This window comes from Pseudomonas sp. KU26590, assembly GCF_026153515.1.
GTDB lineage: Bacteria > Pseudomonadota > Gammaproteobacteria > Pseudomonadales > Pseudomonadaceae > Aquipseudomonas.
Genome location: NZ_CP110644.1, coordinates 3165008 through 3222678, shown reverse-complemented (window position 1 = coordinate 3222678; position 57671 = coordinate 3165008). Strand labels below are relative to the sequence as shown.

At 62.6% G+C, this 57671-nt stretch carries 47 protein-coding genes, 3 pseudogenes and 2 riboswitches (2 of these 52 running past the window's edge); of the genes and pseudogenes, 27 read left to right on the top strand and 23 right to left on the bottom strand.

The features are described from left to right. Positions 1-703, bottom strand: partial view of a HAMP domain-containing methyl-accepting chemotaxis protein gene (locus tag OKW98_RS14005; protein ID WP_416148473.1) — the 5' end (the start) only. 1193 nt of this gene lie to the left of the window's left edge; the window shows 703 of its 1896 coding nt (coding positions 1-703); its start codon is at positions 701-703; its stop codon lies off the left edge, out of view. 158 nt (positions 704-861) lie between these two features. Then, entirely contained in the window at positions 862-1287 is a 426-nt protein-coding gene (locus OKW98_RS14000; protein ID WP_265385275.1) for a VOC family protein, read from the bottom strand. 417 nt (positions 1288-1704) lie between these two features. On the opposite strand from OKW98_RS14000, the pseudogene OKW98_RS27510 reads away from it, so the two are divergent. From OKW98_RS27510 to OKW98_RS13980, 5 genes and pseudogenes are all read left to right on the top strand, one after another. Continuing rightward, positions 1705-2691: pseudogene (locus tag OKW98_RS27510) on the top strand (cache domain-containing protein); the annotation flags it as partial. 63 nt (positions 2692-2754) lie between these two features. Next, the gene (locus OKW98_RS27505) at positions 2755-3594 is read left to right on the top strand and encodes a methyl-accepting chemotaxis protein (RefSeq protein ID WP_416148471.1); all 840 of its coding nucleotides are present in this window, start codon (positions 2755-2757) and stop codon (positions 3592-3594) included. A gap of 137 nt (positions 3595-3731) precedes the next feature. Further along, the gene (locus OKW98_RS13990; RefSeq protein WP_265385273.1) at positions 3732-4943 is read left to right on the top strand and encodes a sensor domain-containing diguanylate cyclase; all 1212 of its coding nucleotides are present in this window, start codon (positions 3732-3734) and stop codon (positions 4941-4943) included. Positions 4944-5243: 300 nt separating this feature from the next. After that, positions 5244-6427 (top strand): IS3 family transposase gene (locus OKW98_RS13985; protein ID WP_265385272.1). Its coding sequence is split into 2 segments (ribosomal slippage): positions 5244-5508 and positions 5508-6427, totalling 1185 coding nucleotides; the frame shifts between segments, so codons are not numbered across the junction. A gap of 420 nt (positions 6428-6847) precedes the next feature. After that, a complete protein-coding gene (locus OKW98_RS13980; protein WP_265385271.1) occupies positions 6848-12463 on the top strand; it encodes a M10 family metallopeptidase C-terminal domain-containing protein in 5616 nt (1871 codons plus the stop codon). A gap of 961 nt (positions 12464-13424) precedes the next feature. On the opposite strand, the gene OKW98_RS13975 is transcribed toward OKW98_RS13980, so the two are convergent. The 9 genes from OKW98_RS13975 to OKW98_RS13935 all read right to left on the bottom strand — a co-directional run bounded on the left by OKW98_RS13975 (position 13425) and on the right by OKW98_RS13935 (position 22973). Continuing rightward, entirely contained in the window at positions 13425-14012 is a 588-nt protein-coding gene (locus tag OKW98_RS13975; RefSeq protein WP_265385270.1) for a peroxidase-related enzyme, read from the bottom strand. Continuing rightward, positions 14009-14533 carry a CMD domain protein gene (locus OKW98_RS13970; protein ID WP_416148469.1) on the bottom strand — a complete coding sequence of 175 codons (525 nt, stop codon included), beginning with the start codon at positions 14531-14533 and terminating at the stop codon, positions 14009-14011. Before OKW98_RS13970 ends, OKW98_RS13975 begins: the two co-directional genes overlap by 4 nt. 92 nt (positions 14534-14625) lie before the next feature. After that, positions 14626-16191 carry an ABC transporter substrate-binding protein gene (locus OKW98_RS13965; RefSeq protein WP_265385268.1) on the bottom strand — a complete coding sequence of 522 codons (1566 nt, stop codon included), beginning with the start codon at positions 16189-16191 and terminating at the stop codon, positions 14626-14628. A 55-nt stretch (positions 16192-16246) separates the two neighbouring features. Continuing rightward, positions 16247-17257 (bottom strand): ABC transporter ATP-binding protein, encoded by a 1011-nt coding sequence (locus OKW98_RS13960; RefSeq protein ID WP_265385267.1) that lies wholly within the window; start codon positions 17255-17257, stop codon positions 16247-16249. Continuing rightward, positions 17247-18260, bottom strand: a complete 1014-nt coding sequence (locus OKW98_RS13955; RefSeq protein WP_265385266.1) for an ABC transporter ATP-binding protein — start codon at positions 18258-18260, stop codon at positions 17247-17249. Before OKW98_RS13955 ends, OKW98_RS13960 begins: the two co-directional genes overlap by 11 nt. Next, a complete protein-coding gene (locus tag OKW98_RS13950) occupies positions 18257-19189 on the bottom strand; it encodes an ABC transporter permease (protein WP_265385265.1) in 933 nt (310 codons plus the stop codon). The genes OKW98_RS13955 and OKW98_RS13950 overlap by 4 nt, the downstream gene beginning before the upstream one ends. Beyond that, positions 19186-20160 carry an ABC transporter permease gene (locus OKW98_RS13945; RefSeq protein WP_265385264.1) on the bottom strand — a complete coding sequence of 325 codons (975 nt, stop codon included), beginning with the start codon at positions 20158-20160 and terminating at the stop codon, positions 19186-19188. Before OKW98_RS13945 ends, OKW98_RS13950 begins: the two co-directional genes overlap by 4 nt. Next, on the bottom strand, positions 20157-21617 hold the full coding sequence (locus OKW98_RS13940; protein ID WP_265385263.1) for an NAD(P)-binding domain-containing protein: 1461 nt from the start codon (positions 21615-21617) through the stop codon (positions 20157-20159). The genes OKW98_RS13945 and OKW98_RS13940 overlap by 4 nt, the downstream gene beginning before the upstream one ends. A gap of 405 nt (positions 21618-22022) precedes the next feature. Next, entirely contained in the window at positions 22023-22973 is a 951-nt protein-coding gene (locus OKW98_RS13935) for a LysR family transcriptional regulator (protein ID WP_265385262.1), read from the bottom strand. Between the two features lie 294 nt (positions 22974-23267). On the opposite strand from OKW98_RS13935, the gene OKW98_RS13930 reads away from it, so the two are divergent. The 8 genes from OKW98_RS13930 (at position 23268) to OKW98_RS13895 (ending at position 32019) form a co-directional block, all read left to right on the top strand. Next, complete coding sequence (locus OKW98_RS13930; protein ID WP_265385261.1) at positions 23268-24626, top strand: iron-containing redox enzyme family protein; 1359 nt, start codon at positions 23268-23270, stop codon at positions 24624-24626. A 41-nt stretch (positions 24627-24667) separates the two neighbouring features. Continuing rightward, positions 24668-25609 carry a class I SAM-dependent methyltransferase gene (locus OKW98_RS13925; RefSeq protein ID WP_265389730.1) on the top strand — a complete coding sequence of 314 codons (942 nt, stop codon included), beginning with the start codon at positions 24668-24670 and terminating at the stop codon, positions 25607-25609. Beyond that, a complete protein-coding gene (locus OKW98_RS13920) occupies positions 25609-25917 on the top strand; it encodes a hypothetical protein (protein ID WP_265389729.1) in 309 nt (102 codons plus the stop codon). Before OKW98_RS13925 ends, OKW98_RS13920 begins: the two co-directional genes overlap by 1 nt. 143 nt (positions 25918-26060) lie before the next feature. Continuing rightward, positions 26061-26576, top strand: a complete 516-nt coding sequence (locus OKW98_RS13915; protein WP_265385260.1) for a DUF4142 domain-containing protein — start codon at positions 26061-26063, stop codon at positions 26574-26576. A 134-nt stretch (positions 26577-26710) separates the two neighbouring features. Continuing rightward, a complete protein-coding gene (locus tag OKW98_RS13910; protein ID WP_265385259.1) occupies positions 26711-26953 on the top strand; it encodes a hypothetical protein in 243 nt (80 codons plus the stop codon). 676 nt (positions 26954-27629) lie between these two features. After that, a complete protein-coding gene (gene ligD, locus OKW98_RS13905; RefSeq protein ID WP_265385258.1) occupies positions 27630-30389 on the top strand; it encodes a DNA ligase D in 2760 nt (919 codons plus the stop codon). A 180-nt stretch (positions 30390-30569) separates the two neighbouring features. Continuing rightward, on the top strand, positions 30570-31811 hold the full coding sequence (locus tag OKW98_RS13900) for a zinc-dependent alcohol dehydrogenase (RefSeq protein WP_265385257.1): 1242 nt from the start codon (positions 30570-30572) through the stop codon (positions 31809-31811). A gap of 25 nt (positions 31812-31836) precedes the next feature. Continuing rightward, entirely contained in the window at positions 31837-32019 is a 183-nt protein-coding gene (locus OKW98_RS13895; RefSeq protein ID WP_265385256.1) for a PLDc N-terminal domain-containing protein, read from the top strand. A 97-nt stretch (positions 32020-32116) separates the two neighbouring features. On the opposite strand, the gene OKW98_RS13890 is transcribed toward OKW98_RS13895, so the two are convergent. Next, entirely contained in the window at positions 32117-32974 is an 858-nt protein-coding gene (locus tag OKW98_RS13890; RefSeq protein WP_265385255.1) for an SDR family oxidoreductase, read from the bottom strand. A 445-nt stretch (positions 32975-33419) separates the two neighbouring features. Here OKW98_RS13890 and OKW98_RS13885 point away from each other — a divergent pair, with 445 nt between their 5' ends. Together OKW98_RS13885 and OKW98_RS13880 are read left to right on the top strand one after the other, a co-directional pair. Beyond that, the gene (locus OKW98_RS13885) at positions 33420-33800 is read left to right on the top strand and encodes a RidA family protein (RefSeq protein ID WP_265385254.1); all 381 of its coding nucleotides are present in this window, start codon (positions 33420-33422) and stop codon (positions 33798-33800) included. Positions 33801-33922: 122 nt separating this feature from the next. After that, entirely contained in the window at positions 33923-35917 is a 1995-nt protein-coding gene (locus OKW98_RS13880; RefSeq protein WP_265385253.1) for a peptidase U32 family protein, read from the top strand. A gap of 82 nt (positions 35918-35999) precedes the next feature. Here OKW98_RS13880 and OKW98_RS13875 read toward each other — a convergent pair whose 3' ends face one another. Next, positions 36000-36329 carry a hypothetical protein gene (locus tag OKW98_RS13875; protein WP_416147164.1) on the bottom strand — a complete coding sequence of 110 codons (330 nt, stop codon included), beginning with the start codon at positions 36327-36329 and terminating at the stop codon, positions 36000-36002. A 286-nt stretch (positions 36330-36615) separates the two neighbouring features. Here OKW98_RS13875 and pcsA point away from each other — a divergent pair, with 286 nt between their 5' ends. Continuing rightward, a complete protein-coding gene (pcsA, locus tag OKW98_RS13870; protein ID WP_265385252.1) occupies positions 36616-37335 on the top strand; it encodes a phosphatidylcholine synthase in 720 nt (239 codons plus the stop codon). A 110-nt stretch (positions 37336-37445) separates the two neighbouring features. Here the strand turns inward: pcsA and OKW98_RS13865 are convergent, their stop codons facing one another. Further along, entirely contained in the window at positions 37446-37907 is a 462-nt protein-coding gene (locus tag OKW98_RS13865) for an Lrp/AsnC family transcriptional regulator (RefSeq protein WP_265385251.1), read from the bottom strand. 206 nt (positions 37908-38113) lie between these two features. Between OKW98_RS13865 and OKW98_RS13860 the strand changes: the two genes are divergently transcribed. Next, positions 38114-39274 (top strand): cysteine desulfurase family protein, encoded by a 1161-nt coding sequence (locus OKW98_RS13860; protein ID WP_265385250.1) that lies wholly within the window; start codon positions 38114-38116, stop codon positions 39272-39274. Positions 39275-39371: 97 nt separating this feature from the next. Here OKW98_RS13860 and OKW98_RS13855 read toward each other — a convergent pair whose 3' ends face one another. Further along, positions 39372-40313 (bottom strand): LysR substrate-binding domain-containing protein, encoded by a 942-nt coding sequence (locus tag OKW98_RS13855; RefSeq protein ID WP_265385249.1) that lies wholly within the window; start codon positions 40311-40313, stop codon positions 39372-39374. A 175-nt stretch (positions 40314-40488) separates the two neighbouring features. Between OKW98_RS13855 and OKW98_RS13850 the strand changes: the two genes are divergently transcribed. The 3 genes from OKW98_RS13850 to OKW98_RS13840 are packed head-to-tail and all read left to right on the top strand — an operon-like array spanning position 40489 to position 43534. Then, complete coding sequence (locus OKW98_RS13850; RefSeq protein WP_265385248.1) at positions 40489-42741, top strand: heavy metal translocating P-type ATPase; 2253 nt, start codon at positions 40489-40491, stop codon at positions 42739-42741. After that, positions 42738-43145 (top strand): Cu(I)-responsive transcriptional regulator, encoded by a 408-nt coding sequence (cueR, locus tag OKW98_RS13845; RefSeq protein ID WP_265385247.1) that lies wholly within the window; start codon positions 42738-42740, stop codon positions 43143-43145. Before OKW98_RS13850 ends, cueR begins: the two co-directional genes overlap by 4 nt. A 44-nt stretch (positions 43146-43189) precedes the next feature. Then, positions 43190-43534, top strand: a complete 345-nt coding sequence (locus tag OKW98_RS13840; protein ID WP_265385246.1) for an MmcQ/YjbR family DNA-binding protein — start codon at positions 43190-43192, stop codon at positions 43532-43534. A gap of 30 nt (positions 43535-43564) precedes the next feature. On the opposite strand, the gene OKW98_RS13835 is transcribed toward OKW98_RS13840, so the two are convergent. Together OKW98_RS13835 and OKW98_RS13830 are read right to left on the bottom strand one after the other, a co-directional pair. Further along, complete coding sequence (locus OKW98_RS13835) at positions 43565-44005, bottom strand: DUF1294 domain-containing protein (protein WP_265385245.1); 441 nt, start codon at positions 44003-44005, stop codon at positions 43565-43567. Between the two features lie 7 nt (positions 44006-44012). Next, entirely contained in the window at positions 44013-44843 is an 831-nt protein-coding gene (locus OKW98_RS13830) for an undecaprenyl-diphosphate phosphatase (RefSeq protein ID WP_265385244.1), read from the bottom strand. 356 nt (positions 44844-45199) lie between these two features. On the opposite strand from OKW98_RS13830, the gene pnuC reads away from it, so the two are divergent. Next, a complete protein-coding gene (gene pnuC, locus OKW98_RS13825; protein ID WP_265385243.1) occupies positions 45200-45763 on the top strand; it encodes a nicotinamide riboside transporter PnuC in 564 nt (187 codons plus the stop codon). A 5-nt stretch (positions 45764-45768) separates the two neighbouring features. Then, positions 45769-46314 carry an AAA family ATPase gene (locus OKW98_RS13820; RefSeq protein ID WP_265385242.1) on the top strand — a complete coding sequence of 182 codons (546 nt, stop codon included), beginning with the start codon at positions 45769-45771 and terminating at the stop codon, positions 46312-46314. Positions 46315-46344: 30 nt separating this feature from the next. Here the strand turns inward: OKW98_RS13820 and OKW98_RS13815 are convergent. Both OKW98_RS13815 and OKW98_RS27500 read right to left on the bottom strand, forming a co-directional pair. Further along, a pseudogene (locus OKW98_RS13815) lies at positions 46345-47259 on the bottom strand (sigma 54-interacting transcriptional regulator); the annotation flags it as partial. Positions 47260-47328: 69 nt separating this feature from the next. Next, positions 47329-47700: pseudogene (locus OKW98_RS27500) on the bottom strand (VpsR-related response regulator); the annotation flags it as partial. Positions 47701-48090: 390 nt separating this feature from the next. Between OKW98_RS27500 and OKW98_RS13810 the strand changes: the two are divergent. Beyond that, positions 48091-48357, top strand: a complete 267-nt coding sequence (locus OKW98_RS13810; protein ID WP_265385240.1) for a hypothetical protein — start codon at positions 48091-48093, stop codon at positions 48355-48357. Positions 48358-48408: 51 nt separating this feature from the next. On the opposite strand, the gene OKW98_RS13805 is transcribed toward OKW98_RS13810, so the two are convergent. The 4 genes from OKW98_RS13805 to cobW all read right to left on the bottom strand — a co-directional run bounded on the left by OKW98_RS13805 (position 48409) and on the right by cobW (position 55059). Beyond that, positions 48409-49011 (bottom strand): vWA domain-containing protein, encoded by a 603-nt coding sequence (locus OKW98_RS13805; protein WP_265389727.1) that lies wholly within the window; start codon positions 49009-49011, stop codon positions 48409-48411. Between the two features lie 53 nt (positions 49012-49064). Further along, on the bottom strand, positions 49065-50105 hold the full coding sequence (locus OKW98_RS13800; RefSeq protein WP_265385239.1) for an ATP-binding protein: 1041 nt from the start codon (positions 50103-50105) through the stop codon (positions 49065-49067). A 95-nt stretch (positions 50106-50200) separates the two neighbouring features. After that, on the bottom strand, positions 50201-53965 hold the full coding sequence (cobN, locus tag OKW98_RS13795) for a cobaltochelatase subunit CobN (protein ID WP_265385238.1): 3765 nt from the start codon (positions 53963-53965) through the stop codon (positions 50201-50203). Between the two features lie 2 nt (positions 53966-53967). Further along, positions 53968-55059, bottom strand: a complete 1092-nt coding sequence (cobW, locus tag OKW98_RS13790) for a cobalamin biosynthesis protein CobW (protein WP_265385237.1) — start codon at positions 55057-55059, stop codon at positions 53968-53970. A gap of 127 nt (positions 55060-55186) precedes the next feature. Further along, positions 55187-55412, bottom strand: a riboswitch (cobalamin riboswitch). Between the two features lie 125 nt (positions 55413-55537). Continuing rightward, positions 55538-55771, top strand: a riboswitch (cobalamin riboswitch). A 96-nt stretch (positions 55772-55867) separates the two neighbouring features. Here cobW and OKW98_RS13785 point away from each other — a divergent pair. The 4 genes from OKW98_RS13785 to OKW98_RS13770 all read left to right on the top strand — a co-directional run. Then, complete coding sequence (locus OKW98_RS13785) at positions 55868-56077, top strand: CbtB domain-containing protein (protein ID WP_265385236.1); 210 nt, start codon at positions 55868-55870, stop codon at positions 56075-56077. Positions 56078-56088: 11 nt separating this feature from the next. Then, positions 56089-56808 (top strand): CbtA family protein, encoded by a 720-nt coding sequence (locus tag OKW98_RS13780; protein ID WP_265385235.1) that lies wholly within the window; start codon positions 56089-56091, stop codon positions 56806-56808. Next, the gene (locus tag OKW98_RS13775; protein WP_265385234.1) at positions 56805-57239 is read left to right on the top strand and encodes a cobalamin biosynthesis protein; all 435 of its coding nucleotides are present in this window, start codon (positions 56805-56807) and stop codon (positions 57237-57239) included. The genes OKW98_RS13780 and OKW98_RS13775 overlap by 4 nt, the downstream gene beginning before the upstream one ends. A gap of 223 nt (positions 57240-57462) precedes the next feature. Beyond that, positions 57463-57671 (top strand): IS3 family transposase gene (locus tag OKW98_RS13770; protein WP_265385233.1); it runs 975 nt beyond the window's last position. Within the gene, positions 57463-57671 belong to an annotated coding region that runs on past the window's edge; the region does not span the whole gene.

The following is a 57671-nucleotide window of genomic DNA, read 5'->3' as shown; positions in this document are numbered from 1 at the left end:
ACTGGCTCACGGTCAGCAGATAGGCATCGAGGGCCGAGCCGAGGCGCTGCACGGCATCGTTTTGTGCCGCAGGCAGCGCCTGGCCAAGCACCGTGGTGTAGGCGCGGGCGTCAGCGATCGCCTTTTTGGCCGGGGCTTCAAGCTCGGGCTTCAGGCTGTAGGTGTAGCCGCGCAGTTGAAAGCGCGCCTGTTCCACCAAGGCCTGCGCTTTCACCACCGCAGCGGTCTGCACAGCGTCGCCGTTCGCGGAAATAGCGGCTTCCATCTGCTGCAATTGCTCCACCGCGGCATCCGCATTGCTGCCGAAAACCCCACGAGAGGCCTCGCGCTTCTGCACCGATTGAACGTAATCGGTGAAGTGCGTGCGATAGTGCTTGACCGCCTCATTCGCCGACTGGATATGCGGAATATTCAGCGCCGAATCGAAATTGTCGCGGCAGTACGCCAGGTGACTGTCGAGGTCGTCCATCGCCTTGACCACCACAGCGGCGTGCTCTGCATCGTAGTTGAGCGTGTAGGACAAGCGCGCGATGCGCGTGTCCCGCGTCAGGTCATTGAGTTTTGCGATGTCGAGAATCCGGTCTCCCCTTTCACTCAGTCCGCCAATCCCGGACCAACCTGCCAACGCTATCAATAGGGTCAACACCAGCACTGCGCCAAAGCCCAGTGACAGCTTGGATCTGACGCTGATATTTTCCAGCATCCTGTTCATCGCAGTGAGCATATGTATTCCAGTCCGGTCCGATCATTAAAGAAGTGCTGAATAGGTTTATCGGCCGCTGGACAGGTAAGTTGAGATGGCCGCGGTGCGGCTTTAACGAAAACGGGCGCCTGTGGAAAGCGCCCGTTGGTAAGCCCGGATTATTTGGCGAACAGCTGACTCATGTCCTTGAACGCCTTGAATTCCAGCGCGTTGCCGCACGGGTCGAAGAGAAACATGGTGGCCTGCTCGCCGACCTGGCCCTGAAAGCGGATGTAGGGTTCGATCACAAACTTCGTTTCGCGGGCGCGCAGACGTTCCGCCAGCGCTTCCCATTCCGCCCAGTACAAGATGATGCCGAAATGCGGCACCGGCACGTCGTGGCCGTCCACCGCGTTGGAATGCACGGATTCCTGGGAAGTGGTTTTCGGGTGCTCGTGGATGACCAGTTGGTGGCCGTAGAAGTCGAAATCGACCCATTGTTCGCTGGAGCGGCCCTCGGAAAGACCGAACACGTCGCCGTAGAAGTGGCGCGCGGCGGCGAGGTCGTAGACGGGAATGGCGAGATGAAATGGCGAGAGGCTCATGGTCGATCCTTGTAGACGGGTAGGACGTCAGCGATGACGTGGTCAGAGTGTTGATCGTAAACAGACGGTGGAAAAGCGGATATTTGCGCTGCTGAGCCTCAACTATTTTGATCAATGGCACAGACCTTTCACGATCTACCATCAAACCTCCGCCTGCTCGGCGAAGCTCTATAACGATCTGCTCGTACGTGCAAGCTGCCAACCGCAAGCTTCACGCCCCCATTCAGTCCTCCCGTTGCGCCCATTTGCCGAGCTTCGTGCGTAGCGCGTCGTCCGCACGTCAACGACTGATTGTCAAAATCCAGTCAAACAGAGGCCTGTTTGCGCGGGATGCCATTCATCTATCTCGACGTCTGCCGATAGCCCGGCAGACAAACTGCAATCCTTTCCCTGCAATCGTTTGAAGGCTCGTACCGCATGACCAAATCCCTGAAATTCAGCCACAAAATTCTGCTGGCGGCCTCGCTGGTGGTGATCGCTGCATTTACCTTGTTCACCCTCTACAACGACTATCTGCAACGCACTGCTATCCGCGATCAGTTAAGGGAAAGTCTGAACCAGATGGGCGAGAGTACGGCCGGTAATATCCAGAACTGGATGTCGGGACGCATCCTGCTGGTGGAAAACGTTGCCGAGGGCGCCGCCGTGTCGCCGTCGCCTGAAGTGTTCAATCGCCTGCTCGGTCAGCCGACGCTGATCTCGACGTTCATGAGCATCTACCTGGGCAAGGCCGATGGCTCGTTCGTGACGCAACCGCCTGACGATATGCCCGGCGATTACGATCCGCGCACCCGCCCCTGGTACACCGATGCGCTGAAGGCCGGCAAGACCACCCTGACCGAGCCGTACCTGGACGCGGTCACCAAAGGCCTGATCGTGACCATCGCCACGCCGGTCAAAGGCCCCTCCGGGGTGGCCGGCGTCGCGGGCGGCGACCTGAGCCTGGAAGTCCTGGTGAAGATGATCAGCGCGCTGCGCCTGCAGAACGACGGCCATGCCTTCCTGGTCGACGCCAACGGCCGCATCCTCGTGCATCCGGACACCTCGCTGGTGATGAAGACGCTGGCCGAGGTCTACCCGAACGCGACGCCGCGCCTGTCCGAGGACGTCAGCGAAAGCGAGCACGCCGGCAAGACCGAAGTCGTCACCTTTGCTCACGTTGACGGTCTGCCGTCGGTCAATTGGTACGTCGGCATCGCGGTCGACAAAAACGAAGCCTACGCCGCCCTGGGCGATTTCCGTAACTCGGCGATCGTCGCCACCATCATCGCCGTGGTGCTGATCATTGTGCTGCTGGGCGTGCTGCTCAACGTGCTGATGCGGCCGCTGAACACCATGGGCCGCGCCATGCATGACATCGCGGCGGGCGAAGGTGACCTGACCAAACGCCTGGCAATCCTCAGCCAGGACGAGTTCGGTTACCTGGGCAACGGCTTCAACCTGTTCGTGGAGCGGATCCATGACTCGATGCGCGAAGTGGCCTCCTCCACCGTGCAGCTCAATGAAGTCGCGCTGCGGGTGGTCAGTGCCTCGAACTCGTCTATGCTGAACTCCGACCAGCAGGCGAACCGCACCAGCAGTGTGGCGGCGGCCATCAACGAGCTGGGCGCAGCGGCGCAGGAAATCGCGCAGAACGCCGCCATGGCCTCCGGGCATTCCAGCGACGCCCGCAGTCTGGCCTCCAACGGTCAGGCCGTGGTCGGTCAGAACATTCAGGCGATGAACCGTTTGTCGACGCGCATCAGCGGCGCCAGCGAGCAGATCGAACAGCTCAACACCAAGACCGCCAACATCGGGCAGATTCTCGAAGTCATCACCGGCATCTCCCAGCAGACCAACTTGCTGGCGCTGAACGCGGCCATCGAAGCGGCGCGGGCCGGGGAAGCCGGCCGCGGGTTTGCGGTGGTGGCTGACGAAGTGCGCAGCCTCGCTCACCGGACTCAGGAGTCGGCCAGCCAGGTGCAGAAAATGATCGAGGAGCTGCAACACGGCGCCCGTGAAGCGGTGGCGATCATGAACGACAGCCAGCGCGAGAGCCATGAAAGCGTGAGCATCGCCAACCAGGCCGGCACCAGCCTGGAAAGCGTGACCGTGCGGATTGGCGAGATCGACGCGATGAACCAGTCGGTCGCCACGGCTACCGAGGAACAGACCTCGGTGGTCGAGGCCATCAACGTCGACATTACCGAAATCAACACGCTGAACCAGGAAGGCGTGGAAAACCTGCAAGCCACGTTGCGCGCCTGTTCCGATCTGGAGCGCCAGTCGGTGCGCTTGACGCAATTGGTGGGCAGTTTCCGTATCTGAGGCAAGACGGAGCGCTGTTCATCGCAAACCTGACGCTTGATCGGTCAGTCCTTGCGAAACCAGCGCTCCGACGAAATGATGGCACTAAGGCATCACTGGTGATGTCACAATCCGGTAACCCACCCCTTTGGTGCAACATGCTTTCCTTTGTCCTCGATCGACCTGGTCCCAATGACGCGCAACTTCTTGCCGAGGTCGATCGCACCATCGCGTCGCGCTTTCGCGGTTTGCGTTTCAGCCCGGCGCTGGAGCGTCGTTACCAGGGCGAGACACTGGAGCAACGCCGCCAGTTTCTGACCGCAGTGGGCATTGGCGGCATCCTCATCTACAACCTGTTTATGGTCAGTGACTGGCTCAGCCTCAACGACATGTTTGTCTACGTGGCCCTGGGCCGTGTCTGCCTGATGACCCCGATATTCATTGTTCTGTTGATCCTCGCGCGCCGGGCCAGCAACCGGCGCACTGTCGAAGCAACAGCCGCCATCGGCACCGTGATGTGTTCGGTGATGCCGCTGGTGGTCATGATCTTCAGCGAAAGCCCGTTTCGCTTGCACTATCAGTTGGGGATGCTGCTGATCATGGTGTACTGCACGGTGATCCAGCAGGTGCCGGTGCGCTTTGCGGCGGTGGCCATGGCCTGCATGCTGGTCATCCAGTTGGTGACCACTTACCTCGCAGACTTCGCCGACTTTCAGATCTGGCAGGCCAATGCGCTGTTGTTCTTCTCTACCTCGGCGTTGCTGATGATGGCGTCTTGGTTTCTGGAACACGGCAACCGCTTGAGTTATCTGTTTGCACTGCGCGGCCGGTTGCTGCAATCGCAGTTGGTGGAACTGGCGCGCATCGATTCGCTGACGCAATTGTTCAACCGGCGCTTTCAGGGCGAGGTACTGGCCTCCCTGTGGAACCGCGCGGCGCAGACGCCCACGAACGTCGCGGTCATCCTGCTGGACATCGATCACTTCAAATCCTACAACGACAACTACGGGCACCTGCAGGGTGACACCTGCCTGCGACTGCTCAGCGGCGTGATCCAGCGCGTCGCGTATAAAGCCGGGGCCCTGACCTTCCGGTTTGGCGGCGAAGAAATCCTCGTGCTCATGACCCACGCCCACCCGGCCCAGGCCAGGGCGCTGGCGGAAAACCTGCGTGCAGCGGTCGCCGCGTTGAATGTGCCTCACCCTGTGCAGGGCGATGGCGCCAGAGTCACCATCAGCCTGGGCGTCGCCCTCGCCAGCGCACCCCAGGCCAGCGCCGAAGTGCTCATCGCCATGGCCGACAAGGCCCTCTACGTCGCCAAGGGCGAAGGCCGCGACTGCCTGCGCTGCGCCCCGGCCGAAGTGGCGTAGCAGGCTGATAACCGACCGAAGTCTCACTGAATGACCGCAGTCTGACTGAATGACCGCGGCCACTTGTAGGACCGGCTTTAGCCGGGAAGACGTCGGCATTCACACCACAAAATCTACGGCGCACCCACTGGCCCCTTCCCGGCTGAAGCCGGTCCTACTAAAGAGCATCGCGTGCATCCCGTGGGCTGGCTGAACGCGAACCTTGTGGGACCGGCTTTAGCCGGGAAGGCGTCGGCTGCAGTGGTCTAATTTCCCCGGACACCTCGATAAGTGGAAAATACATTTATCGAGGAGTTTTTCATGACCAGAAAACGCAACAGGTTTGATGACAGCTACAAATTGGAAGTCGTGAAGATGGTCAGGGATCAGGGCCTGACCGTTCCGCAGGTTTGCCAGGACCAGAATCTCGGTGAGACGGCCGTACGACGGTGGATCCGCCAATACGACGCTGAACAGTTGGGCCAGGCAGGGATTGGAAATCCGCTGACGGCTGAGCAGCAGCGCATTCGACAGTTGGAGCAGGAAAACCGGCAGCTCAAGACGGACAACGACATCTTAAAAAAGGCTACCGCCTTCTTTGCCCGCGAACTGAAGTGACGTATCGGCTGGTTCGGCAACTGCAACAGAAGGCTTATCCGGTGGCGCATGTCTGTCGTTTGCTGAACGTCAGTCGGTCGGGGTTTTACGAAGCCCAGAACCGTGCACAAAGGCCTGCTCGGCTCAGTTGCCCCATCGTCGCGCAGCTCAAGGCAGCTTTTGCCGCAAGCGACGGCTGCTCCGGCAGCCGCCCATTGACCAGGGCCCTGCGGGCCAAGGGCATGAAAATAGGCCTCTATAAAGTCCGCCGACTGATGCGAGCCAACGGTTTGCGCTCGGCGTGGAAACCCAAGTTTGTGCATACGACCGACAGCAAGCATGACCTGCCAATCGCCGAGAATGTGTTGAACCGTCAGTTTGAGCCGCAGGCTATGAATACCGCTTGGGTCGCCGACATTACCTACATCCGAACGCGCAGCGGCTGGCTCTACCTGGCCGTCGTACTGGACTTGTTCTCACGCAAGGTGGTGGGCTGGGCGATGGCCCCCAACATGCCTGCAGAGCTGGTGTGCAGCGCGATGCAGATGGCCGTCGCCCAGCGTCAACCTCCACCTGGCCTGGTCGCCCACTCCGATCGCGGCAGCCAATATGCGAGTGCACTCTACAGATCGCTGCTGGCCAGACACGCCATGCAGCAAAGCATGAGCCGTAAAGGTAACTGCTGGGATAATGCGGTGATGGAACGTTTCTTCCTGAGCCTGAAAATGGAGCGGGTATGGCGGCGCAATTACGCTAACCATGGCGAAGCGATACGCGACATCACTCAATACATCGTTGGGTATTACAACAACGAGCGGCTGCACTCGAAACTGGGGTACCTGCCACCGACCGTTTACGAACGGACGATGGCGTCGAAACCACCTATCGAGGTGTCCGGAATTAGTTGACCACTACAGGCATTCACACCGCGAAATCTACGGCGCACAGACTGGCCTCTTCCCGGCTGAAGCCGGTCCTACTATTCGACCGCATTCACCTGTGGGACCGGCTTTAGCCGGGAAGGCGTCGGCATTCACACCGCGAAATCTACGGCGCACCCACTGGCCTCTTCACGGCTGAAGCCGGTCCTACGAACGCTCCGCATGCCCCCGCGACCCACCCCCCACCGGCAAAAGTGTCAGAAAAGCACAGCACCTCAAACGTCAATTATGTGACGATAACAGCCACCCAAATATGCCGATCGTCACAAAGTGACGGTTTCCCGACATACGGCGACAACTTTTCCGTTCAGGTAGGTCATACCTGCTGCCGTGCCGATTGGAAATTGGCACGCAGCGTGACCTAAGCCTGTGACCGGAGATAAGTACATGATTTTTAACGTCCAAGATTTTGGCGCCAAAGGAGATGGCGTTTCTGACGACACTGCAGCCATCCAACAAGCGATTGATGCAGCGGCGGCGGCTGGCGGAGGACAAGTCTATGTACCCCCGGGCACCTACATCGTGTCAGGCGGCGAGGAACCGTCCGACGGTTGTCTCATGCTCAAGAGCAACGTCTACATGTACGGCGACGGCATGGGCGTCTCGAACATCAAGGTGGCCGACGGTTCCGACACGAAAATCACCGGCGTCATCCGCTCTGCCTATGGCGAAGAGACCCACGATTTCGGCCTGAGCAACCTGACCATCGACGGCAACCGGGATAACACCACCGGCAAGATCGACGGCTGGTTCAACGGCTATATCCCCGGCAAGGAAGGGTACGACTCCAACGTCACCCTCGACGGCGTGGAGATCAAGGACTGCTCCGGTTACGGCTTCGACCCCCACGAACAGACCGTGAACATGGTCATCAAGAACAGCGTGTCCCATGGCAACGGCCTGGACGGCTTCGTTGCTGACTTCCTGAGCGACAGCACCTTCGAAAACAACATCGCCTACGACAACGATCGCCACGGTTTCAACGTGGTGACCAGCAGCCACGATTTCACCCTCAGCAACAACGTCGCCTACGGCAACGGCGGTGGCGGCATCGTGGTGCAGCGCGGCAGCGAGAACATTCCTTCGCCGAACAACATCACCATCACCGGTGGTGAGGTGTATGGCAACGGCGCCGAAGGCGTGCTGATCAAGCTCTCCAGCGAGGTCACCATGACCGGTGTCGACATACACGACAACGCCAGCGCCGGTGTGCGCATCTACGGCAGCAACAACGTCGACGTCACCAATAACACCGTGAGCAACAACGCACTGGGCGGCAGCGTACCGGAAATCATCATCCAGTCCTACGACGACACCAAGGGCGTTTCGGGCAAGTATTACAACGGCAGCGACAACACCGTTCAGGGCAACACCATCAACGGCAGCGCGCTGTCTACCTATGGCGTCGCCGAGCGCAACGAAGACGGCACCGACCGCAACAGCATCATCGGCAACACCATCAGCCACACCACCAAGGGCGACACCCTGCTGTATGGCGATGGCAGCTACGTCAGCGCGACCGTCCCAGTGGTGGCGGTTCAGGGCACCGACGGCAACGACACCCTGCCGGGCAGCGACGCCAACGAGATCTTCTACGCCGGCGCGGGCAATGACACTGTCAACGGCGGTGGCGGCAGCGATATCCTCATCGGCGGCGCCGGGGTCGATAAGCTCACTGGCGGCGCAGGCGCGGATATCTTTCGCTTCACCAGCGAAACCGACAGCTACCGCACCGCGACCACCAGCTTTGACGACACCATCACCGACTTCGATCCGACCCAGGACAAGATCGACCTCGCCGGACTGGGCTTTACCGGGCTGGGCAACGGCCGTGGCGGCACCTTGCAGGTCAGCTACAGCGCCAGCAACGACCGCACCTACATCAAGGACTACGACGCTGACGCCAATGGCAATCGCTTCGAACTGATCCTGGCCGGCAACCTCGTCAGCGCACTGACCGCCGACAACTTCATCTTCAATCGTACCCTCACCGGCACGACCGGCAATGACTCGCTGCAGGGCACTGACTCGGCCGACACGCTGCTGGGCCTGGCCGGTAACGACAGCCTGGCGGGCGGCGCCGGTGACGATCGACTCGACGGCGGCGCCGGGCAAGACACCCTGAGTGGCGGCGCCGGGGCGGACACCTTCGTGTTCTCCAGCCGCACCGACAGCTACCGCAACTACAATGCCGGCGGCGCGAACCTGGGCGACGTGATCACCGATTTCGACGTCACCGCCGACAAGATCGACCTTTCCAAGCTGGGCCTCACCGGCCTTGCCGACGGCATGAACAACACCGTGTACGCGGTGCTCAACGACGCCGGCGACAAGACCTACATCAAGTCGCTGACCGCCGATGCCGAGGGCAACCGCTTCGAAGTCGCGCTCGTGGGCAACTACCTCGACAAACTGACCAGCGCCAACTTCGTGTTCGCCACTGCGCCGGTCGCCAACCAGGCCCCCGTCGTCGCCAACCCGCTGCTGGATCAGAACGCTACCGAGAACACGCCGTTCAGCTACGTCGTGCCCGGCACCAGCTTCACCGATCCGAACAACGACACCCTCAGCTACACCGCGACCCTGGCCGACGGCACCGCCCTGCCTACCTGGCTGATCTTCGACGCGGCGACCCGCACCTTCAGCGGCACCCCGGGCGACACCGCGTCGGGCACCTACGCGATCAAGATCACCGCGAGCGACGCCAGCAACGCCAACGTCAGCGACAGCTTCACCCTCGCCGTGCAGGACGTGCCGGTGACGCCGGGCGTGATCAACGGCACGCCGGGCAACGACACGTTGACGGGCACCACCGGCAACGATCAGCTCTTCGGCGGCGCAGGCAACGACACCCTGAACGGCGGCGACGGCAACGACATCCTCATCGGTGGCGCCGGTGCCGACAAGCTCACCGGTGGCGCGGGCTCGGACGTGTTCCGCTTCACCTCCACCCAGGACAGCTACCGCACGGCGACCACCAGCGCCAGCGACCAAATCCTTGATTTCGATGTGGCCGCCGACAAGATCGACCTCTCTGGGCTGGGTTATACCGGGCTGGGCAACGGCCTCAACGGCACCCTGCAGGTGACCTACAACGCCAGCAACAACCGCACCTACGTCAAGGACAACGTCGCGGACGCCAGCGGCAACCGTTTCGAGCTGTCCCTGGCGGGCAATCTGGCCGGCAGCCTGAACGCCAGCCATTTCGTCTTCGCCAACCAGAACGTGCCGAGCAACGTGGCGCCGGTGGTGGTGATTCCGCTGCTGGACCAGAACGCGACGGAAAACTCGCCGTTCACCTACGCCGTCACCAGCAACAGCTTTTCCGACGGCAACAACGACGCACTGACCTACACCGCGACCCTGGCCGATGGCAGCGCCCTGCCCGACTGGCTCAGCTTCGACAGCACCCGCCTGACCTTCAGCGGCACGCCGACCAGCACGGCCTCCGGCAACTACACGCTACTGATCAAGGCCACCGACCCGTCGGGCGCGTCGGTCAGTGACAGCTTTGCCCTGGCCGTGGCCGACGCGCCGGCCAGCACTATCACTGGCACCGCCAGCGGCGAAACCCTGGCGGGGACGACCGGGGCGGACCTGATCCTCGGTTTGGGCGGCAACGACACCATTCGCGCCGGCGCCGGCCCGGACATCGTCGACGGCGGTGCCGGTCGCGACTCGCTGTACGGCGGCGAAGGTGCCGACACCTTCCGCTACACCAGCGTCCAGGACAGCTACCGCGACTACACCACCGGCGGCGTCACCGCCACCGACACGATCTACGATTTCACCCACGGCGTGGACAAGATCGACGTGTCGACCCTGGGGTTCCTCGGCCTGGGCGACGGCAGCAACGGCACGCTGTACCTGAGCCTGAACGCTGCCGGCGACAAGACCTACATCAAATCCAGCGTTCCTGACGCCGACGGTCACCGCTTCGAGATCGCCTTGAGCGGTAACTACATGAACACCCTCACGGCCGACGATTTCGTCTTCGGCTCGCGGGCCGACCAGGACATCCTGTTCCTGCCGACCCTCGGCCAGTCCAACGCCCGTCTGTTGCGCATGACCGAAGACGACAGCCAGTCCGGCACAACCATGCTCGTGGACGGCTTGAGCAAGTACACCACCTATGACGTGCGCAGCCAGTTCAACGATGCCGACGGCAATGGCATCGACCTCGCGGTGGGCGGCAGCACGGTCAACGGCATGTCGACCCTCGGCGCCGAAGAACTGAAACTGTGCTGGTGGCTGACCGACACCGATCAACCGGGCCCGGCGCTGTTGCGCGCCGTGGCCTTGTTGAACGACCAGCTCACCGAGTTGAAGGCGGTCGACAACGTGACCATGGGCATCATCTGGGGCCAGGGCGAGGAAGCGGCGCAGGAAATCGCCCGCGCTTCAGACAAGGACGCCGCTGCGGCGTCGTACAAGGCCGCGACACTGTCGGTGTTCGATTACTTGCACGCGCAGTTCGGCAACTTCAACGTGTACATGATGGAAACCGGTCACTACGACCAGGACGCGGCCCGCGCACGCGGTTTCTCGGAAGAGAAGATCGCCGGCATCGTCGAGGGCGTCGGCTACGTGCGCGCCACCCAGGAAGCGATCGCCGCCCAGCGTGACGACGTGAAGATTGCGGTGGACTACACGGACCTGCCATTGCGCCACGAAGTCGACCCGCTGGTGTATCCCGATGACGTCTGGCACTTGCACGAAGAGTCTGCCGAGATCGTCGGTCAGCGTCTGGCCGACTACATCGCCGACGACCTGGGCTTCAAAGGCGACCCGAGCGACAACAACAGCGTGCAGGCCATTTTCGACGGCGTGCAGAACGAGGGCGGGAAGATTTTCGGCACCGATCAGGCCGACACCCTGGTGGGCTCGTCCGGCAATGACACGCTGGACGGCGACCTTGGCGCCGACAGCATGAGCGGTGGCGAAGGCAACGACATTTACATCGTCGACAACGCCTTCGACAGCGTCACCGAAAGCAGCGACTCACCGTCGCAGATCGACACGGTGCAGGCATCGGTCAGCTGGACCCTCGGCGCGAACCTGGAAAACCTGGTGCTCACCGGTGTTTCGGCCATCGACGGCAACGGCAACGAGCTGCGCAACTTCATCACCGGCAACGCCGCGGTCAACGTGATTGACGGCGCCGGCGGTGCCGACAGCATGAGCGGCGGCAACGGCGACGACACCTACTACGTCGACGACAGCGGCGACAGCGTGATCGAAACCAACGTCGATCGCGTCTCCGGTGGCATCGACAGCGTGCACAGCACCCTGGCGACGTTCACCCTGGGCAGCAACGTCGAAAACCTGTACATCGACAGCGTTGATGCAGCCAACGGCATCGGTAACGCCCTGGACAACATGCTGTTCGCCGGCAGCGGCAACAACGTGCTGGACGGTCGCGACGGCAATGACACCGTTTCGTACGACCGTGCGCAGTCCGGCATCACCGCCACGCTCTCGACTTCGGCGCAGCAGAACACCGGGGGCTCAGGCCTGGACACGCTGAAGAGCGTCGAGAACCTGATCGGCAGCGCCTTCGCCGACAGCCTGACCGGTAACAGCGGCGCCAACGTGCTCAACGGCGGTGCCGGCAATGACACGCTGATCGGTGGCTCGGGCAACGACCGTTTGATCGGCGGCGCTGGCACTGACTCGCTGACAGGCGGCACCGGGGCGGACACTTACGTGTTCGACTCCATCGCCGACATGGGCGTGGGTGCGTTGCGCGACGTGATCAACGGCTTCAAGAGCGCCGAGGGCGACCTGCTCGACTTCAGCGCCCTGGACGCCAATCCGCAGACACCGGGGATCGACGCGTTCACCTTCATCGGCAGCAACGCCTTTGACAGCAACGATGCGACAGGGCAAATACGGTTCGCTGACGGGATCCTCTACGGCAGCGTCAACGCCGACGCGACCCCGGATTTCGAGATCCAGCTGGTCGGCGTGAAAGAGCTGCACGTGACTGACCTTGTTGCCTGAGTAATCGCCTGAAAACAAAACGGCCTCCGCAATGGAGGCCGTTTTTTTTGCACGCCCAGCGGGACCGGTCCCACTGATGCAGCACATGACTAGGTGGGACCGCATATCCCCCGTAGCACCGGCTTTAGCCGGGAACGGGAGCTGTGTACGCCGCAGATTCCCGGCGGTTGCCACGATCCATTGTAGGAGCGCGCTTGCCCGCGAAGACGTCGGTACAAACGATAAATAAGCGTCGGATGTACCTCCCAATTCGCCAGCAAGCCGGCTCCCACAGGTTATGCATTCACCGCGATTATCCGGTTGGGCGAAGATCCATTGTAGGAGCGCGCTTGCCCGCGAAGACGTCGGTACAAACGATAAATAAGCGTCGGATGTACCTCCCAATTCGCCAGCAAGCCGGCTCCCACAGGTTATGCATTCACCGCGATTATCCGGTTAGGCGAAGATCCATTGTAGGAGCGCGCTTGCCCGCGAAGACGTCGGTACAGACGATAAATAGGCGTCGGATGTAACTCCCAATTCGCCAGCAAGCCGGCTCCCACAGGTTATGCATTCACCGCGATTATCCGGTTGGGCGAAGATCCATTGTAGGAGCGTGGCTTGTCCCGCGATCGGCTGCGCAGCAGTCGTAAACCTGACGCCTCGGTTTTGCCGCAAGACCGCGCCCACCGGATTACTACCGCTTCGCGCCAGATCGCGGGACAAGCCACGCTCCTACGGGTTCTGCGTTCACCAGCAAGCCGGTATCTAAAACTTATTCATTCACCGCGATTATTCGGTTTGGCGAAGATCCATTGTAGGAGCGCGCTTGCCCGCGAAGACGTCGGTACAGACGATAAACATGCGTTGGATGTACCGCCCATTCGCGGGCAAGCGCGCGTCTACAGGTCATGCGTTCGCTGAACGACAGCGAGGGGTCAGAGCGCCACCCCACCCCAACAGCCGCATTCATCTATCAGCGTTAATCCGCCGGAAACACCGGCTCACCCAGATTCAGCATCAGGCGGTTGGCCCAGGCGAAGATCGAGATCGCGTGGATCAAATCCAGCACCTGCCCATCGTCCAGGCGCTGTTCACGCAGCGCTTTGATGTGGCTGACATCGATCGAGCCCGGGGTCAGGGTCAGGTCGATCGCAAACCGCACGATGGCTTTTTCCCGCTCGTTTGTGCCCGCCGTCGCAGGGTCGGCGAAGACCTCGCGGATCACGTCGTTACGCTTGGCCAATTGCTCAAAACGCTGGGCATGCACCGAGGCGCAGTACACGCAGCGGTTGACGCACGAGACCACGGTGCTCGCCAGTTCACGCTCGGCACGGGACAGCCCGCCCGGCGCGTACATGATCGCGTTGAACGCCTGGGAACGCTGGCGAAGAATGTCCGGGTGGTGGGCCAGGGTCAGGTAGTAGTCCGACGTCTTGGCCTGGGGATGGCTCTCTTCGAGCACCGCGATCTGCTCCGCGCTAGCGCTGTTCAAATCAACCGTCGGCAGCCAGGCCTTCCAGCCGAGTACCTCGTTGGTGAATCCGTTGTCGCGAATCGGCTCGCTCATGGGGCTTCTCCGGCGGAAAGCAACGCACCCAGCCCTGCGGCCAGACGCACTTGATAGGACATGAACGCAACCAGTTGCGCCAGCACGACGATTTCCTCAGTGCTCAGCCCGACATTTTGCAGCGCTTGCAAGGCCCCTTGATCGCCATGGACCGGCGACTCGATCAGCGTGCGAGTGAACGCCAGAATGCCGCGCAATCGAGGGTCGCTCACCTCACACAGTACGCCGGAGTCGACGCTGGCCACGCTCAACGCATCCACACCCTGTGTGTGCAGCTGCGCCAGATAATGCGCGGCGAGCGTCGGGTGGGGCGTCAGATGGGCAGCGTAATACGCCACCCACAGGCGTTCGGTCAGCGGCAGATTGCCCGGCAGCTCAGGGGCGAAGAACAAATCCTGACTGCCCTGGGTGGCGGATGCGACCTTGTCGCGGGCATGACGAACAGCGTGAAGATTCGAGCCCGGCGAGATGCCGAGCAGGCGGTCAAGCACATCGGGCGCGACGCCCGGCGCAGTGTCCAGCGGGTGTGACGGGTTCAAGGACATGACGTTTCCTGACAGTGAATGGGACGACGCCCCGCCGCGAAGCAACATCGCAGCGGGAACATACAGAATCACGGTTGCTCGGTGACCATGGTCGCGGCCGTGCGGTCGCTCACCAGCGGCTCGACCTTCAGGCCCTTACGCGCCGCCCAGATGTTCTGGTAATGGAACAGCGGGATGATGCCGACGTCGTCGCTGACCACCTTCACCGAGTCCTCGAGAATCTGCCGACGCTTGGCTTCGTCGAACTCAGCGGTTGAGTCGACCAGCGCCTTGTCCACCAGCGGGTTGCTGTAATGACCCCAGTTCGAGGCGCCCTGCCCCTTGCTGCTGTCGACCGTGGTGAGAATGTTGGTCAGCGCGTAAGCCGCTTCACCGGTGCCATTGCCCCAGGCGATGACACTGATCGCCAGTTCATTCTTGTTGGCCTTGCCGGCATACACCGCCCACGGTAGTACTTCGAGCTGCACCTTGACGCCGATCCGCGACCAGAACTGCGCCACCGCCTGCATCGCTTCCGGCGCCTGCGGGTAACGGTCGCCCGGCACGTGCACGGTCAACTGGAAGCCCTCGGGAAAGCCCGCCTGAGCCAGCAGTTCCTTGGCCTGCTTGACGTCGTAGGGAATGTTCTTCACCTGTGGGTTGTAGCCGAAGGTGTTGGCCGGCATCCACTGATTGGCCTCGGTCACGGTGCCTTGCATGATGCGTTCGTCGATGGCCTGGCGGTTGATCGCCAGGGACAGCGCCTTGCGCACGCGCACGTCACGCAGCGGGTTTTCCGCCAGCGGCTTGCCGGCGTTGTCGCGGATGAACTCGTTAGGGCCTTCGCGGAAACTCGGCTGGATAAGCAGCGCGCGCAGCCCCTGATAGGCAAACACGTTGACGCTCGGGGTCTTGCGCAACCGCTCAACATCCGTTGGCGAGACCTTGTCGATCACGTCCACGTCGCCGGCCAGCAGCGCGGCGGTGCGGTTGGCGGCGTTGGCGATGAAGCGAAAATCGACCTTGTCCCAGGTCGGCTTGCCGCCCCAGTAACTGTCATTGCGCGCGAAGATCGTGCGGTCACCCGGCACGTAGGACACGAAGCGGTACGGCCCGGTGCCGATCAGCGCCTTGCCTGCGTTGTAATCGGCGCTGCTGGCGTTCGCCCCGGCGTGGCGGCTGACGATGTAGATCGAATCGACGTCAGGCAGCAGATTGGCGTTCGGCGAGCGGGTCTTGATGATCAGCGTGTGGGCGTCTTTCGCGCTGACCGACTCGACCGTGCGCATGGCGCCGGCATACGAGGCGACGCTGCCGGGCACGTTGCGCGCGCGTTCGAAGGAGAACACGAAATCATCGGCGGTCAGCGGCGTGCCGTCCTGCCACTTGACGTCGTCGCGCAGGTCGAACTGCCAGGTGGTCGGGTCCACGACTTTCCAGCTCTTGGCCAGGCCCGGCAGGGTTTTGTCATCGTGGCGATTGACCAGGGATTCGAAGGCGTGCAGCGCCACCGAGCGGTCGCCGGCGTAGTTGTTCAGTTGCGGGTCGAGGGACGAGACCGGGTCGGCGTAACCGATCCGCAGGTCTTGGGCCGACGCACCGCCGGCGGCCAGCAGCAGTGCCGTGGCGATCAGTGAGCGAACACGTGGTTGCATGGGAGATTCCTTGTACGCAATGGCTGGGGTTCAGGACGCACTTCGAGGGGCGCGTTCATGAAAGATCGTTGAGGTGACACGCACTCAGGTGGTTCGGCGAAACCTCCCTGAGGGCTGGAACTTCCTCGCGGCAGCGCGCCGTGGCATACGGGCAGCGAGGGTGGAAATGACACCCGGCGGGCGGGTTCAGCGGGCTGGGGATTTCCCCTTTGATCGCGTCATAACGGGTACTGCGCACATCGAAACGCGGGATCTGCGCCAACAGCGCCTGGGTGTAGGGATGATTGGCGCGGGCGAACAGATCGTCCACCGAGGCGCTTTCCACCACCCGGCCGAGGTACATGACCACCACGCGATCGCACAGGTGCTCGACCACGCCCAGGTCATGGCTGATGAACAGATAGGTCAGCCCCAGTTCGTCGCGCAGGTCCATGAACAGGTTGAGGATCTGCGCCTGAATCGACACGTCCAGCGCAGCCACCGACTCGTCGCAGACCAACAGTTCCGGCTGCACCGCCAGTGCCCGGGCGATGCCGATGCGCTGACGCTGGCCGCCGCTGAACTGGTGCGGGTAGCGCTGGCGCAGTTGCGGGCTGAGCCCGGCGCGCTGCAGTTGGGCACTGACGTAATCGTCGAAACCCTGTTTGTCGGTCAGGCCGTGCAACAGCGCGCCCTCGCCGACGATGCGGTCCACGCGCAGGCGCGGGTTCAGGCTCGAAGACGGGTCTTGAAAGATCATCTGCACTTTCAAACGTACGGCGTGGCGTTCTTCTGGCGTCAGGCTGTCCCGCGCCTGGCCGTCCACCAGCGCAGTGCCGGACGACACCGGCAGCAGGCCCGCGACCATGCGCCCGAGGGTCGACTTGCCGCAGCCGGACTCGCCGACCAGCCCCACCACTTCACCGCGCTGAATGCGCAGGTCCACCTTGTCGACGGCGTGGGTCACCGGCCGTGGACGGGTGACGTGCAGGCGTTGCAGCAGGCGCTGGACCGAGCTGTCCGCCGCTTTGCCGAAGGTTTTGCTGACCTGGCGCAGCTCGATCAGAGGCGAGGATTCACTGCGCATCGGCGGCTCCCGGATGAAAACAACGGACGGTCTGGCCGGGCGCGATTTCGCGCTCCGGCGGTTCTTCAGCACAGACCGACGAGGCTCGCGAGCAGCGCGCGGCAAACGCGCAACCGGTCGGCATCGACAGCAGGTCCGGCGCCATGCCGGGGATCTGTCGCAGGCGCTGGCCACGCTTGTTGCGGCTCGGCAGGCTGTCGATCAGGCCTTGGGTGTAAGGGTGTTGCGGACGGTCCAGCACATCGGCCACCGACCCCTGCTCGACGATGCGCCCGGCGTACATCACCGCCACGTCATCGGCCAGGCCGGCGACCACAGACAGGTCGTGGGTGATCCAGATCAGCGAGGTGCCCTGCTCGCGCACCAGCTTTTGCACTTCGCTGAGGATCTGCGCCTGGATGGTCACGTCCAGCGCCGTGGTCGGCTCGTCGGCAATGATCAGATCCGGGGCATGCAGCAGCGCAATGGCAATCGCCACCCGCTGACGCATGCCGCCGGACAACTGATGCGGGTAGGCACGCAGGCGTTCTTCCGGGCTGGGAATGCCCATCAGCGCCAGGGTCCGGCCGGCATGGGCGCGGGCTTCGCGCTTGCTGACGGTACGATGGGCACGCACCGCCTCGATCATTTGCGTGTCGACCCGCAGCACCGGATTCAGCGTCATCATTGGGTCCTGGAAGATCATCGCGATGCGGTTGCCCTGTAGTTCCCGCAAGCCCGCCGCACTGAGCTGGGTCAGGTCGAGCCCCTTGAAGAGCACTTGCCCGCCGCTGATCCGGCCGGGCGCGTCGACCAGGCCGAGGATGGAAAAGCCGGTTACGGATTTGCCCGAACCTGACTCGCCCACCAGACCGAGAATCCTGCCGGGCGCGACCCGTAAGGACACATCCCGCACCGCCGGCAACACGCCTGCGCGGGTGTAGAACGAAGTACACAGATCGCGCACCTCCAGCGTCGGCGTTCGCGCTGACATCAACGCGGCACTGAGTTCAGGCAGGCTCATCGCAGCAACCTCGGGTTGAGGACATCGCGCAGGCGGTCGCCCACCAGATTGATCGCCACGATGGTGATCAACAGCGCCAGGCCGGGAAACAGGCTGATCCAGTACTCGTTGCTGAGCATGTATTGAAAGCCATTGGCAATCAGCAGCCCCAGCGAAGGCTCTGTCACCGGCACGCCCAGGCCGAGGAACGACAGGGTCGCTTCGAGGGTGATCGCCCGGGCAATCTGCAGCGCGCCGATGACAATCAACGGCGGCAGGCAGTTGGGCAGAATGTGGCCGACGACAATGCGCCACGGCCCGATCCCTTGCCCGCGCGCGGCATCGACATATTCGCGGCGGCTTTCGGTCAGGGCCTGGCCCCGCGCGGTACGGGCGTAATAGGCCCATTCCAGCACGATCAGCGTGAGCATGACGTTGCCGACGCCTTTGCCCAGCCACGCCAGAATCATCAGCGCCATGAGAATCACCGGGAATGACAGCAGCAGGTCCACCAGGCGCATCAGCAAGGCGTCCAGCCAGCCGCCGACGTAGGCCGAGACCAACCCGACGAGGGTGCCGATGACCGCCGCGATCAGCGCCGACCCGATGCCGACCCACAAGCTGATGCGCAGGCCGTACAGAATCGCCGAGACCAGATCGCGGCCCTGCCCGTCGGTGCCCAGCCAATAGGTGTAACCGCTGTCCATGTTGGTATTGCCCGGGGCAAGCCGCGCATCCATCACGTTGAGCTGCATCAGGTCATACGGGTTCTGCACCACGATCCACGGCGCCAGCACCGCCACCAGCACGATAAACAGGAGCACCAGCAAGCCGATCACGGCAGTGGGCGAGCTCATGAATTCGACGGCGACCCTGCGCCAGGGCGATTGCGCCTGCAGAACGACATTGGACGGCACTGGATTTGGGGCTGCTTTGGAGGCCGCATTCATCGCGAGCCCTCCACGCGAACCCGGGGATCAAGCAGGTAATACAGGCCATCGACGATCAGGTTAAGCACCACGAATATCACCACCACGACCATCAGATAAGCCACCACCACCGGGCGATCGAGCATGTTGATGCTGTCCAGAATCAACTTGCCGGCGCCGGGCCAGGAAAAGATGCTTTCGGTGACCACGGCGTACGCGATGGTCGAACCCAGTTCCATCGCCAGCACCGTCACCACCGGGATCATGGTGTTGCGCATGACGTGCATACACATCACCCGCATCGGCGAGAGCCCTTTGGCCCGGGCAAATTTGACAAATTCCTGGGGCAGCACTTCGCGCACGCCGGCGCGGGTCAGGCGCAGCACCAGAGAGATTTTGAACAGCGCCAGGTTCAACGCCGGCAGCAGCAGGTGCTGCAGGCCATCAAGGGTCAGCCACGACCATTGCACGCCAAACAGCTCACGGGTTTCGCCACGGCCACTGGCCGGCAGCCAGCCCAGCTTGATCGAGAACAGCATGATCATCATCAGCGCGACCCAGAACGCCGGCAGCGAGAAACCGACGATGCTCACGGCCATCATCATTCGCGACAGCGGGTGATCGGGGTAGGTACCGGCAAACATGCCCAGGGGCACGCCGATGACCACGGCGAGAAACAACGCGCAGAACGCCAGCTCGAAGGTGGCCGGCAAGCGCTGCAGAATCAGGCGCATGGCGTCCTCGTGGTAGACGAAGCTCTGGCCGAGATTGCCGTGCACCGCGCCCTTGAGAAAAATCAGGTACTGCTCCCACAGCGGCTTGTCCAGGCCCAGATGCGCGATGGCTTGCAGGCGCTCGGCCTGATTGAGGTCTTCGCCCACCAGAATGTCCATCGGGTTGCCGATGGCATTGAGGCCGACGAACACCACCAGCGTCATCAGCAACACCACCAGTAACGACTGGGTCAATCGCCGCAGCGTCCAGCCGATCATCGAAGCAACTCGTCGGCGGTCGGTTGTCCGGCCACCCACTCGTCACCGAACAGCTCGGGTTCGGCGTAGTTGCGCATCGAATCGAAATGTTGCTCGACGTCCTCGACGAACAGCTGGCCGATCAGCGCCTGGGCCAGGCGCTTGGCGCCTTCGCTGATGGCCGGGATGTCGCCGGACACCGCGCCAAAGCTCAACGCTGCCGGGTAACTGAAGCAGTGAATGTGGTCCAGGCCGGGACAGGCGCCGGGGGTCTTTTCCTGAAACTCGAAGCACGTGCCCAGATCGGGCAGCTCCGCCAGCTCGGCGTCGCTTTCCCCGGCGGGCGACTGAAAGCGGTCGCGCCAGACACGGACGTGTGACGCGAACGGTGCGAACTCCGGGCGCTGCTGAAAGTGCGTGCGAAAACCGGTGGCGAACACCACAAAGTCGGCCTCGATGCGTGCGGTCGGGGTGTTCAACCACACGCCGCCCGCCGGGTCCTGATTAACTGAAACCACCGGACTGTTGAGCAGGAACCGCGCACGGCCGGAGCCTGAGACGCGCAGTGTGCTGCCCCGTGGCGGCGGCACCTGCTGGGTGTTGAGGTAATTGCGGATGCGCCACTTCCAGGCATCCGGCAGACGCCAGTAGCCGTGGGTCATGCCCGGGTTGCCCGCGCCTTTGCCTTTATTGACGCGCGGCAACTCGGCGCGGCGGATCAACAGGTCCACTTTGCTCGCGCCCGATTCGAGGGCGGTGGCCGCGCTGTCCATGGCCGATGCACCGCCGCCGACCACCGCCACGCGCTTGCCCTCGAACCACTCGGGCTGAAGGCCATCCGCCGAATGGGCCCAGAGCGTGCGCGGCAGTGTGTGGGCGAAATCCGGCACCCACGGCCCGCCGAGGCCGTCCCGTCCGGTGGCCAAAACCACATGGCGTGCGCGCAAATGCAGGGTGTGGCCGGCGGTTTCGACGTCCAGCTCGACCAGCCCGTCGGCACGCGGCGCCACATGGCTGACCCGGTGCTCGTTGCGCACGTCCAGCGCCAGGACCTTGCGGTACCAGCGCAGGTATTCAGCCCATTGCAGGCGCGGAATCTTGTCCAGCGCCGCCCAGCCCTCGCTGCCGAACTGAGCCTGGTACCAGGCCCGGAACGTCAGCGCCGGCAGGCCGAGGGCCGGGCCGGTGAGTTGTTTGGGCGAGCGCAAGGTTTCCATCCGCGCGGTGGTCGCCCACGGCCCTTCGAAGCCCGCCGGCGCCTGATCGAACACCACCGCCGCCACGCCGGCATGTTTCAGCTCCGCCGCCAGGGCCAGGCCGGCCATGCCGCCGCCGATAATCGCCACGTCCAGGACCGCCGCGCCTTCGCTGACAACCGGCTTGACCCAAGGGCTGGCGGGCAAATCGAGCCAGGTCAGGTCCTGACGCAGACGGTTTTCCAGCGTGGCGAGACTTGAGGGAGTAAGCGTGTCGGGCATCGGGAGTACTCGGGAGTCTATCGGGCAGTCATGGGTTCAGATTCAAGAAACGTTCCAGAATCAGTGAAAATGAATTCTTAAAGCCCTTGAATGCGTAAACCGAATACTAAAAGCCGCTCCTTATTCCTGCAACGCGCAAAAAAGCATATCGATATAGCTAAAAGTTGGATGGCTGTCAGTCGTGCTGACTTCCCGGATAAAGCCGGTCCTGCAACGGGCGTTGGGTCATACCGCCAGTACTGCGGCCGGTGCGGGAATTGTGGGACCGGCTTTAGCCGGGAAGACGTCAATGCATCCAACAGATCTGTATCGCCAGTCACTGCCCCTTCCCGGCTGAAGCCGGTCCCACAAAAAAGCGTCCCAGCCGCTGCACCTTGAGCGCGGCCGAGATGCCCTGCGGGTTAACTACTCCGCGTAAATGCTCTGCAGCAGCGCATCGTGTGCACCGGCCTCGTGCATGAGCATGTCGGGCAGCAGTTGTCTGGCCGAATGGGCGATTTCTTCGATCAAAGCCTGGGCAACGTCCGACAGCGGGTGGGCGAACGCGGAAATCAGGCCAAAGAAGAAAGGGATGTTGCAGGCGATGGGCCGCACCACCACACCTTCCACCGGTACACCCATCGCGGTGAACGGGTCCACCAGCGCAATGCCCAGCCCGGCCCGGGCCATCTGCATGGCAATCAGCGAGGTGTTGGTGTCGAGCATGCGCGGCGTTCCACCCCCTGCGTCGGCGAAGGCCTTGTCGATGCGTCGACGAAAGCGGTAGGGATTGGCCATGGTCACCAGCGTCTGTTGCGACAGCAGTTCCATCGACAACACCTCATGGCGTGCCAGTTCCGAATCTGCTCGAAGCACTGCCACGCAGGGCGCTTCACCGATCCAGTGAATGTCCAGGCCGCGATGCTCCAGCGGCAGACTGACCGCGCCCAGGTCCATGGTCTTGGATAACACCGCCTGAACCACGTTCTCCGGCGACATGCTTTGCAGTTGCACCTGCTGCGGCCGCAGATGCTCGGGCAGTCGCGCCAGCGCAGCGGGCAACAGCCCCGCCGCCAGCGCCGAAATCGCGACCAGTTTGATCTGGTGGTTTTCTTCTTGAGCGATATGCGCCGCGCGCTGGCGAATGTTGCGGATGCCCAGCAGCGCGCTCTCCACCTCGCCGTACATCATGAACGCCTTGTGGGTTGGCGTGACCTTCGGACCGCTGCGCTCAAACAGCGCGAATCCCAGTTCCTGCTCCAGCTCCTGGATGACCCGTGTGACCGAAGGCTGCGATCGGCCCAGCATCTTGCCGGCGGCAGTGACACTCCCTGCGGACATCACCGCCGCGAACGCTTCCAGTTGACGCAGATCCATAAATAAAGCCTTACCGCTGGTTAATTGAAGGCGCCACGCAACCGGCCAGGCGCGGCGCTCGCGAGTCGCCGAAGTCTACACGCTGGCGGGAACCCGGCGCGCTGTCCTGATATTTCACAGCTATATCGGACGCCCGTCTCTGTACGATATTTCAGTCCAGGGTCTTCAGTTGAATCCAGATCAGGGCCGCTCATCCGCCGCAGGTGTCGATCATCGACTGCCCTGCAACTCGATGGAATTTTCCCGAACCGTCTCCCTCTGACCTACATATCAAGATAAGTCAGCAGGCTACTCATGACCTCTTTGCAGCTACTTTCCGAGCGTTCTGCCACGGCGCACGTGTCCACCGGCGCCCACTACTCGCTGTACGCCCGTCTGCTACGCGGACAGGTAGAAGGCGAGCGGGACAATGTCCGTGATTTTCTCCAGGAACAACTGGAGATCGCGCAAAGGCTGCCGTCAAACCTGCCTGCTGACCTCAGTGATCTGTCGGCATGGGTAGCGAGCAACAGTCATTCCGTGGCCGAGCAATACCGTGTCTATCTGGAGGAACGCCGCGCCGGCGGGCCCCGCAAATTCTTCACCAACAAGGCCCACGCGCTGTATTTCCTGCAAAGCGTTGCGCCGAGCAAACTGGTGGATGGTGCCTGGCTGTACGGAACGGTCAAGCACGCCAACGACTGGCGCTACCACGGCTTGATCCGCACCTACCTCGAAGAGCTGGGGGACGGCGAGCCTGCGCTGAACCACGTGGTGCTGTACCGCAACCTGCTCACCGAACACGATTGCGCGCCCATCGCACCGCTCGACGATTCGCTGTATCTGCAAGGCGCGATTCAGCTGGGTCTCGGTCACCTGAGCGATGAGTTTTTGCCAGAAATTCTCGGCTACAACCTCGGTTATGAGCAACTGCCGCTGCATCTGCTGATCACCGCCTTCGAGCTGAGCGAACTGGGCATCGACCCGTATTACTTCACCCTGCACGTGACCATCGACAACGCAAGCTCAGGCCACGCCCACAAGGCGGTGCAGGCCGTGCTGGATCTGTTGCCCAACGACGACAGCAAGGGTGAATTTCTCCAGCGTCTGCGCGCGGGCTACCTGCTCAACGACCTGGGCATTGGTTCGACCGACATCGTCCGCGCCTTCGACCTGGAAGAAGAAGTGGTCTCGATGCTGGAGACCAAAAGTACCTTCGGCCAGCACATGCATTCCGATTACTGCCGCCTCGAAGGCCGCACCATCAATGACTGGCTCGCCACCCCAGGCCAGAGTCGTCAGCTGCTGAGCGCGCTGGAAGATCGCGGCTGGATCAAACGCAACCAGGATCCCCAGGACAGCCGTTTCTGGCAATTGATTGACGGCCCGGGCGCGGTGATGTTCGGGGTGTTCAGCGGCTATGAAATGCAACTACTCAAAGACTGGATCGCCGGTGACTGGCAGGCGTCGGAGCAGAGCAACCCGTTTCGTACGCGCTTTCGTCGCCGCCCTGTGGCGAACACCGACACCGAACAGTCGCCGCGCAACGCCCCTTACCTGCCGTTCGAGAAACTGGTCGAGCTGATCGCGCCCGATTCCCATCCCACGCCGGAAGGTCTGGCGGCCACCCGAATCTATGCTCGCCAGTTGGCGCAAGGAAGCCTGACACGATGAACCCGCAGACACTGCTTGATCCCACACTCAATGCGCCAGAAATGACCGACGAAACCCACGATCTCGCGCTGCTGCAGCTGGGTCAGCGCCTCCAGGCTGACGGCTATCGTTTCACGACGGTCACGCCGTTGACCCATGAGCGGGTCAATGGGCGTGAGCAGAACCGTAAAGCCCGCAGCCTGCGCGACGTCTTCGGCTGGAGCCGCCCTTTCGAAACCGGCCTGCTGGACGAAGCTGAGCTCGAAACGCTGCTGGCCGCCGGTGTGCTCCGTGCCCATGCCGGTATGTGGGCCAGTGAAGTGCGTTGGTCGAGCCTGGACGACTTATTGTTTGTCCACTCCGCCTTCCCCACCATGGCCCATGATTCTGTGTTCTTCGGCCCCGACACCTACCGCTTTGCCCAGGCCATCGAAGAACACCTGCGCACCTCGACGCACCCGATTCGCACCGCCGTCGACATCGGCTGCGGCAGTGGCGTCGGCGCGATCCTGATCGGCCGTGGCCGACGGGATGCCAGTGTGCTGGCCGTGGACATCAACCCCACTGCCTTGCGGTTTACCGCCGTCAACGCGTCGCTGGCCAAGGCCGACAACGTGGTGGCCTACCACAGCGACATTCTGGCGGGGACCACCGGCGAGTTCGACTTGATCGTCGCCAACCCGCCTTACATGAAGGACACCCAGGAACGCGCCTACCGCCACGGGGGCGAGCAACTGGGTTCCGAGCTGTCCGTGCGGATTCTGGCCCAAGCCATCAAGCGACTGGCCCCGGGCGGCAGCGTGTTGCTGTACACCGGCGCGCCTTCGGTCGACGGCGTTGACCTCTTTCTAGAGCAGGCACGCAAACTCATTGATCGCCCTGATCTGGCCTGGTCTTACCGCGAAATGGACCCCGACGTATTCGGCGAGGAGCTGGACACCGAGACCTATCGGCAAGCTGACCGCATCGCTGCGGTGGTGCTGACGGTAACGCGAATTCAGTGATCTATCCGACCACGCCGGACGGCCGCTATTTCGTCGTCAAAGGGCAGCTGTGGCGCTGCAGCAACCCGTCCCTCGGCGAAGAAGAGAGGCAAGAGTGGGTCAATGCCTTGATGAAGGCGCGGCAAGCGGTGAAAGCCGCCAAACGCACCGAGGATGCAGCCGCCCTTAAGGCCGCTCGCACTTCGGTCAACGCGGCAAAGATTGCATTGGGTGAACGCGGTCCGGTGTGGTGGTCGGACGGTGCAGCGGACTTCAATCGCTACAAGGCGTTGAATACACCTTACAGGGAATGGTTTGAATCGCTCTGATACAGAGTCGCGGGTGATTAAGTCTTTCGACAAATGACCTGACAGCAGCCCGTTACGAAATTCTCTGAACGATTAATGTGACAAGTACGTCGGAATACATACGGGCACTCAAGCCACGTCAAGGACAGAAGAGGAACTTCACTATGGCAAATCTCATTCAGACTTCCGCACTCGCATTGTTGATGGCCATCGGTAGCCAAGGCGCTTTCGCCGCCCAGGACAATGACGACTTCGTGGAAGATGCCTCCGCCAAAGGTGTGGCAGAAGTCGAAGCCGGTAAACTTGCGCTGGAAAAAGGCAGTTCTGCCGACGTGAAAGCGTTCGCGGAGATGATGGTGAAAGATCACACCGCCGCCAACACCAAGCTCAAAGGCATTGCAGACACCAAGAAGCTGGAAGTGTCAGACAGCGCCATGCTGATGGACAAAGCGAAAGCCATGATCCTCGAACTGCGCAGCTCGAAGTCGTTTGATCAGGCGTACGCGAACAACCAGGTGGTTGCCCATGAGCAAACCATCGCGCTGTTCAAGAAAGAAGCTGCTGAAGGGAAAGACGCTGATCTGAAAGCGTTCGCGACTGCAACCCTTCCGAAGCTGGAAGAGCACCTGACCCACGCTAAAGCCCTGGCTAAAGCGCACGGCGGTGATGCTGCTAAATAATTCGGATCATGCCTGTCACGGGCTGATCGAATCTTTTAGTTGAGAGAGGCAGGGTTTAAACACCCTGCCTTTTTCATGTCTGTCAGCGTGTCATCACGCGACACGCGCCCGCCCCTTATTACGTGAGGCCCGACATGAGCAATGCAACCCGCAATCAACTGGCCGTTGTGCTCAATCAATTAAACGAACTTCGTAGCAGCGTGAACGAACTGTTCAGGCTTGAATTATCCGAAGTTACCGAACTGACAGGGCACCAGACCGTGGACGACAAACAGAGCATCGCCCAATGCTTCGCCACGCTGGAAGCCTCCATCGTCGACATGGAACAGACCCTGGCGATGCTGGCAGAAGCGACCGAGCAGCGCGGGGCTGTTTGACCTGCTCCCCTCGTTTGATTTTGCAGTGTCTCCACTGACGCCTTCCCGGCTGAAGCCGGTCCCACTATCAGGCCGCGCTTTACCTGTAGGACCGGCTTCCGCCGGGAAGAGGCCCGTTCAGGCGCCACCGTATTGCAGTGTATCCACTGACGCTTTCCCGGCCGAAGCCGGTCCTACTGTGGAAACGCGATCATTTAGTGGGACCGGCTTTAGCCGGGAAGAGGCCCGTTGAGGCGCCACCGTGTTGCAGTGTCTTCTGCGACGCCTTCCGGGCTGAAGCCGGTCCCACTATAAGACCACGCTTCACCTGTAGGACCGGCTTCAGCCGGGAAGAGGCCCGTTTAGGCGCCACCGTATTGCAGTGTCTTCTGCGACGCTTTCCGGGCTGAAGCCGGTCCCACTATCAGGCCGCGCTTTACCTGTAGGACCGGCTTCCGCCGGGAAGAGGCCCGTTTAGGCGCCACCGTATTGCAGTGTCTCCACTGACGCTTTCCCGGCTGAAGCCGGTCCTACTGTGGAAACGCGATCATTTAGTGGGACCGGCTTTAGCCGGGAAGAGGCCCGAGCAGGCGCCATCTTCCTTGAGTGTAGTGGGCGATGGGCCCCGACCCCGGAACTCCGCCCTGCCCGCGAACTCTGCCTTTAACAGACACATGCCCCAGGGTGAGGGATTTCCATGAGCGCCGGACTGGACGAATACCACCGCAAGCGCGATTTCGACGCGACGCCGGAGCCGTCAGGCAACACGAAGAAAAAGCGTGCTTCGACCAGGAAGGCAGCACACGCCCTGCAGTTCTGCATCCAGAAGCATGACGCCTCCCGCCTGCATTACGATTTCCGCCTGGAAATCGATGGCACGCTGAAAAGCTGGGCCGTGCCCAAGGGCCCCTCGCTGGACCCCAACGCCAAGCGCCTGGCGGTGCATGTCGAGGATCACCCCGTCGAGTACGCCACTTTCGAGGGCAGCATTCCCGAGGGGCATTATGGTGCGGGCGACGTCATCGTCTGGGACCGCGGCGTGTGGACACCCCTCTGCGACCCTGCCGAGGCCTACGCCAAGGGCAAGCTCAAATTTGAACTCCAGGGCGAGAAGCTTGGCGGTGTATGGAACCTGGTCAAGACGCACATTCCCGGCAAACAGGAGCAGTGGTTTCTGATCAAGCATCAGGACGAATTCGCCCGCCCGGAATCCGACTACGACGTGGTCAAGGTGCTGCCCGACAGCGTGCTCAGCGAGCGCACCCTGATTCCCAAAAAACGCGGGGCCAAAACGGCGTCATCCGGGGCGGCCTCAACCACGTCTGCAAAGTCCAGGTCGGCAAAGTCCAGGTCGGCAAAGTCCAGGCGTGACGAGCCAACGCCGGTAGAGAAAGTCCCGGCCCCTCGAAAAAAATCCGCCAAGGCGCAACTGGTCGGCGCCGAACCTGGCGAGCTGCCGGACCTGATCAAGCCCGAACTGGCCACGCTGGTGGAATCCGCCCCCGAAGGCGACTGGCGCTACGAGATCAAGTTCGATGGCTATCGGGTCATGGCGCGCGTGACCGACGGCAAGGTGCAGCTGTTCACCCGCAATGGCCATGACTGGACGCACAAAATGCCGCGCCAGGCCGAAGCTATCGCCGGCCTGGGCCTTGAGTCCGCCTGGCTCGACGGCGAAATGGTCGTCGCCAACGACGAGGGCGTCCCCGACTTCCAGGCCCTGCAAAACGCCTTCGAGGCCGGACGCAGCGGCAACATCATTTATTACCTGTTCGACATGCCCTTCCTCAATGGCATGGACCTGCGTGAAGTGCCCTTGGAACAGCGCCGCGCCGCCCTGTCCAAGGTGCTCGAACGGACCGACGACGAGGTGCTGAGGTACTCCGAAGATTTCGCCGAAGTGCCGGAAGTCCTGCTTAACAGCGCCTGCCAGATGAAGATGGAAGGTCTGATCGGCAAGCGCGCCGGCAGCCCGTACGTGTCACGCCGCAGCGGTGACTGGATCAAGCTCAAGTGCAAACGCCGCCAGGAATTCGTCGTCGTGGGCTACACCGATCCGAAGGGCGCGCGCAGCAAATTCGGCGCGTTGCTCCTGGGTTTGCACGACGCCGACAGTGGCGAGCTGAGGTACGCCGGCAAGGTCGGCACCGGTTTCAATGAAGCCACGCTGGGCACGATATACGACCAGCTGACGCCGCTCCACGCCAAGGAGGCTGCGGTGGTCAATCCGCCCACCGGCTTTGAAGTCAAGGGCGTGCACTGGCTGAAGCCGGTGATGCTGGCGGAGGTCGCTTTCGCCGAGATCACCAAAGAGGGATCGGTGCGGCATGCGGTTTTCCATGGCCTGCGCACCGACAAGCCTGCGGAGTCGATCACCGAAGAGCTTCCGGCTCCGGCGCCTTCAGCCGATCAAAGGTCAGGGTCAGGGTCAGCGCAGGCGCCAGAAGTGCCAGACGCGCCAGACGCGCCGACGGAGGAGACGTCAAAACCTGCCTCCGCCCGCAAACGCGCAAAAGCCTCCAAGCCTGTCAAAACGGACCAGAGCCAGCCTGAATCCGCTGCCGCCGCCGATACCAGAACGGGCAAGATTCGCCTGACTCACCCCGAGCGGGTAATCGATCCCACCAGTGGCGCGACCAAGCGAGACCTCGCCGACTACTACATCCGCATTTCCGAGTGGCTCCTGCCGCAACTGGCCCAGCGCCCTGTGGCGCTGGTGCGGGCCCCGGAAGGCATCGGCGGTGAGCTGTTCTTTCAGAAAAACGCCGATCGCCTCGCCATCCCCGGCATCGAGACCATGGGCAAGGCATACACCGGCCATCCGGTCATGCTGATCAACAACCTCGAAGCGCTGATCGGCGCCGTGCAAATGAGCGCCATGGAGCTGCACACCTGGAACGCCGTCGCCAGGGACCTTGAGCGGCCGGACCGTTTCATTCTCGACCTCGACCCTGATCCGGCGCTGCCCTGGAAAACCATGGTGGAAGCCACGCAACTGACACTCGCCGTGCTGGATGAACTGGGACTCAAATCGTTCCTGAAAACCAGCGGTGGCAAAGGCATCCATGTGGTCGTGCCGCTGACGCCAAAGGCGGACTGGGACGCCGTGAAGGATTTCAGCCACGCCATCGTCAAGCACATCGCCAGGCTGCTGCCAGAGCGCTTTTCAGCGGTGTCGGGGCCGAAAAACCGCGTTGGCAAGATCTTCATCGATTACCTGCGCAACGGCCTCGGCGCCACCACCATTTGCGCGTATTCGGTGCGCACACGGGAAGGCCTGCCGGTGTCAGTGCCGATCTATCGCGAGGAATTGTTGGAGATCAAAGGCGCCAACGTCTGGGACATCAACAGCGTGCATGAACGCCTCGCCGAACTGGACAGCGACCCCTGGGCGGACCTGGGCAAAACCCGCCAGACCATTACCGCAGACATGCGCAAACGGGTCGGGCTCAAATAGCCCATCCTGACGCGGGTCCTACTCAAGCACCGCGATCACACGGTGGGACCGGCTTCAGCCGGTCCCACCGAAGCACCGCAGGCACCGCTAATCCCCCACACCTGCAAAGTCCTGAACTAAACACCTCGCTGCCTGCTCCGCTACTTAGTTGCCCCTAATTAACCGCGGAGAAAAATCACAATGAGAGCACTCACCTACCACGGCGCCCATGACGTGAAAGTCGACACCGTTGCCGATCCGGTCCTCGAACAGCCTGACGACATCATCCTGCGCGTGACCGCCACGGCGATCTGCGGCTCCGACCTGCACCTCTACCGCGGCAAGATCCCCACCGTCGAGCACGGCGATATTTTCGGCCACGAATTCATGGGCATCGTCGAAGACACCGGCTCAGCCGTCACTGCCGTGCAGCGCGGCGACCGGGTGGTGATCCCCTTCGTCATTGCCTGCGGCGAATGCTTCTTCTGCAACCTGGACCTGTACGCCGCCTGCGAAACCACCAACACCGGTCGCGGCGCGATCATGAACAAGAAGGCCATTCCACCAGGGGCTGCGCTGTTCGGTTTCAGCCATTTGTACGGTGGCATCCCCGGCGGCCAGGCCGAGTACGTGCGCGTGCCCAAGGCCAACACCGGCCCGTTCAAGGTCCCCGGCACGCTGTCGGATGAAAAGGTCCTGTTCCTCTCCGACATCCTGCCCACCGGTTATCAGGCGGTGATGAACACCGGCATCGGCCAGGGTTCGAGCATCGCCATCTACGGCGCCGGTCCTGTGGGGTTGATGGCGGCGGCCGTGGCCCGGATGCTCGGCGCCGATCAGATTTTCATGGTGGATCACCACGCTTACCGGCTGGCGTACGCCCAGGCCACCTACGGCGTGATTCCGATCAACTTCGATGAAGACGACGACCCGGCCGACACCATCATCCGTCAGACCAAGGGCATGCGCGGCGTCGACGGCGTGGTCGATGCGGTGGGTTTCGAAGCCAAGGGCAGCACCACTGAAACCATTTTGACCAACCTGAAAATCGAAGGCAGCAGCGGCAAGGCCTTGCGCCAGTGCATCGCCGCCGTGCGCCGTGGCGGCGTGGTCAGCGTGCCGGGTGTGTATGCCGGTTTCATCCACGGCTTCCTGTTCGGCGATGCGTTCGACAAGGGCCTGACCTTCAAAATGGGCCAGACCCACGTGCAGCGCTACCTGCCGGAACTGCTGGAGCACATCGAGGCCGGTCGTCTTGCGCCCGAGGCGATCATCAGCCACCGCATGTCCCTGGAGCAGGCCGCCGAGGGCTACAAGATTTTCGACAAGAAACAGGAAGACTGCCGCAAAGTCATCCTGACCCCCGGCAGCCCTGAAATCCCTCTGACGGCATCCGTGACTGAAACTGAAACTGAAACCCTCACCGGCATCCCGGCCATGTGATCCCGCGCGCAACAAGGTCAACGACATGGAAACGCTCTTGCCGATCGCCCTGACGGTCCTCATCCTTCTGGCGGACGTGTGGGCCATTGCCAGTGTGTGGCGCGGCACCAAATCGTCCAGCACCAAGGTGGGCTGGACGGTGCTGATCGTTATCTTCCCGGCGATCGGCGCCGCCATCTGGGTCATCGCCGGGCCACGGCGGGTTTGACAGCGCACAAAACACTGAACGAAAAAAGGGGCTGCATGGGCAGCCCCTTTTCTGTCTGCGTCTTCTAATCGTGACGCATCAGCCCTCACAAGACCCGCTACAGAATCGGCTTGCCGCCGGTTACGCCATAACGTGTCCCCGAGATGTAACTGCCCTCGTCGGAGCCCAGCAGCACGTAGATCGGTGCGACTTCCACCGGCTGACCCGGGCGGCCGAGGGGCGTTTCTTCGCCGAAGCTTTTCACGTCCTCGTCGGTCATGGTCGAGACAATCAGCGGCGTCCAGATCGGGCCGGGCGCGACGCTGTTCACGCGAATGCCGCGCTCACCGAGCAATTGCGCCAGGCCAGCGGTGAAGTTGGCAATGGCGCCCTTGGTGGCCGCATACGGCAGCAGGGTCGGCTTCGGCGAATCGGAATTGACCGAACTGGTATTGATGATCGAACTGCCCGCCGCCATGTGCGGCACCGCCGCCTTGCAGATGCGAAACATCGCGGTGACGTTGATATCGAAGGTTTTCACCCATTCCTCGTCGGAGATGTCCTCGAGGGTCTTGTGGGACATCTGGAATGCGGCGTTGTTGACCAGCACGTCGATCCGGCCAAATTGCTTCACCGTTTCGTCGACGATGGCCAGGCACTGCGCCTTCTCGGCCAGATCGCCCGGCAGCAGCAGGCACTGACGGCCCGCCTCCTTGACCCAGCGTGCGGTTTCCCTGGCATCGTCGTGCTCATCGAGGTACGAAATCGCAACATCGGCGCCCTCACGGGCGTAGGCAATGGCCACCGCGCGGCCAATGCCGCTGTCGCCGCCGGTGATCAGCGCCACTTTGTTGCTCATGCGGCCGGAGCCTTTGTAACTGCTTTCGCCGCAGTCCGGGGTAGGGTCCATCTTTCTCTGATCGCCAGGAACAGGCTGCTGCTGAGGCTTGAACGGCGGTTTCGGGTAATCAGTCATGGCGCTCTCCTTGAAATGTTCCAACGCAAACGGTCAGCGTTAAGGATGGACTGGAGGCCTGTTGCATGAGTTCGGTGTTTTTCACAGCGCCCGTGCCGGACGGTCTGGCCGGGCTATCAGCACGAGAACGATTATTTCCGCATCGGCAACACTGTATTGCGAAATGTTAGCTAGCTAACGGAATACGCCACTGCTACTTTCAATGACGTTGAATCCGCCGATTTGACAACCCCCCCGGAGCCGCTTTCACGTCAGAGATAACGTGACAGCGGCTCGCTTTTTTGTGCCGGCCCGCTGCCGCATGGGCATGACGTTTGGATCGGGCACCGCGCTCACTCGGCGCGCCCAACACTGTCAAGCCTCCCTTTTCCCTTCCGAGTCGGACATCATGACCGCCGGCCTTTTCCGGCCCGTCATTCACCCACTCGTAGAAGAGACCTTCGCCATGGCAAACCACGACATCACCTTCACGCCGGATCCTGACGCCGATTCCATCTCCTCGGACGTCGCCGGCTTCGGCGGTCTGCTGGTTTCCACGCAGATCCCGACGCGCGCCGACGGCAGCCTGGAACTGGGCGGTATCGTCGAGCAGAGCGAGTGCACCTTGCAGGCGTTGAAAGTGGCACTTGAACGGGCCGGCAGTTCCATGGACCGTGTGCTGCACCTGACCATCTACCTCACCGACATGGCCGATCGCGCCGCGTTCAATGAGGTTTACAAGCGCTTCTTCGCCAAACCCTGGCCCGTGCGCGCCGCTGTCGGCGTCGCCGCGTTGGCCGTCGAAGGCATGCGCGTGGAAGTCACGGCGATGGCCGCCAAGGCCTGATCACGGGTGTTTCCCGGCGCCCCCGCCCCACAGGTGGGCGCCATCGGGCAGCAGACGGGTGCCGGTCAGGCGTTTCGCCGCTACAATGCGCGCCTTGACCGTGACCATGCCGAATAAAAAATATGTCTCTGCCTAAACATCACCTGGAATTGCTCAGCCCTGCCCGCGACGTGGCGATTGCCCGCGAGGCCATTCTGCATGGCGCTGACGCGATCTACATTGGCGGCCCGAGCTTCGGCGCGCGCCACAATGCGGCCAACGACGTCAGCGAAATCGCCCAATTGGTCGAGTTCGCCCGCCGTTACCACGCCCGCGTCTTCACCACCATCAACACCATCCTTCACGACAACGAGCTGGAACCGGCGCGCAAGCTGATACATCAGCTGTACGACGCAGGCGTCGACGCGCTGATCGTGCAGGACCTCGGCGTGATGGAGCTGGACATCCCGCCCATCGAGCTGCACGCCAGCACCCAGACCGACATCCGCACCCTGGAACGCGCTCGCTTCCTCGATCAGGCCGGCTTCTCGCAACTGGTGCTGGCCCGTGAGCTGAACCTGCAAGAAATCCGCGCCATCGCCGACGAAACCGATGCCGCCGTCGAATTCTTCATTCACGGCGCACTGTGCGTGGCCTTCTCCGGTCAGTGCAATATTTCCCACGCGCACACCGGGCGCAGCGCCAACCGTGGCGACTGCTCCCAGGCCTGCCGCCTGCCCTACACGTTGAAAGACGATCAGGGTCGCGTCGTTGCGTACGAAAAACACCTGCTGTCGATGAAAGACAACAACCAGAGCGCCAACCTGCGCGCACTGGTGGATGCGGGCGTGCGCTCGTTCAAGATCGAAGGCCGCTACAAGGACATGGGCTACGTGAAGAACATCACGGCCTACTACCGCCAGCGTCTGGACGAGATCCTCGAAGACCGCCCGGACCTGACCCGCGCCTCCAGCGGCCGCACCGCGCACTTCTTCCTGCCGGACCCGGACAAGACCTTCCACCGGGGCAGCACCGATTACTTTGTCACCGACCGCAAGATCGACATCGGCGCGTTTGATTCGCCGACCTTCACCGGCCTGCTGGTCGGCGTGGTCGAAAAAGTCGGCAAGCGTGATTTGCAGGTGGTGACCCACGAGCCGCTGTCCAACGGCGACGGCCTCAACGTGCTGGTCAAGCGCGAAGTGGTGGGTTTCCGGGCCAACATCGCCGAGCCCAAGGGCGAGTTCGAGGAAGACGGCGAGAAGCGCTACCGCTACCGCGTCGAGCCGAACGAGATGCCGAAAGGCCTGCAGCTGCGGCCCAACCATCCGCTCAGCCGTAACCTCGATCACAACTGGCAGCAGGCGCTGCAAAAGACCTCAGCCGAACGCCGCATCGGCCTGTCATGGGTGGCGCGTCTGCGTGAAGAACGTCTGGAACTGGTCGCCACCAGCGAAGAAGGCATCAGTGCCCGCGTCGAGCTGAACGGCCCGTTTGGCGTTGCCAACAAACCGGAGCAGGCGCTGGAACAGTTGCACGATCTGCTCGGCCAGCTCGGCACCACCGAATACCACGCGACCGCCATCGAGCTTGACGCGCCGCAAGCGTTTTTCATTCCGAATTCGCAACTCAAGGCCCTGCGCCGTGAGGTCATCGAGACCCTGACCGCCGCTCGCATCCAGGCGCACCCGCGCGGTGCCCGCAAGCCGGAAACCTCGCCGCCGCCGATTTACCCTGAGGCGCACCTGTCGTTCCTGGCCAATGTCTACAACGAAAAGGCGCGGCATTTCTACCATCGTCACGGCGTGCAGCTGATCGACGCCGCGTACGAGGCCCACGAAGAGAAAGGCGAAGTGCCGGTGATGATCACCAAACACTGCCTGCGCTTCTCGTTCAACCTGTGCCCCAAGCAGGCCAAGGGCGTGACCGGGGTGCGCACCAAGGTGGAGCCGATGCAGCTGGTGCATGGCGATGAAGTGCTGACGTTGAAGTTCGATTGCAAGCCGTGCGAAATGCACGTCATCGGCAAGATCAAGGGCCATATTCTGGGTCTGCCGCACCCGGGCAGCGGCGTGCAGGTGGTGGGGCATATCAGCCCTGCGGATCTGCTGAAGACCATCCCGCGCGGAACCCATTGATCCCGCTTTTATTGGACTGATTGGGCTGTACCTGTTGCACAGCATGGGTCGCGCCGCACCTTCCGGGTTGCGGCGCGACGGTTCAGCGCCGTGCGACTTCGTGCTTGATGCAGCCTTCGTAATACACCTGTTTGACGCTTTCAGGACGCAGTCTCGACGGGCTGTCGTAGGTCTGCTCTGTGATGCCCAGCGCGCTCATGCGCATCCATTGCTGGGCGAAGTGCTGGGCCTGCATCTTGTTGCGGGCGCCGTACAGCGTCAGACCGGCGAGTTTGTATTGCTGAGCGGTAGCCGCCATCCCGGCGCCCCAGGTGCAGAGGTCGCGTTCGTTTTTGCTTGGACCGCGCGCGAAGGCCTGGGACGTCATCGAGGCGAGAAGGCAGAAGGTCAGTAGTACCTTGATAAATGACATGCGATTCCTTGCCTAAGTGACTGATCAGGCGTGGATTCTGACGAGGTAGTCTCTGCATCGGGGCCAGCATATTGCCTTCTTTGTCGGTCAGCCGACCAATGACACCTGCGCCGCTCTGCTCCGTGTCACGGCGTCACATTTGAGTAACGAAAGCCTGCGCCGCCTGCTACCGTGTAGGGGCTACGTATGAACCTTATCGACCGATCCCCGGTCGATAGATGCACCTCTGGTTCCGTCGACCGCTGCCGTACCCGACCGAACCCGCTTATTTCCAGAAGGACCGTCCATGATTCCAATTCAACGCATCGCCTGGCTCAAGGCCTGGGGCGCCCATGGTTTTACCGCTACGGGGGTGGTGCTCGCCTTCCTGGCGACCATTGCGCTGTTCGATAACCAACCCAAGGCGTGCCTGCTCTGGCTGGGCTTTGCCCTGATCGTCGATGGTGTAGACGGCTCCCTGGCGCGCAAGCTCAACGTGCAGTCGGTCCTGCCGCACTTCGACGGCTCCGTGCTCGACCTGGTGATCGACTACCTGACCTACGTGTTCATCCCCGCGCTGTTCATCTACCGCTACATTCCGTTGCCGGAATACACCCTGCTGCTGACCACCTCGATCATCCTGGTGTCGTCGCTGTTCTGCTTCTGCAACGTCGAGATGAAGAGCAAGGACAACTACTTTCAGGGCTTCCCCGCCGCCTGGAACGTCGTCGCCCTGTGCGTGTACATCCTTTCCCCGGCGCCCTGGCTGACCTTCATCACGGTGATCTGCCTCGCGCTGCTGACCGTCACACGCATGAAGTTCCTGCACCCGTTCCGCGTTCGCCGCTTCATGGCCCTCAACATTGCAGTCACTGCCGTCTGGTTCCTGTGCAGCTTCCTGCTGGTCATGAACCACCCGTACAACGCGTCGGTGACGCTGTTCGTGTGGCTGGCCATGTCGGCGTACTTCCTGGGCATCTGCATCTGGCGCACGTCGATGGAGTGGATCGACAAAGCTCGCGTCTGATTCTTTCCTCGACGTTTCCCAACGAACAAAAAAAGCAGCCATCGTCGAATGGCTGCTTTTTTTTGCGCTGGATTTAGACCGGGTGTTTTTAATTTACCCCGATGCGAGGTTCACGACGTGTAGTTAAGCGGCAGCTGGGTCGTGGACTTGATCTGCTCCATGGCGAAGCTGGAGCTCATGTCGGTGATACCCGACAGCTGAATGAGCTTCTTGTAGACGGCATCGTAGCCGGCGATGTCCGGCACCACGATCCGCAGCATGTAGTCGGTATCGCCGGCCATGCGGTAGCACTCGACCACTTCAGGCAGCGTGGCGATAAGGTCATGAAAGCGACCCAGCCACTGGGCGTTGTGCTGGTTGGTGCGAATCGCCGCGAACACCGTTACCGCGACGTTCAACTGCCCCGGGTCGAGCAACGCGACGCGCCCGCGAATCATCCCCTGCTCTTCGAGTTTCTGCACACGGCGCCAGCACGCGGTGCTGCCGAGACCGACGCTGTCGGCGATTTCCGCAATCGGGCGGGTGCAATCGTTTTGCAGGATGCTCAGGATGGCCTGGTCGAATTTGTCCATGGAATGCGCGGTGGCCTCAGTGAAGTCATATGCCGGGAAGCGATAAAGATAGGCCAAAACGAGCGCAGCTGAAAATCATATTCCGTTAAATACGGTTTTAGGGGAAATATATTCTAAGCCGGACGCAAATCTCCGTTGAGGAATCAATTTTTTTTCACCCTGACGCTAGTAGTATTTTCTGCACGACGGACAGCGCAGAAACTCCCATGAAAACTCTTCCTTGTTATTTCGATTACGCCGCCACCACTCCGGTTGATGACCGCGTCATCCAGGCCATGGTGACTTGCCTGGGCCGCGAAGGCACCTTCGGCAACCCGGCCTCCTCCTCCCACGCCTACGGCAATCAAGCCCGCCAAGCCGTTGAACTGGCACGCCGTCAGGTTGCTGAACTGGTGGGCTGCAGTGCCGACGCGCTGGTCTGGACCTCGGGCGCGACCGAATCCAACAACCTGGCGATCAAGGGCATCGCGCTCAACCCGAGCAACGGCGCCCGCCGTCACCTCATCACCAGCACCATCGAACACAAAGCCGTCATCGACACCGTGCGCCAGCTTGAGCACGCCGGGTGCCCGGTGACCTGGCTGGAACCCGACAACCGCGGCCTGATTCACCCCGACGCCGTTCGCCAGGCAATGCGCGACGACACGTTGCTGGTGTCACTCATGCTGGTTAACAACGAGCTGGGCACCGTCACCGACGTCACCGCCATCGGCCAGATCGTGCGAGAACACGGCGCCCTGTTCCACGTCGACGCCGCCCAAGGCGCTGGCAAAGTGGCGATCGACCTGACGGCGTTGCCCGTCGACTTGATGTCCTTCTCCGCACACAAAACCTACGGCCCGAAAGGCATTGGCGCCCTCTATGTTGGCGAGCGCGCCAGACCGTTGCTCGAAGCACAGATGCACGGCGGCGGCCACGAACAGGGTTACCGCTCCGGTACCCTCGCCACCCACCAGATCGTCGGCATGGGCGCGGCTTACGCACTGGCCAGCGCCGAAATGGACGAGGAAGTTACGCGCATCAGTGCCTTGTCGGCACACCTGCGCGAAGGCCTGCTCAACCTGAACGGCGTGAGCCTGAACGGTGATCCAGACCAGCGCATCCCCCACACCCTCAACGTCTGCATCGACAGCCCGGGCTTCAACGTCGCCAGCCTTGCCAGCGAACTGGCGGTTTCCTCGACCTCCGCCTGCAACTCGGCGAGCAGCAGCGTTTCCCACGTGTTGCTGGCGTTGGGGTTGAGCCCGGGTCAGGCTGGCAGCAGTTTGCGCCTGAGCCTGGGGCGGTATACCGAGGTGAGTGATGTGGAAAAGGCGATTGCGGTGATTGCCGGCAAGGTCAGTGCGCCGTCGACGACGTTTTGGTAACGGCGTAGTGGGGAAGCCCCATCCGTGCTGATCTGACCCGTTGGTTATTTTGCGGCTGATGAACACGCGGGGCTGTCCGTCGCAGGGCGGCCCCGGCTCACAGCTTCCCCGCCAACTCACACGCCTCCCGATCCGCCTTCGCGTTTGCCCCGAAATCCTCGGCCAGCAAATCCACCAGCCCTCGCACCGAGGGCAGCAACCCGCGGCGAGACGGGAACACCGCATGGATCAACCCGCTTGGCGGCCGAAACCCCGGCAGCAACTCAACCAGCCTGCCCTCATGCAACGAATGCCGCACCATGATCTCCGGCATCTGCACCACCCCCACACCCTCGACCGCTGCGCGGTGCAATGCATCCAGGTCCGACGTCACAAAGCGCGGCTGATGGGGCACCTCGATCCGCTCATCGCCCGGGCCGATCAACGCCCAACGGTGCTCACGGTTCGCCGGCGCCAGATCCACGCTCGGCAGACCGGCCATCACCAGCTCCTGCGGCGTGCGAATCGTCCTGCCCTCCAGCAACGAAGGGTGAACAACCAGCCGCTGATGGCTCTCGCCCAACACCTTCATCACCAGATTCTCGTCGTCCAGTGGCGGAAAACGCACCCTCAGCGCGATGTCATAGCCCTCCCCCAACACATCCACACGACGGTTGGTGCTCTCCACCTGAATCTGCACTTTCGGGTGCAGCACCAAAAACTTGACGATGGTGTCGCTCACCCCCATCGCACCCAAGGCCGGCGGGCAACTGATGCGCACAATGCCCTGGGGTTCGGACCTCGACTGTTCGACGACCTTCTCTGCAGCGTCGGCCTCCACCAGCATCGCCACGCAGTGACGGTAGTAATCCAGCCCCACCTCGGTCACCGTGAACTTGCGCGTGGTGCGCTGGATCAGACGCACCCCGAGCCGATCTTCCAGTTGCGCAATGCGCCGACTGAGCTTGGTTTTCGGCACGTCGATCTTGCGCGCGGCGGCGGCGAACCCCTTGTTCTCGACCACCTGCACGAAGTAGTACAAATCGTTGAAGTCGTACACGGTATGCCGCTCGCCTGGCCGAAAGGGGCTGGGATTGTCGCAGGTTGCAAATGGGCTGTCCTGCGTAGCAATGGGCGAATGCCCCCGCCAAAAAATTCCTCACCGCACGCCCCTTGACCTTGCCAGAAGGGTAAGGTTGATCCTTCATGGAAATCGACTTGCCGGAGCGTCCGCGATGCCCAATGCCCAAACCTTTGATCTGCCGATTGCCGGCATGACCTGCGCCAGCTGCGCAGGTCGGGTCGAGCGCGCGCTGCGCAAGGTGCCCGGCGTCGAGGTCGCCACGGTTAACCTCGCCAACGAACGCGCCCACATTGAGGTCAGCGGGCAGATCGACCCCGCCCTGCTGCTGGCGGCCGTCGACAAGGCCGGCTACAGCGCCAGCCTGGAACAGGATTCAGCTGCCCAGCAAGCCGACCAGCGCAAGCGCCACGACACCGAGCGCTGGCAGCTGATAGTGGCCATCGTCCTTGCGCTGCCGCTGGTGTTGCCGATGCTGCTGCAGCCGTTCGGCGTCCACTGGATGCTTTCGCCGTGGGTGCAGTTCGCCCTGGCAACGCCTGTGCAGTTTGTGCTCGGCGCGCGCTTCTACGTGGCGGCCTGGAAAGCCGTGCGCGCAGGTGCCGGCAACATGGATTTGCTCGTCGCGCTGGGCACCAGCGCCGGATATGGGCTGAGCGTTTATCAATGGCTCAGCGCTGCGCCCGGTACGATGCCGCACTTGTATTTCGAGGCATCGGCGGTGGTCATCGCCCTGGTCCTGCTCGGCAAATACCTGGAGAGCAGCGCCAAGCGCCAGACCGCCAGCGCGATTCGGGCGCTGGAAGCCTTGCGCCCTGAACGCGCGATAAAGCAGGTGGACGGGCAGGAAGTGGACGTCGCCATCAGCGCGCTGAGCATCGGTGATTGTGTGGTGGTCAAACCCGGCGAGCGCTTCCCGGTGGATGGCGAGGTGATCGAAGGCCAGAGCCATGCCGACGAAGCCTTGATCAGCGGTGAGAGCCTGCCGGTACCCAAACAGCCTGGCGACAAGGTCACCGGCGGCGCAATCAACGGTGAAGGTCGGCTGCTGATCAGCACCCAGGCGCTGGGCGCGGAAACCGTGCTGGCGCGCATCATACGGCTGGTGGAAGACGCGCAGTCTGCCAAGGCGCCGATTCAGAAGCTGGTCGACAAAGTCAGTCAGGTGTTCGTGCCCGTGGTCCTGCTGATTGCCGTGGCGACGCTGGCCGGCTGGCTGGTGGCGGGCGCGTCGCTGGAGGCTGCGTTGATCAACGCCGTCACCGTGCTGGTGATTGCCTGCCCGTGCGCGCTCGGACTCGCGACACCCACCGCGATCATGGCCGGCACCGGCGTGGCCGCACGTCACGGCATTCTGATCAAGGACGCCGAAGCCCTGGAACGCGCCCACGAAGTCACCACGGTGGTCTTCGACAAGACCGGCACGCTGACCTCCGGTACGCCGCGCATTGCTCACATGGCCGCGCTCGACGGTGATGAAAACACCTTGCTGCGACGGGCCGGTGCGCTGCAGCGTGGCAGTGAACACCCCTTGGCCAAAGCGGTGCTGGACGTGACCGCCGAACGCGGGCTGAGCCTGGACGCCGTCAGCAACAGCCGCGCGCTGGCCGGACGCGGTATCGCCGGCACCCTGCAAGGCCACGAACTGGCGTTGGGTAATCGGCGCCTGCTGGAAGAAAGTGGCTTGCAGGAAGAAAGCGGTTCGATCGGTGATGCCCTGTACGGGCGGGCTCAGGCCTGGGAAGCGGAAGGCCGCACGCTGTCCTGGCTGATCGAATTGAGCCCGCAGCGCCAGGTGCTCGGTCTGTTTGCCTTCGGCGACACGCTCAAGCCCGGCGCCTTTGATGCCATCGCGCAACTGAACGCCCGGCACATCAGCAGCCACTTGCTGACGGGTGACAATCGCGGCAGCGCCAGGGTGGTCGCCGAGGCGCTGGGCATCAGCGACGTGCACGCCGAGGTGTTGCCCGCCGATAAAGCCGCGACCGTCGTGGCACTGAAAAAAACCGGCGTGGTGGCGATGGTTGGTGACGGCATCAACGACGCCCCTGCCCTGGCCGCGGCCGACATCGGCATCGCCATGGGTGGCGGCACGGACGTGGCCATGCACGCCGCCGGCATCACCCTCATGCGCGGTGACCCGCGTCTGATCCCCGCTGCCCTCGACATCAGCCGCAAGACCTACGCGAAGATCCGCCAGAACCTGTTCTGGGCCTTCGTCTACAACCTGATCGGCATTCCGCTGGCCGCGTTCGGCGTGCTCAATCCGGTGCTGGCAGGCGCGGCCATGGCCTTGTCCAGCGTCAGCGTCGTGAGCAACGCCCTGCTGTTGAAAACCTGGACACCCAAAAGCGAACGCAAAGACAAACCCAAGGACAAGCCCAACGACACGGGAGACGCCCCATGAACATCGGACAAGCCGCCAAACGCAGCGGCCTCAGCGCCAAGATGATTCGCTATTACGAATCCATCGGCCTGCTTCCGGCTGCCACCCGCACCGACAGCGGCTATCGCGTGTACGGCCCGGACGAGCTGCACACCCTGGCGTTCATCAAACGCTCGCGCGATCTGGGGTTTTCCCTGGAAGAAGTCGGCAAACTGCTGACCCTCTGGCAGGACCGCGGCCGGGCCAGCGCCGACGTCAAGGCGCTCGCCCACAAGCACATCGTCGAGCTCAATCGGAAAATCGAGGAATTGGCGGGGCTGCGCGACACCCTGCAGAATCTGGTCAGCCACTGCCAGGGCGACCGCCGGCCGGACTGCCCGATTCTGGCGGACCTGGCGTCCAACGGACTTCGCGCAAATGGGTAACGCACGCTCCCGTGCCCCCCTCATCGCCCTTCAGGAATATGCCCATGCACATTGAAGCCGTCGCCGCGTTCTGCCTGAGTCTTCCGGGTGCACGGGAGGATTACAAATGGGGCGGTGTCCGGGTTTTCTCCATCGCTGACACCAAGATGTTCGCGGTGATGGGCCTGGCCGGGAACGACCTGTCGTTCAAAGTCGGCGCCGAGCTGTTCCTCGGCTACGTCGACCGCCCGGGCGTGCGACCTGCGCCGTACCTGGCCCGCGCCCACTGGATCACCCTCACCTACCCGTTCGCCATGGGCGAGGTGGAGCTGAAGGAACTGCTGACCCGCTCCCATCAGTTGGTGGTCGGCAAGCTGTCGAAGCGCCGGCAAGTGGCGCTGAAGTTGTAGCCCCCGCGTCCAGACTTGTACGTCAGTCGTCTAAAACAGGTGGCGCGAGATCAGGCGACCGCCGAACAGCAGACGGTCCATCCAGAACAATTCGTGCAACAGCACAATCAGCCAGAACACCAACTGGTACGAAAACTTGCGGGTCTTGTGACGAAACACCTGCTGGGCCAGCAGCGCGCCGGGCCAGCCACCGAGCAGTTCGATCCCGTGCAGGAGTTTTTCCGGGGTGCGCTGGCCGCTGTGCCGGGCCTGCTGCTTGTCGTAGCCGTACAAAGCAAAGGCGACAACGCTCATCAGCGCGTAGACCGCCGCCGGTAGCCAGCTGACACCGCTCGTCCAATACGTGACGACCCCGTAAACCGGCAGGCCGCACAGCAACAGCAGCGCCAGCAGCTTGAGTTTCAGAAAGCGCACGACCGCTGTGCCAGCGGCCGGGCGAGCCGGATGTTGCGGTTCGAAGCGTTGAGTCATCGGAACATCAGCCCTGCACGCTGGACCAGTCGATCCAGCCGAATTGCCAGGTCGCCAGGATCAGCAAACCGAAGGCGATGCGGTACCAGGCGAACACATCGTAGCTGTGGGTGGCGATGAACTTGAGCAAGGCGCGTACGGCGATCATGGCGAAGATGAACGCGGCGATGAAGCCGATGGCGAACACTGGCAGGTCGTCGGGCTGGAAGATGTGCCGGTATTTGTACCCGGAGTACACCGACGCCGCGATCATGGTCGGCATCGCCAGAAAGAACGAAAACTCGGTGGCGGTCTTGCGTGACAGGCCGAACAGCAGCCCGCCAATGATGGTCGAGCCCGACCGCGACGTGCCGGGAATCATCGCCAGGCATTGCGCGAAGCCGACCTTCAGCGCATCCACCCAGGTCATCTCATCCACGGTTTCGGCGTGAATCACATGCTCGCGGCGCTCAGCCCAGAGCATGATGAAACCACCCACCACCAGCGCCACGGCCACAGTGATCGGGTTGAACAGGTACTGGTGGATCAGATCGGCAAACAGCACCCCGAGGACCATGGCCGGCAGCACGCCGACGATGAGGTTGACAGTGAAACGCCGCGCTTCGGGCCGCGTCGGCAAGCCAATGACGACGTCGAGGATTTTGCGGCGAAACTCCCACATCACTGCCAGGATCGCGCCCAGCTGAATAATGATATTGAACGCCATCGCGCGCTCGCCGCCAAAGCCGATCAGATCCGCAACGATGATCTGATGCCCCGTGCTGGAAATCGGCAAAAACTCCGTCAGCCCTTCTACAACCCCAAGTATCAGTGCCTGTGCGGCGGTCCAAAGATCCATCATTCCCCCGGCTGGAACCTGCTCATGGCAAGGTTCTCTAGATTTTTATTACAAACTGTTGCGCGAACGATAAACGGTCGAGCGTAAAAAAAGCATGAACGCAGGCTGTCTGGCTCGGGCATAAGCGCGGCGATGCTAGCAGACCTTTCTGACGAACGCGCTAGCATGAATACTGGCGCGAAGGCTTTGACGTTTGTCTCATCGTCGTTACATTTCCTCTATGAACACCGCGGATGGCTCTGGCTGTTTTTTTGCTGAGTTTTCGGGCGCTTGCGACGCATTATCGCGCCCCACTTCGGACGATAAAGCGCCTACAATCGCCGACCCTTTTTTTCATCGTTTTCTCAGGAGTTGCCATGTCAGGGCTTGAACTGTTTGCCGCTGCACTCGGTGTCATTGCCGTCTGGCTGACAGTCAAACAGAACCCGTGGTGCTGGCCGATCGGCCTGGTCATGGTGCTGCTCTACACCTGGATCTTCTTTGACGTGAAGCTCTACTCCGACATGCTGCTGCAGGTGGTGTATGCCGGGCTGCAGCTGTATGGCTGGTGGCAATGGACCCGCCGGGGCGCGGCAGACAACGGCCGCATCGTCACATCCCTGGGCAGCGGCAGCCTGCTGCTCAGTCTGGTGGCCGGCGCGGTGGTCAGCCTGGTCCTTGGCGCGGCCATGGCCCATTTCACCGACGCCGCACAACCCTGGCTGGACGCCGCACTGACCGGTTACAGCCTGGTGGCGCAGGTCTGGATGGCGCAGAAGCGCGTGCAGTGCTGGCCCCTGTGGATCCTGCTCGACGTGATCTTCGTCGGCCTGTTTCTCTATAAAGCGCTGTACCTCACCGCCGCCCTCTACGCGCTGTTCACCCTGCTCGCCGTGCAAGGCTGGCGTGACTGGCGCGCCGATCCGGCGCTGGCGCGTTGACCGGGATGAAAGTGCTGGTACTGACAGGGCCCGAGTCAAGCGGCAAGAGCTGGCTGGCGGAAGAGATTCAACGGCAGTTCGGGGGCGTGCTGGTGGGCGAATACGTGCGCCAGTACATTGATGAGATCGAGCGGGACACCGTTTACGCAGACATCGATGTCATTGCTCATGAGCAATTGGCCTGTGAAGACGCCGCCCGGGCGATCAAGCCGGCGCTGCTGATCCTCGACACCCATTTGCTCAGCAACATCCTCTGGAGTCTTACGTTGTTCAACGACTGCCCGGTCTGGCTCGAAAGCGCCCTCGCCGAGCGCCAGTACGACCTGCACCTGTTGCTGTCGCCGGAAGGCGTCGAGTGGATCGGCGACGGTCAGCGCTGCCAGCCGGAGCTGGGCGAACGGCAGGCATTCTTCGAGGCCAGCCGGCAATGGCTGATGGCCCACGGGCAGCCATTTGAAGTGATAGGCGGAAGCTGGAGCGAGCGCAGCGAGCGCGCGTTGCAGCGGGTCGCCGAGCTGATTAACGACTCAATGCCCACAAGCCGGACATGAGCGCTGGCGCATAAATCGCCCGACGCCGGGTCAACGAATCTGGTGTTTGTGCAACAGGCGGTAGAACGTCGGCCGAGAGATCCCCAGCACTTTGGCCGCCACGCTGAGGTTATCGCTGTGACGGGTCAACACATCGCACAGCGCTTGCCGCTCCGCCCGGGACTTGTACTCATCCAGGGTGGCCATGCTGGAGCTGATTTCCTCTTCGCCCAGCAGCCCAAGGTCAAACGCTTCGATCTGCCGCCCTTCCGCCAGCACCAGCCCGCGACGCACCCGGTTTTCCAGCTCTCGCACGTTGCCGGGCCAGTCGTGCTTGCCCATGGCGACCAGCGCGTCCTGACTGAAATTGCGCACCCGCCGACCGGCCTCGCGGCTGTAGAGCTGCGCGAAGTGATTGGCCAGCAAGGCCAGATCGCCATGCCGCTCGCGCAACGGCGCAGTGCCTACTTGCAATACATTGAGCCGGTAATACAGGTCTTCACGGAATCGCTTCATGCGAATCGCCGCTTCCAGGTCGACATGGGTGGACGCCAGCACGCGCACATCGACCGGCAACCGCTCGCCCGCCACTTCAATGTGCCGATCCTGCAAAAACCGCAACACATTGGCCTGGACCTCCAGCGGCAGATCGCACACCTCGTCGAGAAACAGCGTGCCGCCGTTGGCTTCTTCGATGCGCCCCGTCTTGCGCTGGCGTGACTCGTCGACTTGCTCCCCTGCCTCGCCGAAGAGTTCTTCCTGCAACAAGTGCTCCGGCGTCGCCCCGCAATTGATCGAAATAAAGGGCTGCTCGCGGCGCTGGGACTGCTCATGCAGGGTGCGCGCGATCAACTCCTTGCCCGTCCCGCCTTCGCCACGGATCAGCACCGGCGACTCTGTCGGCGCCAGCTTGCTCAGCAAACGCCGCAACTCGCGCATCGGCCGGCTTTCCCCCAGCAGTTGCTGCCCCGGGCCTTCTCCATAGGCGGCCCCTTTACCGTAAGGAGCACCGCTGGCAGAACGGGTGCCTTTGGCACGCAACCGCGCCATGCCGTAGGCGCGCCCCAGTGTGACCTGCACGCGGGCGACATCGAAGGGCAAGGTATGGAAATCGAAGAACCACTCACAGACGAGATCACCGATGTGCTCGCGACGCAGGTCCTCGCCGGTCAGCACGGCGATCCATTCAGTGTTGCTTCGGGAGATAAGGGACTTGACCACTTCAGGGTGTTCGAAGTGCTCGGGCAGCAGGCGGATGAGGCCGACGTCACAGGGACGCAACGCCGCCTCTTCCAGGGTGCAGCTGTGGACATCCCAACCGGCGATGCGCAAGCCGGGGACCAACTCCAGACATTCCTCGCACGGTTCGACGATCAGCAGGCGACGGATGGAGGCCAGATCATGCATGTGAATTTCCTTGGGGCCGGGGTCGCGTAGTGATCCATGGAGAAAACATTTTTATAAACAGTGCGTTGTGAAGGCCGATTGACACCATAGCAAGGTTTTTGACACGCCCTTGGACCGATTCTCTATAAGCCTAAGATCGAAACGTGCTTAGCATCTAAGTGAGCAACCTAGCGGCCCGTAACGTGAAAAAGTCTGGCGTTGCAGCAGTCTGGCTCAGGCGAGGCAAGGACGCGCGGCTGAAGCGGCGCTGAAAATAAATCAGAAAATTTCAGGAATGGGTGTGACTCAGCACCGGGGGACGGTCATCAGTACAGGTAGCAACAACAGTAGCCACCGAGCGAAACGCCCACCGCCGGTGCACAATGGATACGGGCACTTTGAGGACAGTCCATGAACGCCCCCTTGCGCTTCAACGATGCTTTGCTGATTGCCGGCCACGCCTTTGAACCCTTCCGGTGTGTGGCCTGGGCTCCACAGGATGGCAATGGCGAGCTGAGCCTGACCGTCGTCGACCGCACCAGCACCCGTATTGGCCGCAAGCAGATTCCCAGCAGCGCCTACTCCGATCCGAAGCAACTGGCGCAGTTTCTGGAACAGGCCCGTGCCGAGATCAGCGGCGAAGGCTACAGCCTTGAGCCGTGGACCATGCCCGCCTGAGTCTCTGCTGCTGATGCTCTTGCCGACCCAACGGCTGCCGACTAAGCGCTGTCAGCACTCGTCGATGTGGCGGTAATCAGCGTTTAGCTGCGCGGCGATGTCCCGGGCGCGGCCCAGTCGAATCGGGCCGCGTTCGATGTCGATCAGCATCACGGGACCGCTGAACAGGGCTAATGTCGGCATGTCCTTGACGCGCCCGTCCGTGAGAATCAGCACCCGTTGCTGTTCCGCCGGGCAGCGCTTGCGCCGCTTTGCAGACCAGTCGGCCGCCTGATTGATCGCCTCAAACAGCGGCGTGCCGCCCCCCGCACCCAGTGCATCGAGCCACGGCTGCAACGCCGCGCTGGCTTTACGGCCCTGATGCTGCCAGCGCGCGCCCTTGCCGCTGGCGGTGAGCAACGCCAGTCTGGCGCGCTGCCGATAAGCATCATCGAAAACCCCCGCCAACAAACCCTTTGCCTGACTTAACGCCTGATTGCGCCGGGTCGATGCCGAGGCGTCGACGATCACCAGCCAGAGCTGCTCCGGCCGGCGACTGCGGGGCTGATGGACCAGATCGCTGCGAACCCGAGGGCGGCCGCGCAGCAGGGTCGGCAGCCAGGCAATCGCTCCCTCTGCACCGGGACGAGCAGCGCCGTTTCGGCCGCCACCCAGTGCACCCGGTCGAGGGCTGGCATTCGCCCCCTTCGACGCGCGGGGGCGAATGCCTAGGGCTTTTTTGGCCAGTGGGGCACTTCTTTGCGATTGCCCGTCTGCACGCTGCGGGCGGGCAACTCACCCCAACTGCCCTCGCCTGCTTCTGGCGAGTCATGCTGCGGCTGAGCACCGCTGTCGGGTTTCGGCGGATTTTGCTCGGAAGACGCGGGCGGTTGAGGTGGGGGCTGATGCGGCGGTTGCGGCTCGCGCCGACGGTGGCGCAGGGCGAAATCTGCCACGGCGTCGATGTCCGCCTCGGTGATCTGAGTACCGCCGCGCCAGGCGGCATGGGCACGGGCCGCCCGCAACCAGACCAGATCCGCCCGCAAACCGTCGACACCGGCCGCAAAGCAGCGCTCGGTGATCAAGCCAAGACTGACATCATCCAGTTCAATGTTCGGCAACAGCCCCCGGGCGGTTTCGCAACGGGCCTTCAACGCCTGCTGCTGCACAGCCCATTGCTGACAGAACGCTTCCGGCCCGGCGTCGAAATCCAGCCGACGGCGAATGATCTGCCCGCGTTGTTGCGGCAATGTCTGCCCGCTCAACGCCACGTTGAGGCCGAAACGGTCGAGTAGCTGCGGGCGCAGTTCGCCTTCTTCCGGGTTCATGGTGCCGATCAGCACAAACCGCGCCGCGTGGCGGTGGGAGATGCCGTCGCGCTCCACCAGGTTGACCCCGCTGGCGGCCACATCCAGCAGCAGATCGACCAGATGGTCCGGCAGCAAATTGACTTCATCAACGTACAGCACGCCGCCGTCCGCTTTGGCCAGAACCCCCGGTGAGAACGCCGCGCGGCCCTCGCCCAGTGCCGTGTCAAGGTCCAGCGTGCCGACCAGGCGCTCTTCGGTGGCGCCCAGCGGCAGCGTGACGAACTGACCGCTGGCCAGCAGATCCGCCAGCCCACGGGCCAGGGTCGATTTGGCCATGCCGCGCGGCCCCTCGATCAACACGCCACCGATTTTCGGGTCGATGGCGGTCAGGCACAAAGCGAGCTTGAGGTCATCGGCACCGACGACAGCGGCCAGGGGGAAATGTGGGGTGTCGGTCATGTCAGGCTCTGTTCACACATCTGATAGTAAGGTCGTGGCATGTCGATGATCGACCCACGACGTACAGGAGCGCGCTACACGCGTTCGCGTTTGACTCATGACTCTTCGATGTCCAGCAACAGATTCTCCAGCGCCTCGCGGTACTCGCCAGGCTCCTGCCACAGGCCGCGCTGTTGCGCTTCGAGCATGCGCTCGGTCATGTCCCGCAACGCGTCGGGGTTGTGCTGCTGGATGAAATCGCGGGTCGAGGCGTCCAGCAGATAGGCATCGGCCAGCAGCGCGTATTGATGATCGTCGATCAGCTCGGTGGTGGCGTCGAAGGCGAAGAGGAAATCCACCGTCGCCGCCATCTCGAACGCGCCCTTGTAGCCGTGGCGTTTGACCCCTTCGATCCACTTTGGATTGGCCGCCCTGGAGCGCACCACCCGGTTGAGCTCTTCTTTGAGCGTACGGATCTTCGGCAGATCGGGCTGGCTGTGATCGCCGTGATAACTGGCGACCTTGTCCCCGGACAGGGTCTCCACCGCCGCCAGCATGCCGCCCTGGAACTGGTAATAATCGTTGGAATCCAGCAGGTCATGTTCGCGGTTGTCCTGATTCTGCAGCACCGCCTGGACCTGGCTCAGCCGTTTGGCGAAACCGTCACGGGCCGGCGTGCCTTCGTCGCTGCCGCCGTAGGCGTAGCCGCCCCAGTTCAGGTAGACCTCGGCGAGGTCTTCGCGGCTCTGCCACAAACGCCCGTCGATAGCGTTCTGCACGCCCGCGCCGTACGCCCCCGGTTTGGCGCCGAAGATGCGCCAGCCCGCCTGCTTCGCCGCTTGATCCGCATCCAGACCGTCGCGCAGCAGTTGCTCGCGCTCCTGACGCACGCGGGCGGCCAGGGGGTTCATGTCGTCGGGCTCATCCAGCGCTGCCACGGCCTGCACGGCGGCGTCGAACAGGCGAATCAGGTTGGCGAAGGCGTCACGGAAGAATCCGGAAACCCGCAGGGTCACATCAACCCGAGGCCGATCAAGCAGGCTCAGGGGCAGGATTTCGAAGTCGTCCACGCGCTGACTGCCCGTCGCCCACACCGGACGCACGCCCATCAACGCCATTGCCTGGGCGATGTCATCACCGCCGGTGCGCATGGTCGCGGTGCCCCAGACCGACAGCCCAAGCTGACGTAAATAGTCACCATGATCCTGTAAGTGCCTCTCCAGCAACAGATTGGCGGACTGGAAGCCAATGCGCCAGGCGGTCATGGTCGGCAGGTTACGGACGTCCACGGAGAAGAAATTGCGCCCGGTCGGCAGCACGTCCAGCCGTCCGCGACTGGGGGCCCCGCTCGGCCCGGCGGGGACGAAACGGCCACTTAGCGCGTTGAGCAAATTTCCCATTTCGGCAGGACCGCAGGCGTCCAGGCGCGGGATCACTACTTCATGCAGAGAATTAACAACCTCAGACAAACCTTTGTTTTCGAAGGACTTATCAACCGGACAGCCAGAGGCAATCTGCTCAATCATCTGTGCTGCCAGCAGCTCGAGCCGCTCGCGGGTATCACCCGTCGTGCGCCATGGCTCAGCACTGACCTCATGTAATGCCTGAGGTTTCTCACCGGTCCACGGCGCGCCCAAATCACAGTCCAGCGGGTCGAAATCCAGCGCCAGCGCCTGACTCAACGCCCGCAGCAGACTGGCCTGACCGCCACGACCATCGCCGCGCGGCACGCGCACCATCGCCAGCAGCGTGTCGATGCGCAGCCGGCCTGTGGGCGACTCGCCGAACACGTGCAGGCCATCGCGGATCTGCGATTCCTTCAGGTCACACAGATAGGTGTCCAGACGCGGCAGCCACACGGCGGCGTCTGCCTCGCCGTTGGCATCCCCGTCCATCGCCAGTTCGCGGTCGATGTGGGTTTCACGCACCAGCCTGAGGATGTCCTTTTGCAGCTCCCGGGCGCGGCGCGGATCGAGCAACTGCGCTTCGTAATATTCGTCCGCCAGCACTTCAAGGTCGCGCAACGGACCGTAGGTTTCGGCGCGGGTCAGCGGCGGCATCAAGTGATCGATGATCACTGCCTGGGTGCGGCGCTTGGCCTGGGCGCCCTCGCCCGGATCGTTGACGATGAACGGGTAGATGTTCGGCATCGGGCCGAGGATTGCGTCCGGCCAGCAGTGCTCGGACAGGCCGACGCCTTTGCCTGGCAGCCACTCCAGATTGCCATGCTTGCCGACGTGGATGACGGCGTGGGCGCCATAGCGTTTGCGCAACCAGAAGTAGAACGCCAGATAGCCATGGGGCGGAACCAGATCGGGGTCGTGATACACCGCACTGTGGTCGACGTTGTAGCCCCGCGCCGGTTGAATGCCGACGAACGTCATGCCGAAGCGCAGGCCGGCGATCATCATCCGCCCGTCCCGGCACATGGGATCGGTGTCCGGGGCGCCCCATCGCGCGATGACTGCGTCGCGATTGACTTGGGGTAAGGCTTGAAACGCCGCCAGGTACTCGTCCATGGCCATGCTCTGATGGCACGGCCGTTGATCGAGGCTGTCCGGGTCGTTGGTAACGCCGCCGAGCAAGGCGTGAATCAGCGCGGTGCCGGTCTCGGGCAGGCCCTCGACCGGGTAACCCTCGGCCTGCATGGCATTGAGGATGTTCAGCGCCGCCGCCGGCGTGTCGAGGCCGACCCCGTTGCCAATGCGGCCGTCACGGGTTGGGTAGTTCGCCAGAATCAGCGCCACGCGCTTGTCGGCATTGGCCGTGCGGGCCAGCAGCACCCAGCGCCGGGCCAGTTCGGCGACGAAATCCATGCGTTCCGGCTGGGCGCGGTAGCAGACCACGTCGGACTGGCTGCGCTCGCTGTGCCAGGCCAGGTCCTTGAAGCTGATCGGCCGGCTGATGATGCGCCCGTCCAGTTCCGGCAACGCGATGTGCATCGCCAGATCGCGGGACCCCAGCCCTTGGGCGCTGGCCTGCCAGGCCGGTTCGTTGTCCTGGGCACAAATGGCCTGAATGACCGGGATGTCCCGGCGAAACGGCCGCACATCCGGGGCTTCCGGGTTGGACTGGGCAAATCCGGTGGTGTTGAGGATGACCTCGCAATCCACCTCGTCCAGCCAGTCCTGTATCGCGCTCATGCAGCCGGCTTCCTTGAGGCTGGCGACGGCAATCGGCAACGGGTTCAGCCCTTGGGCCGACAAGCGCTCGCAGAACACGTCGATGAACCCCGTGTTCGCAGCTTGCAGGTGAGAGCGGTAGAACAGCACGGCGGCCACGGGCTGATCGGCGCGCCAGTCGGCCTGCCAGCGCGCCAGGTCGGCGTTGGTGTTGTGCGGGTGATAAATCACGGTGCGCGGCAGGGTTTGCGGCTCGGCCCAGGGATAGTCGCCGCCCAGCCACCGCGTGGCGATAAAGTTGAACAGCGCCAGCGCGTTGTGTTTGCCGCCCTGACGCAAGTAATGCCAGAGCCGCTCGCGGTCTTCGGCGGACTCGGTGCTCAGGCCGCTCAGCTCGGGGTCCGGCCGATCACAGCCCGGGACCAGAATCAGCTTCACGCCTTTGGCCGCCAGTTCCACCAGCCGCTCGACGCCGTAACGCCAGTAGCCAATACCGCCGTGGAGGGAAATCAGGATGACCTTGGCGTGGCGCAGCACCTCGTCGACGTACAAATCCACCGATGCATGGTTCTGCACCTGCATCGGATTGGCCAGGCGCAGGCTCGGGTAGTCATCCGGCAATTGCCGTGCGGTTTCCGCCAGCAGGGCCAGATTCGAGTCGGCGCTGCACAGGATCACCAGCTCGGCGGGCGTCTGGCCCAGGTCAGCGATGCTGTCGTCGGGAACGAAACCGCCGGGCTGTGTACGCAGCAGGTGCATGGTTAGCCTTTGATCCCGGAGACCGCGTCACGCAATGAGACCGCATCGCGCAATTGCGCTTCAAGGACGCCCGCATCCAGTTCCTGGCCGATCAGCACCAGGTGGGTTTCGCGGGCTTCGTCTGCTTTCCAGGCGCGGTCGAAATGCTTGTCGAAGCGTGTGCCGACGCCCTGCACCAGCAGACGCATGGGTTTGCCGGGAATGGCGGCAAAGCCTTTGACCCGCAGGATGCCGTGCTGCACGACGGCCTGGGTCAGGGCATCGAGCAACAGCGACTCATCGGCCTGGGGCAGCGTGATGGAAATCGAGTCGAAGGCGTCATGGTCATGATCGTCAGCGTCGTCGCCTTCATGGTGATCGTGGTGGGTCTTGCGGCCGTCTATGTGCAGCTCGGATTCAGCGCCCAGGCCCAGCAATACGCTGATCGGCAGCTGGCCCCTGTTCGCTTCGACGATTTTTACTGCCGGCGGCAGTTCTTCCGAGACTTCCGCGCGCACGGCGGCCAGAGCGTCGGCGTCGAGCATGTCGGCCTTGTTCAGCACGACGAGATCGGCACTGGCCAGTTGATCGGCGAACAGCTCGTGCAACGGCGATTCGTGGTCCAGGTTCGGATCAAGCTTGCGCTGGGCGTCGACCTGATCCGGGAACGCGGCGAAGGTGCCGGCGAGCACGGCCGGGCTGTCAACCACGGTGATCACGGCATCGACGGTGCAGGCGTTGCGGATTTCCGGCCACTGGAAGGCTTGCACCAGCGGTTTCGGCAGGGCCAGACCCGAGGTTTCAATGAGGATGTGATCAAGGTCGCCACGACGGGCCACCAGTTCCTGCATCACCGGGAAGAACTCTTCCTGAACGGTGCAGCACAGGCAGCCGTTGGCCAGCTCGTACACGCGGCCAAGCGCTTCTTCTTCGGTGCAGCCGATGGTGCATTGCTTGAGGATGTCGCCGTCGATGCCCAGTTCGCCGAATTCATTGACGATGACGGCGATGCGTCGGCCTTCGGCGTTGTCGAGCATATGCCGCAGCAAGGTGGTTTTGCCCGAGCCGAGAAAGCCGGTGACGATGGTGACGGGGAGTTTGGCCAGTGTTTTCATCGGTTGCCCTCAGGCATGCGGCAGGGCAACGAGGACGAAAACAGCGCAGGGCCGGCGGAAGCTGGCGCGCGGTTTGATTCGCCACCGGATCACCCCGCCCGGTTGTAGTGGAATTCCTCGGCCGCTGGCAGGCGGTCCGATTCGAGGCAGGTCTCCTGGCTCACGGCGGCCGGTCGCTGACAGGCATCATCAGGCGACTGGCATTCATCGCGCCTTCCCGCTCGTGCAGTGGCTGTGCAATGAAGCTGTCCGTTTACAGTTGCGGGGGCAGCTGCGGCTTGAAACCGCATTCCCTTCTTAGCGCCGGTGGCCTTCATAAAGACGGCCGGCGAACCTCAAGTGCGCAAGGCTACGCAGTGACTGGAGGCCGGTCAATCGTGCTGTTGCAATGATTGCCGCGCCAATTGATGCACCGAGCGCTGCATCGATTGACATACCGGTTGACGGGTCGATTGACGAGCCAAACAGCCCGTGGTCTCCTACACACCTTGTTACGGGTGCCCTTCACAGGGTGAAACGGGAAACCGGTGCGTGCAGACCTTCGGGTGTGTATCAGTCCGGTGCTGCCCCCGCAACGGTAAGCGAGTGAAGAGTCAGATCCACTGTGTCGGCAACGACATGGGAAGGGGATTCTTGAAGGCACAACGGCTGTAACGGCTGTTGCATGTGCCCCTCGCGAGCCCGGAGACCGGCCCGACAACGCTACATAACAACCCGCGGTGGGCGGGCGCTGTTGAGCACTGCCGGCATTCGCCTGCGGTGTCTTCGCGCCTTTCCGTCCGCTGAATCCATTTCAGAGGGAAGCGCCATGTCCATCAGCACACCCCGCCAGACGTCCGGCACCAGCACAACCACCACGACGATCGTTGCGAGCACGCAAAGCCAGCGCCTTGTCGCCGCCGCCAGCGCGATGTTTCTCGGTGCGTTTCTGGTGTACTTCGCCGGCTTCTCCCATATCGATGCGGTGCACAACGCGGCACACGACACCCGTCACAGCTCCGCCTTCCCTTGCCATTGAGACCCGCCGCCATGTTCAAGCGAATTGCGCAAACGGCCGGGTTTACCGGACTGCTCGCCGCGCTGTTGTTGACGCTGCTGCAAAGCGTCTCGGTGGCGCCACTGATCCTGCAGGCGGAGACCTACGAAAAGGCCCCGACCACTGAGATCCACGAGCACGCCGAGGGTGCGATGGCCGGCCACGTCCATGACGCCGAAGCCTGGGAGCCGGAAGACGGCTGGCAGCGCGTGCTGTCCACCACTGGCGGCAATCTGGTGGTGGCGGTCGGATTCGCCTTGATGCTGGCGGCGCTGTACACCCTGCGCACGCCGACGAGCGCTCGAGAAGGCGTGCTCTGGGGATTGGCCGGTTATGCCGTGTTCGTGCTGGCGCCAACACTGGGCCTACCGCCTGAACTGCCCGGCACCGTCGCAGCGGACCTGACCCAACGGCAGATCTGGTGGGTCGGCACTGCCGCCTCCACGGCTACAGGCCTGGCGTTGATAGTGTTTGCCAAACACTGGGCGCTGAAAGTGTTGGGCGCAATGATTCTGGTGGTGCCGCATATCGTCGGCGCCCCGCAGCCGGCGGTGCATTCGGCACTCGCCCCGGAAGCCCTTGAGGCGCAATTCAAGATTGCGTCGCTGCTGACCAACGCGGTTTTCTGGATTGCCCTGGGCTGGATCAGCGCCTGGCTGTTTCGCCGCAGTGAAACGCCGGCGACGCAGCCCGGGTTGAACCCCGCACTGTGAATGATTCGCGCGACCGACCGCTGTGGGTGGTCGGTCTGGGCTGCCAGCGCGGTTGTTCAGCGCTGGAGCTTCGGCAGTTGATGGATGACTCTCTGCGCGAGTTGCGCCTTGGGCTGAGTGACATTGCTGCCCTCGCCTCGATTGAGGGCAAATCGGCTGAAGCGGGAATGCTGGAACTGGCTCAGACGCTGGGCCTGACGGTCGGATTCTTCTGTGCGGGTGACCTGGCGGCCTACGCGCCACAGCTGACTTACCGCTCGGACATCGCTTTTGAGCGCACCGGCTGCTACGGCGTGGCGGAAAGCGCGGCGTTGGCGATGGCGACCCGGTTGACCGGCTCGGCGGCAACGCTGGTCATCCCCCGCCGAAAAAGCCCCCATGCGACGTTCGCATTGGCAACCGCAACCGTTAGGGCTGGCTCGACCTCGTAGGAACGGCTCAAACTGTAGAACCGGCTTTAGCCGGGAAAGCGTCAGGTGTCACACCTCGAGTTTCAGGGCGCACACACAGGCCCCTTCCCGGCTAAAGCCGGTCCTACGGACACACCGCGTACCCTCGTAGGACCGGCTTTAGCCGGGAAAGCGTCAGTGTGCAGTGGTCTAATTTCCCCGGACACCTCGATAAGTGGAAAATACATTTATCGAGGAGTTTTTCATGACCAGAAAACGCAACAGGTTTGATGACAGCTACAAATTGGAAGTCGTGAAGATGGTCAGGGATCAGGGCCTGACCGTTCCGCAGGTTTGCCAGGACCAGAATCTCGGTGAGACGGCTGTACGACGGTGGATCCGCCAGTACGACGCCGAGCAGTTGGGCCAGGCCGGGATTGGAAATCCGCTGACGGCTGAGCAGCAGCGCATTCG

Coding starts and splice junctions, on each gene's coding strand:
- OKW98_RS14000 (WP_265385275.1), bottom strand. CDS start 1,287: ATGAGCCTCTCGCCATTTCATCTCGCCATTCCCGTCTACGACCTCGCC.
- OKW98_RS27505 (WP_416148471.1), top strand. CDS start 2,755: ATGCGCGAAGTGGCCTCCTCCACCGTGCAGCTCAATGAAGTCGCGCTG.
- OKW98_RS13990 (WP_265385273.1), top strand. CDS start 3,732: ATGCTTTCCTTTGTCCTCGATCGACCTGGTCCCAATGACGCGCAACTT.
- OKW98_RS13980 (WP_265385271.1), top strand. CDS start 6,848: ATGATTTTTAACGTCCAAGATTTTGGCGCCAAAGGAGATGGCGTTTCT.
- OKW98_RS13975 (WP_265385270.1), bottom strand. CDS start 14,012: ATGAGCGAGCCGATTCGCGACAACGGATTCACCAACGAGGTACTCGGC.
- OKW98_RS13965 (WP_265385268.1), bottom strand. CDS start 16,191: ATGCAACCACGTGTTCGCTCACTGATCGCCACGGCACTGCTGCTGGCC.
- OKW98_RS13960 (WP_265385267.1), bottom strand. CDS start 17,257: ATGCGCAGTGAATCCTCGCCTCTGATCGAGCTGCGCCAGGTCAGCAAA.
- OKW98_RS13955 (WP_265385266.1), bottom strand. CDS start 18,260: ATGAGCCTGCCTGAACTCAGTGCCGCGTTGATGTCAGCGCGAACGCCG.
- OKW98_RS13950 (WP_265385265.1), bottom strand. CDS start 19,189: ATGAATGCGGCCTCCAAAGCAGCCCCAAATCCAGTGCCGTCCAATGTC.
- OKW98_RS13945 (WP_265385264.1), bottom strand. CDS start 20,160: ATGATCGGCTGGACGCTGCGGCGATTGACCCAGTCGTTACTGGTGGTG.
- OKW98_RS13940 (WP_265385263.1), bottom strand. CDS start 21,617: ATGCCCGACACGCTTACTCCCTCAAGTCTCGCCACGCTGGAAAACCGT.
- OKW98_RS13935 (WP_265385262.1), bottom strand. CDS start 22,973: ATGGATCTGCGTCAACTGGAAGCGTTCGCGGCGGTGATGTCCGCAGGG.
- OKW98_RS13930 (WP_265385261.1), top strand. CDS start 23,268: ATGACCTCTTTGCAGCTACTTTCCGAGCGTTCTGCCACGGCGCACGTG.
- OKW98_RS13925 (WP_265389730.1), top strand. CDS start 24,668: ATGACCGACGAAACCCACGATCTCGCGCTGCTGCAGCTGGGTCAGCGC.
- OKW98_RS13915 (WP_265385260.1), top strand. CDS start 26,061: ATGGCAAATCTCATTCAGACTTCCGCACTCGCATTGTTGATGGCCATC.
- OKW98_RS13910 (WP_265385259.1), top strand. CDS start 26,711: ATGAGCAATGCAACCCGCAATCAACTGGCCGTTGTGCTCAATCAATTA.
- ligD (WP_265385258.1), top strand. CDS start 27,630: ATGAGCGCCGGACTGGACGAATACCACCGCAAGCGCGATTTCGACGCG.
- OKW98_RS13900 (WP_265385257.1), top strand. CDS start 30,570: ATGAGAGCACTCACCTACCACGGCGCCCATGACGTGAAAGTCGACACC.
- OKW98_RS13895 (WP_265385256.1), top strand. CDS start 31,837: ATGGAAACGCTCTTGCCGATCGCCCTGACGGTCCTCATCCTTCTGGCG.
- OKW98_RS13890 (WP_265385255.1), bottom strand. CDS start 32,974: ATGACTGATTACCCGAAACCGCCGTTCAAGCCTCAGCAGCAGCCTGTT.
- OKW98_RS13885 (WP_265385254.1), top strand. CDS start 33,420: ATGGCAAACCACGACATCACCTTCACGCCGGATCCTGACGCCGATTCC.
- OKW98_RS13880 (WP_265385253.1), top strand. CDS start 33,923: ATGTCTCTGCCTAAACATCACCTGGAATTGCTCAGCCCTGCCCGCGAC.
- OKW98_RS13875 (WP_416147164.1), bottom strand. CDS start 36,329: ATGTCATTTATCAAGGTACTACTGACCTTCTGCCTTCTCGCCTCGATG.
- pcsA (WP_265385252.1), top strand. CDS start 36,616: ATGATTCCAATTCAACGCATCGCCTGGCTCAAGGCCTGGGGCGCCCAT.
- OKW98_RS13865 (WP_265385251.1), bottom strand. CDS start 37,907: ATGGACAAATTCGACCAGGCCATCCTGAGCATCCTGCAAAACGATTGC.
- OKW98_RS13860 (WP_265385250.1), top strand. CDS start 38,114: ATGAAAACTCTTCCTTGTTATTTCGATTACGCCGCCACCACTCCGGTT.
- OKW98_RS13850 (WP_265385248.1), top strand. CDS start 40,489: ATGCCCAATGCCCAAACCTTTGATCTGCCGATTGCCGGCATGACCTGC.
- cueR (WP_265385247.1), top strand. CDS start 42,738: ATGAACATCGGACAAGCCGCCAAACGCAGCGGCCTCAGCGCCAAGATG.
- OKW98_RS13840 (WP_265385246.1), top strand. CDS start 43,190: ATGCACATTGAAGCCGTCGCCGCGTTCTGCCTGAGTCTTCCGGGTGCA.
- OKW98_RS13835 (WP_265385245.1), bottom strand. CDS start 44,005: ATGACTCAACGCTTCGAACCGCAACATCCGGCTCGCCCGGCCGCTGGC.
- OKW98_RS13830 (WP_265385244.1), bottom strand. CDS start 44,843: ATGGATCTTTGGACCGCCGCACAGGCACTGATACTTGGGGTTGTAGAA.
- pnuC (WP_265385243.1), top strand. CDS start 45,200: ATGTCAGGGCTTGAACTGTTTGCCGCTGCACTCGGTGTCATTGCCGTC.
- OKW98_RS13820 (WP_265385242.1), top strand. CDS start 45,769: ATGAAAGTGCTGGTACTGACAGGGCCCGAGTCAAGCGGCAAGAGCTGG.
- OKW98_RS13810 (WP_265385240.1), top strand. CDS start 48,091: ATGAACGCCCCCTTGCGCTTCAACGATGCTTTGCTGATTGCCGGCCAC.
- OKW98_RS13800 (WP_265385239.1), bottom strand. CDS start 50,105: ATGACCGACACCCCACATTTCCCCCTGGCCGCTGTCGTCGGTGCCGAT.
- cobN (WP_265385238.1), bottom strand. CDS start 53,965: ATGCACCTGCTGCGTACACAGCCCGGCGGTTTCGTTCCCGACGACAGC.
- cobW (WP_265385237.1), bottom strand. CDS start 55,059: ATGAAAACACTGGCCAAACTCCCCGTCACCATCGTCACCGGCTTTCTC.
- OKW98_RS13785 (WP_265385236.1), top strand. CDS start 55,868: ATGTCCATCAGCACACCCCGCCAGACGTCCGGCACCAGCACAACCACC.
- OKW98_RS13780 (WP_265385235.1), top strand. CDS start 56,089: ATGTTCAAGCGAATTGCGCAAACGGCCGGGTTTACCGGACTGCTCGCC.